This window comes from Paucibacter sp. B2R-40 (assembly GCF_025717555.1).
Lineage (GTDB): Bacteria > Pseudomonadota > Gammaproteobacteria > Burkholderiales > Burkholderiaceae_C > Paucibacter_A.
In genome coordinates, this window is the sequence record NZ_JAJIRP010000009.1 from 171,782 (window position 1) to 224,960 (window position 53,179).

The window sequence follows — 53,179 nt, forward strand, 5'->3', positions numbered from 1 at the left end:
GCAGCACATGGCCCAGCAAGATCTGGCGCAAGCGCGGCAGGTCCGCGCAGAGCTCGGGCCAGCTCAACTTCAGTTCATGCAGCAAGTCCATGAAGGCGCGGTCGCTGGGCACCAGCAGTGCAAGCGTGCCCGTGCTGTTCAGCAGGCTGCTGAGCCCGGCGGCTTGGAGGGCTTCGCGCCAGCAGCCATCGCCCAAGTCCAGCGCAGCCGGATGGCGCAGTGCGCGTGCGGGCATTTCCAGCAGATTTGCCGGCATGGGCCGCTGCAAGCGCTGTGCCGGCAAGGCTGAGTCTGTGGGTTTGAGCCAGTTCATCATGGTGTGGGCGTGATGTTGGGATTTGAAGTAGGGCGAATTCGGTGGCGAAGCAGCTTGAATGAAGCGCTGGTCAAGAATGTGAACTAATCAGTTCAAATTGTCAACTAAATGGTTCACTTGTGAATCAATTGGTGTCATTGGTAACTGGCTTGTCTTTTTTTGGCCGACCGGCGGCATAGAATCGCCGCATGGCCAAACTCTCATTCCGTGAACAGCAGTTGCAGGTGCGTGAAGACGCGATCGTGGCGTCGGTGAACCGATTGCTGGCCGAAAAGGGCTTCGATTTGATGACGGTGGACGAGGTGGTGGCCGATGTCGGCATTGCCAAAGCCAGCCTGTACAAGCATTTCACTTCCAAGGAAGAGCTGGCCGCTGCGGCCATGGTGCGGGTGTTGGAGCGGGCGCTGGCCGAGATGGCGCGCCTGCGTGAGCAGGCCCCTGATGCGAGCCCCTTGGTCCAGCTGCAGGCGGTGGCACGTTGGACCATGCGGGTGCAACTGGCGGGCGAGATGCCCTCGCTGCCGGCCCAGAATTCCAGCTTGCGCGCCGCCTTGCTGGCGCACAAGGTCTATCTGGACTTGTTGATGCGTCTGTCCGACGAGTTGGGCGAGTGGATCACAGCGGCGCAAACAGCCGGCGACTTGCGGCCCGATTTGCCGCCCGAGGTGGTGCTCTACACCTTGTTTGCGCGCGCCTGCGACCCGGTACTGGGTTTGCTCAAGGCCGGCGGCCAATACAGCGACGAGCAGATCATCGAGATCTTGCTGCTCAGCTGCTTTGGCGGCTTGGCGGCCCCGCAATCGGCACTCAAGCGCAAGCCCAGCAAGGGAGTGGTGCCGGCCCAAAAACAGACCCCGGCGAAGCGAAGTCGCGTCAGTCCTTAAAATCCGCCATCGCCCAAATCAAAGCGCAGGCCCGTCAGGCCTGCCATACCGCCATGAGCAAGAGCAATTTCTGCATCGCCCCCAGCCTTCTTTCCGCCGACTTTGCCCGTTTGGGCGAGGAGGTGCGCGACGTGCTGGCGGCCGGCGCCGACTGGATTCACTTCGACGTGATGGACAACCATTACGTGCCGAATCTGACCTTCGGGCCTATGGTCTGCGAGGCCTTGCGCAAGCATGCGGTCAAGCCGGACGGCACGCCCGCGCTGATCGACGTGCACCTGATGGTGGAGCCGGTCGACGCCCTGGCCGTCGCTTTTGCCAAGGCCGGCGCCGACATGATCACCTTTCACCCCGATGCGTCCAAGCATGTGGACCGTACGCTGCAGCTGATCAAGGCCGAGGGCAAGCAAGCCGGTCTGGTGTTCAACCCGGCCGAACCGCTGGACGTGTTGGAGTGGGTGATTGACAAGGTCGACATGATCCTGATCATGAGCGTCAACCCGGGCTTTGGCGGCCAGAGTTTCTTGCCGAGCGCGTTGAAGAAGCTCGAACAGGCGCGCCGCATCATCGAGCAAAGCGGCCGCCCCATTCGCCTGGAAATCGACGGCGGCGTCAAGATCGACAACATCCGCCAGATCGCCGACGCCGGCGCCGACGCCTTTGTGGCCGGCTCGGCCATCTTCGGCAAGCCCGATTACAAGGCCGTGATCGACGCCATGCGGGCCGAGTTGGCGCGCTGAATAGCGCCATGCCCTCGGTCCTGTTTGTCTGCACCGCCAATATCTGCCGCTCACCGATGGCCGAGGTGCTGCTGAAGGCGCGCCGCGCCGGCTTTGGCGCAGGGGCTGCCGATGCCTTCAAGCAAGTGGCCTCGGCCGGCGCGCGCGCCGCACCCAGGGGCGAGCCCATCGATGCGCGCGCTGCGGCGGCTTTGCAGCGAGCCAATTTGCAGCTCGAGAAGAAGTGGCGCTCGCAGCGGGTTGAGGATGATCATTTTGATCGTTATGATTTGATCCTGGCGATGGAGGCCGACAACCTGAAACACTTGCGCCAGCAATGCCCACCGGCGCAGCAGTCTCGGCTGCACTTGCTGCTGGACTTTGTGCCGGGCATGGCCGGTCAGGATGTACCCGACCCCTACTTTGGCCCGGCGGCGGGCTTCGATCATGTGCTCGCCTTGCTGGAGCGCGGCGTGGCGGGCTTGGCGCTGGCTTGGCGCGAAGGGCGATTGCTGCCGTCTTGAACGGGGGTCGGCAGACGATGATGACGCATGCGCAGTGATGGCGCAGGCTGCTGCGGCGGGCCGAAAGCGCCCAAGCGGTAGTTGCCCGGCGCTCGCAGCAGCGCCTGCGCGCCGGGCTGCAAGATGGTGTCCTCGAGGTGCCCATCTCGCGTCAACCACAGGCTGCCCTGGATCACATGCACCAGCAAGGTTTGGCCAGCGTGCAGTTTCAGTTGCTGACGGGTGGCGTCAGCCGGCAAGTCGAGTTGGGTGCGCCGCGAACCCGGCAGCGCGGTGATGTTGGTTCGGGTGATTGGGCTGTCCATGACCCACACTTTGCGGCCTTTGTGGTGCACAGCCAGCCAAGGCCACCTCTCTCAGTGACCCAGGCGGTGGCCTTGTACGAGGCTTGCACGGCAGAAAAGATCCGAATGGCACCGGGTTCAATGGTCAGCGCCAGCGCGCGTTTTCGGCATGGCCTCAGGCTCAGTGTGGGTGGGCGCTGGAGCAGCGAGCGCCCGCAAGCCATGTGCCGAATCGGCGTCTTGGCCACACAGATGTTGGACGTGGCCTTGGGCAGCCGCGCAGCCCAAGGCCGGCTCAGGCTTGCAGCCCGCGCTCGGCCGCAGGCCTCACCCCTTCGCAGGCAAAGTCAGGCCTCAGGCCTGACTATGTCCGGCTCAGGCTTTCTTCAGAAACTCCGACTTCAGCATCAGGCTGACACCGTCGATCTTGCAATCGACGTCGTGATCACCGTCCACCAAGCGGATGCCCTTGGCCTTGGCGCCCTTCTTGAGTGTGATGGATGAGCCCTTGACCTTCAGGTCCTTGACCAAGATGACCGAGTCGCCGTCGACCAGGATTTGGCCATTGGCGTCGCGCACGACCTTGGCGGTCTCATCAGCCGGGGCGGCCTCGGCCGCATCGTTCCACTCATGGCCGCAGTCGGGGCAGATATTCATCTCGCCATCGCGGTAGGTGTTCTCAAGTGTGCAGACAGGGCAGGCGGATGGCGTGGACATGGTCAAGGTTCGGAACAAGATGCGGGGCATCTAATGTACGCGAGGCCGGGTCTGGCGCACGGGTGGAGATGCCGTTAGGCACAAGTTAGGCACAAGTCACCGACAAGCGTCATACTGCGGCTGGCAAAAATTCTGCAAATAAACAGTCGGAGCATCACCATGACCTTCTTGATGAAAACGAGCCGCAACAGGACTTCGGGCCTGGCTGTCGCTTGCTGGGCCCTTGCGGCTTTGAGCTTGACCGCGCCAGCGCAGGCTGCAGCGGCAGAGCCGGTGGACCAAGCGCTGAAGGCGGCGATCGCAGCCTCGCACCGTACGCCCGCCAATGTGGCCCGTGACCCCGCCCGCCACCCCTACGAGACATTGACCTTCTTTGGCATCAAGCCAAGCTACACGGTGGTCGAGTTGTCTCCCGGCGGCGGCTGGTACACCGAGATCTTGGCTCCCTATTTGCGCGACAAGGGGCAGCTGATTCTGGCCGGTGACGACCCCAACTCTGAGACGGCCTACTTCCAGCGCAGTGCCGCCCGCATGAAAGAAAAGTTGGCGGCCCTGCCGGCCGTCTATGACAAGGCGCAGGTGACGGTGTTCGCGGCCGGCACGGGCAAGCTGGATTACGCCAAGCCGGGCTCGGCCGACCTGGTGCTGACCTTCCGCAATGTGCACAACTGGATTGGCACAGGCGAGGAGAAGGCGCAGGCCGTGTTCAAAAGTGCCTACACGGCGCTCAAGCCCGGCGGCACTTTTGGCGTGGTCGAGCATCGCCGCCCTGCCTCGGTCAAGCAGGACGAAAAGGCCGAGAGCGGCTATGTGCACCAGGCCTACGTGATCCGCATGGCTGAAAGTGCCGGCTTCAAGCTGGTGGCCAGCTCCGAGGTCAATGCCAACCCCAAGGACACGGCCGACCATGAAGGTGGTGTTTGGTCCCTGCCTCCGACCTACGGGCTGAAGGACAAGGACCGCGCGAAGTTCGAGGCGATCGGCGAAAGCGACCGCATGACACTGAAGTTCGTCAAACCCTGAGTTCACGCGGATGAGCCGGCCCTTGTCGACCCGCCGCATCGCCTTCATCGGCGCTGGTCGCCTGGGCCAGACTTTGGCTCGTGCCTTCAGCACTGAGGGTTTGAGCGTGGTCGCCGTTGCCAGCCGCAGCGCCGGTTCGGCCAAAGCCCTGGCCGCCCAACTGCCCGACTGCCGGGCAATGACGGCGGCCGAGGCGGTGGCGGCAGCGGATCTGATTTTCCTCACGGTGCCCGATGATGGGATCGCTTCGTTGGCTGCCGCGCTGCCTTGGGTGCCCGGTCAATGCGCGGTGCATTGCAGCGGTGCGACCGAGTTGACGGCGCTGGCCGCAGCCGCTGCGGCGGGTGCGCAAATCGGCGGCTTTCATCCGTTGCAGATATTTTCAGACCCGGCGCGGGCGATCGGCTTACTGGCCGGCAGTGCGGTGGCGATCGAGGTTAGCGCCGCCTCTCAAGCCTTGTTGACCGACTTGCAGGAGGTGGCCAGTCTGTTGCAGATGAGGCCGCTGCACTTGCAGCCCGGCACGCGCGCGGCCTATCACGGCGCGGCCAGTTTTGCGGCCAGCTTTTTATTGTCAATGCTGGATGAGGCGACGCAGGTCTGGGGGCAGATCGGCTTGCCACCCGAGGCCGCGCTACAAGCGCTGCTGCCTTTGGCGCGCGGCACCTTGGATGCGGCCGCTGCGCGTGGACTTGCCGGCGCCTTGTCCGGCCCGATTTCGCGCGGCGATCATGGTGTGGTGGCTGCGCATTTGCAGGCCTTCGACCGGCTTGGCGGCCGACATGGCGATTTTTACCGCGACTTGGCCCGACGCCAACTCGGCTTGGCGCGCGCGAGCGGACGTCTGGACGAAGCCGCTTTGCAGCGCTTGGCCGCGCTTCTAGAATCCAGGCCATGAATCTGGATCCCGCGACGCTCTACCTGGTGCTGACCGTGGTCGGCCTCTTGATGGCGTTCTGGGTTTGTTTCATGGCCTGGGGACAGCCTCTGGGGCACGCACTTTGGGCCTGGGCGCTGGCGCTGCTGGCTTATACGGCCAGCCACGTGGTTTTCGGCTTGCAAGCGGTGTTGCCGGAAATGGTTTTTCTGCTGGGCGGCAGCACGGCCTACGCCGTCGCCTTGGTCTTGATGTTGCAGGCGGTGCGGCGCTTCCAAGGCATTGAACATGCCGGGCGTTGGTACCTGGCGCCCTTGCTGCTGATTCCGCTGTTGTATGTCTCGCTGGCCGAGTACAGCACGATACGCGTGGTCAGCTCCTCCTTGGTCTATGTCTGGCAGATCGGGTTGATCATGGCTGCCTTGCTGGACCCCAGCCAGCCCCAGCATGGTCGCGGGCGCTACATCTTGGTCGGCGCATTTGGCGCCATGCTGCTGATGCTGTTGGCGCGCGCCGTGTCGGCGGCTTTTGGTTTGATAGACACCCATAACCTGAGTGCCAGCAGCCGCAACCTCGGGCCGGTGTTCCTGGTCTCACTGTGCGCGGTCTTGAGCATCACGCTGGGTTTTGTCTATATGACCATGGAGCGGGCCGAGCGGCGCAATTTTGAGCTGGCGATGAAGGATATGTTGACCGGGCTGGCCAACCGGCGCGCGATCAACGACCAGTTGGCAGTGACAGTGGCGCGGGCGCAGCGCCAGGGGCAGTACCTGAGTGTGCTGATGCTGGATATTGACCACTTCAAACGGGTCAATGACAACTACGGCCATCAAGCCGGCGATGTAGTTTTGCGCAGTGTGGCGCAGGCTTTGCAGAGTCGCTTGCGAGCTCAGGATCAGATCGGACGCTTCGGCGGCGAGGAGTTCTTGGCTATCTTGCCCGACACCAGTTTGGATGGTGCGCTGGTGCTGGCCGAAGCCTTGCGCGCGGCCGTCGAGGCGAGCCCAACGCAATGGGGTGCGCACCGCATCGCCACCACCATCAGCATCGGCGTGCGCGGCGGCGCGATCACCGGCGGCGACACGGCAGACAGCTTGGTGGCGGCCGCCGATGCCGCGCTCTACCGGGCCAAGCAAGGCGGGCGTAACCGGGTCGAGGTCGGCCTGGCGACGACGCCTGTGTCTGCCCTTGGGTCAGCATCACCAAGCGTCGTAGCCGGCGCGATCTGAGCACTATGTTTACCGTCTACGGCCTCAATGGGCGCATCTTCAGCGGCAGGATGGAAGGGCTGCGCGAACTCAGTGCGGTGCAGTCGGTCGCGCGCGTCAGGGCAGTCGAGGCCGCCACGCGCCGCGGCGATGATGGTTTGGCCGGCGTGATCTTGGCCGGGCCGGCACCCGACACGACCTTGGCTGCATTGGGGGGAGCCGAGCCGCCGCCGCGTGCCGCCGTCGCCGCCTATGCACAGGCGCAGGCACTCGGCACACATGCAGGGTCCGAGCGGCATGTGTTGAGTTTGGTCGAGCAGTTGATGAGTCTGGACCTGCACACCGTGCCGCTGGCCTCGACCGTGGCGCAGGGCTTGGCCATACTCAGCCAAGCGCGCGTGGGTCAGGCGCCGGTGGTGAATGAGCAGGGCCGCTTGGTTGGCTTGCTGCTCCGGGCCGATTTGCTGCCCGGGCCCGCTAACTTTCAAGATGCGCAGGCCTGGAGCGAATGGTTGGCCGCGCCGGTGGCTGCCGTGATGTGGAGCCCGGTGCCGGCGGCTCGGCCCGACACGCCGATTCGAGAAGTCGCGCAAGCCTTGCTTGAGCTGCGCTTGCCGGGCTTGCCGGTGGTGGACGATCGCGGCGATATGTTGGGCTTTTTATCCCGCACCGACATCTTGCGGGCACTCACGCGTGAGGCGCCCTTGAATCTCTGGAGTTGAGGCGCCTCGTCTATTGCCAGTTCAGCGGATTGACGCGGTAGTAGTCGCAAAGCAAGCCATACAGTGCTGGATGCTGCTGGGCCAGCGCCAGCGGCCGCTCATAAAACAACTCGCTGCTGACGGCAAAAAACTCCGCCGGGTCGGTTGCGCCGTAAGGGTCAATCAGGCCTGTTTCGCCCATCGACAGCCGAGCGCGCAAGGCGTCGTATTCGTTTTGCATCACCGTTGACCAAACCCGGTAGGCTTGGCGGCTGGCCAGTTCGGGCGCGCCATTGGCATGCCCTTTGGCCTGGTCGAGTTGATGCGCGAATTCATGGATGACGACATTGTGACCATCATCCGGGTCGGCGGCCCCCGCTTGCACATCGGTCCAGGACAGCAAGACCTGACCCTGTGCCCAGCTCTCGCCGGCCAACGCGCGGCGCTGCTCCATCTGCACACCGCCCGCTTGATTGACCGGGCGGTCCACCACAAAGGCGCCGGGGTAGAGCAGGATCTGCTTGAGCTGCGGGTAGTAGCCGCGGCGCGCACCCAAGAGCGGCAAACAGGCTTGCGCGGCAATGCTGACGCGCATCTCATCCGTCACCGTCAGGCCGCCGCAGCCGAGGATAGGTTTCTCGGCCAAAAACACCTGAATGTCCTGCTTCAGCCGCATTTGCAGATCGGCGGGCAGGCGCTGCACCAGGGGCACGCGGCGTCGCAGGATGCGCCGCCAAGCCTGCGGGAAGGGCTGCTCGCGCAGCTTTTGCCGGCGCCTGCGCTGCAGCAGCGGGCCACCGGCCAGCCAGGCAATCAGGCCCAGGCCAAAGGCGATGGTAAGCAGCAGAGGCAGGGCGTTGATGTCCATAGCGCACCACATGGGCGCGTTTGTGTTGATTGCAAGGGCGGCCGAATGACTTAGGCTTGTGGGCATGCAAAGCTTCAGTTCACCCCGCACCGCGCCCCCGCTGCAAGCCTGGCAAGTGATCGTCGGCGGCATCTGCGGCCTGATTCTGACCATAGGCTTGGCGCGCTTTGCCTACACGCCGCTATTGCCCCTGATGCAGGCGCAGGCGGGCTTGTCCGATGTGGCCGGCGGCTGGCTGGCCTCAATCAACTACCTCGGCTATATGAGCGGCGCTCTGCTGGCCGCCTGGATTGACGACGCCCGGCTGCGCCAGCGCCTCTATAGCGCCGGCCTGGTGTTGAGCCTGTTGATCACCGCGCTGATGGGTCTCAGCGACAACTTCTGGGTCTGGGCCCTCTCGCGTTACCTGGGCGGCCTGTGCGGCGCGGCCGGTATGTTGCTCGGTTCCGGCCTGGTGCTGAATTGGCTGATGCGCCATGGCCGGCGGCCCGAGCTGGGCCTGCATTTTACCGGCCTGGGCCTGGGCATTGTGGTGTCGGCGCTGGGTGCGTTTGTGATGAGCGGCTGGTTGATGACTTGGTCGCAGCAATGGCTGGGCTTTGCGGTCCTGGGATTGCTGTTCTTGCTGCCCGCTTGGGGCTGGCGGCCGCCGGTGCCGCCCACCTTGAGCGGTTCACATGCAGCCCCCAGCAGCCCATCAAGGCGTTGGATGGGTTTGATGACCTTGATGTACTTTTGTGCCGGCTGGGGCTTTGTGATCAGCGCCACCTTCACCGTCGCCATCGTAGAGCGCCAACCCTTGCTGGCAGGCCAAGGCCCCTGGGCCTGGGCGCTGGTCGGCCTGGCCGCGACGCCGGCTGTGTTTCTGTGGGACAAACTCGCGCGCCGCTGGAGCGAGCTGGGGGCTTTGCTGCTGGCTTTTGCCTTGCAGACGGTGTCGGTGCTGCTGCCGGCTTGGTCCGCCAGCTTGGGCGCTGCGCTGGCGGGCGCTTTTTTGTACGGCGCCACCTTCATCGGCATCGTCAGTCTGACCCTGGCCTTGGTCGGCCGCCGCGCGCCCAGCAATCCCGGCAAAGCAATGGCCCGCCTGACGCTCAGCTACGGTTTGGCGCAAGTCTGCGCGCCGGCCTTGACCGGCGCCCTGGTGCAGGCCAGCGGCAGCTACCGTAGCGCGCTGTGGATCACGGCAGCGGTGCTTGCACTGGGCATGGGTTTGTTGCTGACCTTGCTGCGCACCCGTGCTGAGGCCGATCAGACGGCCTAGGGCTTCAAGAGCGGCAAGTTTCCTCGGTTCGGAGCTATTTCTGCTCGGTACTGTGGTTTTCCCTATGAAACCATGAAATCTGTCAGGCGGATCTGGGTCGAACTGGCTAAGGTGAGCTGACTGTCTGGCAAACATCGCTTGCCAGGCGCCGTCCCTTCCCAGACTGGAGTTCGCCATGTCCTATGCCCTAGCTTGCTTGGTCGATGTTGCACATTCGGGGGGTGGCAAGTGTTGCCGCTTCGAGGCGGGGCCTACTCGCCTGCGCCGGCGCGCTTGGCGGGCGGCGGCGCTGACGCTGTGCTTGCCCTTGGCCGCCCAGGCGCAGGAGTTCAGTGGCTCTGGTTTTGCTTCCCTGGTGTTGGGTCGAAGCTTTGGCGACTGCGTTGCCGGCAATCTGTCGCCCAAATTCAACAGCGGCTGCACCCGCTACATCGCCGATTGGGGCCACGCCGGTGTTTACGACGACGACATCTCGGCCAGCCCGGAGTCGCGCCTGGGTCTGCAGGGCACGGTCAAGTTCAATCCGCAATGGAGTGCCACCGCGCAAGTGACCGCGCGCACCCTGACGAATCAGCATCTGAACCTGGAATGGCTCTACCTGAGCTACCAGATCGCGCCGGAATGGACGCTGCAGGTCGGCCGCAAACGCCTGCCGCTGTATTACTACTCTGACTTCCAGGATGTGGGCTATGCCTACAACACGATACGCCCCAGCCCCGATGTTTACGGCTGGGACGTCGTCAACTACAACGGCGCCAGCCTCAGTTACGCCACCGAAGTGGGGGCCTGGACGCTGCGCACCGAGGTCTTGGCGGGCAGCGAGAAGAGCAAAAAGAACCCCTACTCAAGCCTCTATAACGAGGCCGACAAGACCGTGGAATGGGGTGGCGTGGGCGGTGCGACCTTCGAGTTTTCGCGTGACTGGTTTACCGGCAGGCTCAGCTATGTGCGCAGCAAGTTCAAGCAAACCGACCGCGACAGCGGCGTCGTCGAGGTGGACTCGAACGGCCCCAAGCAGAGCTTTCTAGGCCTGGCCCTGAACGCCGATTGGGGCGATTGGATTGTGCGCAGCGAGCTCGGCCGCGCCGATCGCGAGTCTTTGAATTACAAGGCCAACTACTTTCTCGCAACGTTGGGCTACCGGATGGGCAAGTTCACCCTTACCGGTGGGGCCAGTGCCTACCGGGAGTCTTCCTATGACGAGCAGGTCTACAAGCCGGTCAAGCTGAGCAGCGGCCTTGTGGCCTTGCGCTACGAGGTGCACAAAGACGCGGCGCTGAAGCTGCAGTTCGATCATGTGCGCGATAGCTCCAGCGTGCCCGGCGCTGGCAGCGCGCGGGTCTTGAGCGCGTCCTATGACTTGGTCTTCTAAGCACTCATCCAATTCGCACTTTTTCAAACAGGAGATAGACATGAGCAAGAAACTATTTGGGAGCCCGCGTGCAATGCTGGCGGCGCTCTTGATGATGATGCTGAGCACGCTGGCGCAAGCGCAGCTGGCCGTGATCGTCAACCCCAAGAGCTCGCTCAGTACTCTGACGCCCGAGCAAGCGGCCGGATTGTTCCTGGGCAAGTCCAGCACGGTGCCGGGCGGCGGCCCGGCTTCCTTGGCAGACTTGCCCGATTCGAGCGCCGTGCGCGAGCAGTTCTACAGCAAGGCCGCAGGCAAGACTTCGGCGCAAGTCAAGGCCGCATGGTCGCGCCTGACCTTCTCCGGCAAGGCCACCCCGCCCAAGGAGTTGGCGACCGCCGCCGATGTCAAGAAATACGTCGCCGCCAATGTGGATGCGATCGGCTATATCGAAAAATCAGCGGTCGACGCGACGGTCAAGGTGGTGCTGGTGGTGGAGTAAATCAGGCCTCGGGCTCGCTTTGAGCGGAGTCCCGGGCTGGCGCGCGCTCCTCAGCAGCTTTCTTCCTACGCTTGCTGGTCTTATCTTTACGGGTTTCTTCGGCCGCGTCGGCGGCCGCCGCCCATTGCTTGAACTCATCGGGTGTTTCCAGCGTGATGCGTCCCAGAATGCACTGGCGGAACTCGTAGATCAGCACCTCGGCGGCTTTTTGCAAATTGACCCGGCCGCCGCTGAGCATGGCGCCGCGCTTGCGGCCGATGGCGGTCAACAGTTCTTCGTCGCTCAGGCCCGCCACATCCTGCAGCTTGTAGCGCTCTTCGACTTGGCCGGCGTAATGCTGGCGTAGCCGCGCCAGCAGTTCCAGCGCGACCTCTTCTTCCTCAAACGCGTTGCGGCCAATCGCGCCACTGGCGGCCAAGTTGTAGCCGCTTTCTTCGATCGTGATGCGCGGCCACAGCATGCCCGGCGTGTCGAACAGATAGAAGTCGTTCTCCAGCACGATCTTCTGTTCGATCTTGGTGATGCCGGGCTCGTCGCCGGTCTTGGCGATGCGCTTGGTCGTGATGGTGTTGATCAGCGTGGACTTGCCCACATTGGGGATGCCGCAGATCAACACCCGCACCGGCTTGACCATGCCGCCGCGCAGCGGCGCCAGTTCACGGCAGGCCTTGATCAAGGCTTGGGCGGGAGCTTTGACGCTGGCATCCAGGCCGATCGCCCGCGTGTCGGGCAGCGCGTTGTAATGCGCCAGCCAGAGTGCGGTGCGCTCGGGGTCGGCCAGGTCTTGCTTGTTCAGCAGCTTGAGCGTGGGCTTGCCTTCGGTCAGCTTGGCCAGCAGCGGGTTGGCGCTGGAGCCGGGCAGGCGCGCGTCCAGCAGCTCGATCACGACGTCGAGACCGGCCTTCATGCGATCGTTGATCGCATTGCGGGTCGAGTTCATATGCCCGGGGAACCAGTGGATGGCCATTGTTCTTGTTTCTTTCTAAAGCGCTAGATCGCTGTCGCAGGCTGCCGCAGCCATTTGGCTTGGCGCATTCAAGGCTTGATTGTCGCGGGTCCGCGCCTGAAACATTGCTTACCTGTTGTTGCAGCGTTGCGGCGGCGTTGTTGCATGCTCGAAGCAGAGGTAATAACAGAGGTGGGCCGCGATGCCCTGGCCTCGCTCCCAAGGCCCAAAGAGGCCAAGGAGTCTTTCACTGAGTGAGGTCCATCATGCGTTTCGAAGGCAGTTTGGCGGTCTGGCATATCGATCGAGGCTATGGCTCGGTCGTGCCCGATCAAGGCGGCCAGGCGCTATTTATTCATGTCTCGGCCTTCCCGCCCGAAGGGCCGCAACCGGTCGTCGGCGAGCGGCTCAGCTTCGAAATTGTGACCGGACGAAACAATCAGAAACAGGCCACCCGCGTGCAACGATTGAAATCCAGCCCGGTCGTTTCTGCGGCGATGGCACCCTCGCGCAGCCATGGCCGGCGTCCGCCGCTCAAATCAGAGCGCCCTGGCTTGGTCTTTGTGTTGCTGGGCTTGGCGGTGGCGGCTGCGGTGCTGAGCTGGTGGGAGTTCAGTCATGGGGACGGGCAACACTTCGCTCGTTTGGTGTCCAGTGCCCACACGCTGCGTTGAGCCTGGCCGGTCCCGTTCACTCGTTGTGCTTGCCCCAGGGCAATGAGGCCGCCTTGCGTTCGGCGCCTTTGCGGGTGCGCAGCACAGCATCAAAGGCTTGATGGGCGCCGTTGACGACGCTGGTGAGCAGGCCCACGACGTCTTCTTGGCTGAGCGAGTCGGCATCGCGCCGAAACTGCTTGATGGCCATGGCCAGCATCTCGCGAGAGACCCCAGGGTGCGTGACGGCCACGGCCTGCATGGCATTGAAGAGATCGGGAAAGTGCCCGCACAAGGCCTTGATGCGGCGCAATGACTGGGCCGGTGTGCTGCGCCCGCTCGGGCTGATCCAGCTCAGCTGTTCGTCGGCCGCCTTGAGGCTGAGCTCCAGGCAACGGATGCGGGTCAGCAAATATTCGGTGTCACGCGCCACCACCGCCTGGTTTTCAGCCTCTTCATCACTCTCGGCCTCGAAATAGCGCTGATGCACCATGGTGGCCAGGGCGGCCTCCAGTTCGGGCAGGGTGAGACGGCGAGCTTGGTCCATGTCGAGCTTGGTCTGGCAGCGTGATCGTTGTATTTCGGTTCGCTGTGGCAATACTTGAGAGCCAAAAAATTAGGCCACAGGCCAGAAGCCTGTGGCCTTCGTCAGTCAAAAACAGGCCGCAGGGTCTGTTTCAGTCCTGACTCAGTCTTCGTTATTGAACACCAGCTTGACTTCGTGCGACTGCTTTTCGCCGCTGGCTTCAAAGCGCCAGTCCATCAGCGCGCGCGTGACGGCCTTGTCGAAGACCTTGCGTGGCTGCGCTTCCAGGATGTCAACGCCGGTGACGGCACCATCCGGGTCGATCGACATCTTGGCCTTGACCACGCCGCTGGAAACCGAGGCCTTCGCGGCTTCGGCTGGAAACTCCGGCGGCACCTTCTTCATGATTTTTGGGGCGGCGGCTTGGGCGCTGAAGGCCAGCGCGAGGCCGGTGCAGAAAAGAGCAGCGGCGCGTGTCAGAGTGGAGTTCGAGGTCGTGATCATGGTGGTTTTCTTGGACAAGAGAAGGAGGGGGAAAGAAAAAGAGAATGCCTATGCCTCAGGCCAGCGCGTCGGCCGCGCGGAAGAAGCCGACGGCGTCCAGCAGGCGTGAGGAACTGTTCTTCAAGGCGTCGGTGGAGCGACCCAGGTCGTCCACCAGCGTGGTGTTTTGTTGGGTGGCACGGTCCAGCTCGTTCATCGCGTTATTGACCACGCCAACCCCGGCCGCTTGTTCATGGGCCGAGTGCGAGATTTCCTCGATCAGCTGGCCCATATTGTTGACTTCATCAACAACGCTGCGGATGGTGATGCCGGCGTTATTGACCAGTTCGGTGCCGTTCTCGACTTTGACCGAGGACTCCTGGATCAAGACCTTGATTTCTTTGGCCGCCGCCGCCGAGCGCGAAGCCAGGGCGCGCACTTCGGATGCCACCACCGCAAAGCCGCGGCCATGTTCGCCGGCGCGTGCCGCTTCCACCGCGGCATTCAGCGCCAGGATATTGGTCTGGAAGGCGATGCCGTCGATGACGCCGATGATGTCGCCGATCTTCTTCGAGCTGGCGCTGATGTCTTCCATCGTCGCTACCACCTTGGAGACCACGGCGCCACCGGCCGTGGCCGATTGGCGCGCCTTGGTGGCGATGCCGGCGGCACGGCGGGTCAGGTCGCTGGCACCGTTCAAGTTGGCGGCAATTTGTTCCACCGATGCGGCGGTGTTTTGCAGATTGGCCGCCGAGCGGGCAGTGCGGTCGGACAGGTTGACATTGCTGTCGGCGATGTCGGAGCTGTTCTGCACCACTTCACCGGCGGCCTCGCTGACGCTGCTGACCACGCCCGACAAGGCGCGCTGCATTTCTTGCATCGCTCTGAGCATCTGCGAGAGTTCGTCCTGGCCATGCGCCTCAATCACTTGGGTCAGGTCGCCGCCAGCAATGGCCTCGGCCGCAGCTTGAGCTTGTTGCGCCGGCAGCACGATGGAGCGGGCAATCACCAAGCCGCCGCCAATGCCGATCACCGCTGCGACCGCCACAAGCACGGCGGTCAACAGCACCGAAGAGCGCGCCAGTTCGCCGCCGTTAACGGCCAGGTCACGCGCGGTGTCGAACTGCAGATCGACCAGGCCTTTGAGGCCGTCTTGATAGCCTTGCTGCGCCGGGCGCACATCGGTGATCAGGCTCTCGCGCGCCTCGTCCGGGCTGCCGTCTTTCTGGATTTTCTGGAACTTGGCCACGGCGTTGAAGAATTTCGCCTGATCGGCCCGCACCTGGGCAATCAGCTCTTTTTCTTTGCCGCCGTCGAGCGTGGATTCCAGCGCGCTGAGCTGCTTTTCACTTTCCTGCAGTGCGCCTTCAATGGCGGCCTTTTGTTTCTTGATCTGGCGTGCTTCATCTAGCAGCAGCAAGTCGCGGGATGCGCGTGCGATCACATTGACCTGACTCTCCAGCCCGTTGGCGGAAGCGATCTTGACCAAGCTGGTGTTGGCTGTGTGATCCAAGTCCTTGGCCAAGCGGCTGGCCGTGCTGGCGCCATAGCTGCCGATCGCCACCAGCAGCAAAATCAGCAAGCCATAGCTGACCGCCAGGCGTTGGCTGATGCGTAGTTTTGTCAGTAGATTCATTTATCGGGACCCTCGTCAACGATTGTTTCTTTTTGGTGCTTGTCGGTCTGAGCAAGCGCTTGATGGGATAGACGCCATCAAACAGCTATTCGGCGCCTGTTGCGGTTTCGGACGGGCCGGATCAAGACTTAAGGACATCTTGAGCGCCACTTGCACCGTCCGTGATATTTGCCGCATCTCAGGCCGATCAGCTCAAGTCTGGCTTGAAGCTGTCGGCGCCAAAAATCGCGGCAAAGCTAGTGTCGGCGGCTTTGACAGTTATGTGTCAAAACCTGCCGACCCAGAGCGTGACAAAGTACCCGCTTGGAAAGGGGAAAACCCCCGAATGGGGGCTTGCGGTGGGCGCGGATGGTGGGTCGGGATTGGCCGCGCGCAGCTCGGCTTCAGTCGACGCGTTGGGTCTTCAACTGCAAGACGTCGAGCGGGCGCACATCGGCGGCCTGGTTGCCCCAGGCATTGCGCACAAAGCTGGCCAAGGCCGCTTGATCGTTGTCGCTCAGGATGCCGGCAAAGGGCGGCATGCCGTAAGGGCGTGGATTGCCGGCGGTAGCGGGGGAAAAACCGCCGCGTTGAATGATGCGCAAGAGGTTGGCCGGGTTTTGCATTTGTACCGTGCGGTTGCCGGCCAGGGCGGGGTAGGCCTCTTTGATGCCTTCGCCCTGCTCGCCATGGCAGCGGGCGCAATGGTCGGCGTACAAGCTTTGCCCGAGTTCACGCAGCGCCATCTCGGGCCGTTTGGGGGCGGCAGTTGGCACGGCCTGCTGAGGCAGGCTTTGCAGATAGACCGCCATCGCTGATAAATCCGCGTCACTCAGGTGCTGCGTGCTGCCGAGTATCACTTCGCTCATTGGCCCCAGTGCGCTGCCCTTGGCGTTGCTGCCTGTCTTCAGCCATTGGCGCAAGGCTTGGACCGACCAGTCGGCCACGCCGGCCTCGGCCGGGTCGTGCAGCGAGGGCGCGTACCAAGCCAGCGCGGCCAGCATGCCGCCGGAGAAATCTGCCGCGCCCTGCGTGGCGCCCAGGCTGTTGCGCGCGCCGTGGCAGGCGTTGCAGTGTCCCAGGCCTTGGCTCAGGTAGGCGCCCCGATTCCACTCGGCGCTGCGGCTGGCGTCTGCTTGAAAGACGGCCGGGCGGAAATAGAGCGCGCGCCATACCGCCAAGGCGGGCTGGGTGTTGTAGGGGAAGCGCAGCTCATGAGCGCGATTCGCCTGAACAACGGCGGGCAGGCTTTGCAAATAAGCGAACAGGGCGTCGGCATCGTCGCGCGTGATCAAGGCGTAGTTGGTATAGGGGAAGGCCGGCGTCAGCAGGCGGCCGTCCTTGCTGCGGCCGTTGTGCAAGGCAGTCCAAAAGTCGGCGCTTGACCATAGACCCAGGCCGGTCGCCGGGTCGGGCGTCAAGTTGGGCGCGAAGACATCGCCAAACGGCGTCGGCAGCGCGCGCCCGCCGGCATAGGGCGTGCCGCCGCGCTGGGTGTGACAGCCCATGCAGTTGCCGGCGCGGGCGAGATAGGCGCCGCGCTCAATCAGGGCCGGCGTGCTGGCAACTTGGGCTTGATTCGGCGGCGCCTCGTCCAGATGATTGAGCCTGTATACCGTCGCTGCCGAGAGTGCCAGCGCAGCGAGCAGGGCCGCGGCAATCAGGCGGGCCTTCATTGCAGACCACCGCATTCGAGCGGCAAGGAGGCGGGCAGGCTGCTCGCCGGCTTGGCCAGCGGGGGCAGGTCTTGCCCCGCCAACCAATGCGAGATCGCATTGATTTCTTCGGGTCGCAGCTGCTTGGCGATATCAGCCATGCAGTCGGGCGCCACCGCGTGGCGCTGGCCGCTGCGCCAAGCCCCTAACTGACCATTCAGATAGTCGCGCGGCAGGCCCAGCAAGCCGGGGATGAAGGGCTGCACGCCCGTGAGCGCCTGGCCATGGCATTGCACGCAGGCCGGCAACTTGCGGGCCGGGTCGCCAGAGAAGATCAGCTGCTTGCCCCGGGCCAAGGCTGCGGCCTCAAGCGCAGGCTTTTGCGCCGGCGGGTAGGGCAGGCTCAAACTAGCAAAGTAGCCGGCCAACTCGAACAGATAGGCGTCACTCAAGGGGTCGATCAAGTCGCTCATCAAGCCATAGTGGCGCCGGCCGTCACGAAAATTCAGCAATTGCTTGTACAAATAGCCTTGTGGCTTGCCGGCCAGACGCGGGTAATAGCCGTCGGCGGCGGCGCGACCTTCGCGGCCATGGCACTGCGTGCAGGCCTGCGCGCGCTGGGCGATCGAGTCCTCGAACTTGGCCGGCTCGGCCTGGACCAGCGGCGCCAGCAACAAGGCCGCCAAAGTCACAATAAATTTAGCTGTCATGCGCAATTAAGTGGTGGATTGGCGTGCACCAAAGATGGCCGAGCCGACCCGCACCAGCGTGGCGCCTTCGGCTATCGCCGCTTCCAGGTCGGCGCTCATGCCTATCGACAAGGTGTCCATGGCCAGCCCCAAGTCTCGATTCAACGCGGCCAGCAGGGCGGCCAAAGCGCGGTGCGGCTGCCGCTGAGTTTCGAAGTCAGCGGCAGGCTCAGGGATGGCCATCAGGCCGCGCAGACGCAAACGCGGCAGGGCCTGAACTGCCTGCGCCAGCGACGCGACTTCGCCCGGCAGCAGGCCGCTCTTGCTGGCCTCAGCGCTGATATTGACCTGCAGGCAGATATCCAGCGGCGGTAAATGGCTGGGGCGTTGCTCGGCCAGGCGTTCGGCGGTCTTGAGCCGGTCGACGCTGTGCACCCAGTCGAAGTTCTCGGCCACCGGGCGGGTCTTGTTGCTCTGCAGCGGGCCGATCAAGTGCCATTCCAGCTGAGGGCGCAGCGCGCTCAGCTCTGCGATCTTGTCCAGTCCCTCTTGCACATAGTTCTCGCCAAAGCGCCGCTCGCCGGCTTCAAATGCCGCTTGCACGGCGCTGGCCGGAAAAGTCTTGCTGACCACCAGCAGCGTGACGCTTTGCACGCTGCGCCCGGCCTGGGCGCAGGCCTTGGCGATGCGTTCGTGCTGTTCTTGTATGTTCTCTGCGATCGTCGCCATAATGGCCCTCAGCTCATCTGCCCACATCTATGGACATCACTCAACTATTGGCATTCTCGGTCAAGAACAAGGCCTCCGACCTGCATCTCTCGGCCGGCCTGCCGCCAATGATCCGGGTCAACGGTGATGTGCGGCGTATCAATGTCGAGGCGCTCGAGCACAAAGATGTGCACGATATGGTCTACGACATCATGAATGACTCGCAGCGCAAGATCTACGAAGAGTCGCTTGAGGTTGACTTCTCCTTCGAGATTCAGGGCCTGGCGCGCTTTCGCGTCAATGCCTTTAACCACAACCGGGGTGCCGGTGCGGTGTTCCGAACCATTCCAAGCAAGATCTTGTCGCTTGAGCAGCTCAATGCGCCGAAGATTTTTGCCGAGCTGGCACTGCGCCCACGCGGCCTGGTGCTGGTGACCGGGCCAACCGGCTCGGGTAAATCGACCACCTTGGCCGGCATGGTCAACCACCTGAACGAAAACGAATACGGCCACATCCTCACCATCGAGGACCCGATCGAATTCGTGCATGAATCAAAAAAGAGCCTGATCAACCAGCGCGAGGTCGGGCCACACACGATGAGCTTTGCCAACGCGCTGAAGTCGGCGCTGCGGGAAGACCCGGACGCGGTGCTGGTCGGTGAAATGCGTGATTTGGAAACCATCCGCCTGGCGCTGACCGCGGCTGAGACTGGCCATTTGGTCTTCGGCACCCTGCACACCAGCTCCGCCGCTAAGACGGTGGACCGTATCGTTGACGTCTTCCCGGCGGCCGAAAAAGAAATGGTGCGGGCGATGGTGTCGGAGTCGCTGGTCGGCGTGATCTCGCAAAGCCTGTGCAAGTTGAAAGACGGATCGGGTCGGGTGGCCGCGCACGAGATCATGCTGGGCACCTCGGCGATCCGCAATCTGATCCGCGAGAACAAAGTAGCGCAGATGTATTCGTCCATCCAGACCGGCAACAGCCAGGGCATGCAGACCTTGGATCAGAACTTGACCGATCTGGTGCGGCGCAACATCATTGCGCCGTCCGAAGCCCGCGCGAAAGCCAAGTTCCCAGAGAACTTTCCGGGCTAATCATTCGATCTCTTTTTGGTGGCCCCGCTATATTGCTGCGGGTCAGTTGACGCTCAGGGAACCGCAAAAATCATGGAACGCGATCAAGCCACCAAATTCATCAATGATCTCCTGCGCCTGATGATTTCGCGCAAGGGCTCGGATCTGTTCCTGACGGCCGAATTTCCGCCCGCCATCAAGGTCGACGGCAAGGTCACCAAGGTCTCGCCCCAGCCGCTGACCGGCCAGCACACGCTGCAGCTGGCGCGCGCCATCATGAACGACAAGCAGGCGGCCGATTTCGAGCGCAGCAAGGAATGCAATTTCGCCATTTCGCCACAAGGCGTGGGGCGCTTCCGGGCTAACGCTTTTCTTCAGCAGGGCTCAGTCGGCCTGGTGTTGCGCACGATTCCGGCCGATGTGCCGACCATCACTTCGCTTGACCTGCCCCCCATATTGCGCAAAGTTGTGCAGGAAAAGCGTGGTCTGGTGATCGTGGTCGGGGCCACTGGTTCGGGCAAGAGCACTTCGCTGGCGGCCATGGTCGATGAGCGCAATCAGACGACCTTCGGCCACATCATCACGATCGAAGACCCGATCGAGTTCGTTCACCCGCACAAGAACTGCATCATCACCCAGCGCGAGGTTGGCATCGATACCGACAGCTGGGAGCAGGCGCTGAAAAACACGCTGCGGCAAGCGCCCGATGTGATCCTGATGGGCGAGGTGCGCGACCGCGAGACCATGGAGCACGCGGTCGCCTTCGCCGAGACTGGTCATCTCTGCATGGCCACGCTGCATGCCAACAGCGCCAACCAGGCGCTTGACCGCATCATCAACTTCTTCCCCGAGGAGCGCCGCGCGCAACTGCTGATGGATTTGTCGCTGAACTTGCGCGCCTTGGTCTCGCAGCGCCTGCTGCCGCGCCGCGAAGGCAAGGGCCGAGTCGCGGCGGTCGAGATCATGCTCAATTCGCCGCTGATCTCGGACTTGATCTTCAAGGGTGAGATCGGCGAGATCAAGGAGATCATGAAGCGCTCACGCGAGCAAGGCATGCAGACTTTTGATCAGGCCCTGTTTGATCTCTATGAGACCGGCAAGGTCACCTATGAAGACGCGCTGCGCAATGCCGACTCGGTCAATGACTTGCGCCTGCAGATCAAGCTCAATAGCGAGCGCGCGCGCGCCGAGGATATGTCCGCAGGGACCGAGCATTTCACGATTGTTTAGCGGGCTAATTGTTTATTTATGAGCACAAGAACTTACGACAACGTTGCGCCAAAGAAGTTGGCATTTCTAGGCCTGGGCGTCATGGGCTACCCGATGGCCGGCCATTTGCAGCGCGCCGGCCATGCAGTGACGGTCTACAACCGCACGGCGGCCAAGGCGCAGGCCTGGGTGGCTGAATATGGCGGCAGCTTGGCCGCCACGCCGGCCGAGGCCGCGGCGGACGCGGACATCGTGTTCGCCTGTGTCGGCAATGATGATGATCTGCGCTGGGTGGTGCTGAGCAGCAAGGGCGCTTTTGCCGGCATGAACAAGCCCGGCGCAATTCTTGTCGATCACACCACCGCCTCGGCGGAAGTGGCGCGCGAGTTGCACGGTGAAGCCTCGAAGCGTGGCCTGCATTTTGTCGACGCGCCGGTGTCGGGCGGCCAGGCGGGTGCCGTCAACGGCGCGCTGACGGTGATGTGCGGCGGCGACTTAGGCCCATTCGAGGCCATGCAGCCGGTCACGATGGCCTATTCCAAAGCGGTCACGCGGGTCGGCGAATCGGGCGCCGGGCAGTTGGCCAAGATGGTCAATCAGATCTGTATCGCCGGACTCGTGCAAGGCTTGGCCGAGGCCATTGCCTTTGGCGGCAAGGCGGGCCTGGACATGAAGCAGGTGCTGGACGTGATCGGCAAGGGCGCGGCGCAAAGCTGGCAGATGGATAACCGCGGCAAGACCATGGTGGACGGCAAGTTCGACTTCGGCTTTGCCGTCGACTGGATGCGCAAAGACCTGGGCCTGGTGCTGGATGAGGCGCGCCGCAACGGCGCAAGGCTGCCGGCGACCGCCCTGGTTGATCAGTTCTATGCCGATGTGCAAGCGGCGGGTGGCGGCAGGCTGGATACCTCCAGCCTGATCAAACGTTTGACTTGAGCTTGACTTGAGTTTTACTTTGCTGCCTCGGCCTTAGCAGGCTTGGGCAGCATCCGCGCCAACTCTTCTTCGCTGATGATCTCGACGGCGCGCACCACTTTTGTCACGCCGCTGACGCCGCGCGCAATACTGACCGCACGAGCAGCCTCGCGCTCGGTGACCCGGCCCATGATGAAGACCTCACCGCGTTCGACCACGACGTAGAAGGCGTTTGAGATCAAGTCGGGCGCATCGACCAGGCTGGCCTTGACCTTGGTGGCAATCAGCACATCGTTGGAGCGGCTGGTGTAGGAGCTCAGGAAGGTCACGGCGGTCTCGTTCAGCACTTGGCTTACGTTTTCAACGCCGGCGACGATTTGCTCCAGCTTGGCGCGGTCGGCTTCGGTTTTCGTCTCACCGGTAATCAAGACCATGCGGTTATAGCTGTTGACGTTGACATGCACTCGGTCGCCAAGTTGTTCGCGGATGCGAGCGCCGGCCTTGTATTCGATGCCCTCGTCTTCCACTTGGGCGCCCGAGGTCCGCCGGTCGGTCGCCATCAAGCTGCCGCCGACCATGGCGCCGCCCACGGCCAGCGGCACGCAGGCGCTGCTGACGACGGCGCCTGCCAAGGCGAGCAAGAGCACCGGGAGGCGCGAAAGCTTGTGGAGTGATGAAACAGCTCGAATAGTCATGGTTTTCCTGGAAAAAGGGCCGGCTTATACGCCGTCACCCAGCAATTGAACATCGACCGCATCGCACAAGCAGTGGGCGAGCAAGCGCTGCGCCTCGGCGACGCGGGCGCTGCGGGAGTGATGGACGCGAATTTGGACATCGGTGTCGCGCAGCAAGCCTTGCAGCTCATCGACGGCGCTGCCGGTGATGGCGATCACGCTCATGTCTTGCTCATGCGCGGCCCCAAGAACCTCGGCCCATTGGCTCAAGCCCGTTTGGCGCGAGTCGAAGATCAGCAGAAGATCGCCCGGGTGCCCGTGGGCCTGGATCTGACGCGTCAGGGCTGCCAGCTCCGAGCTGCTGCCATGGGCTTGGGTGTCCAGGCTCCAGGCGGCTAGGCCCGGCCTGTCCTGCTCGAAGCGGCCGACCAGCAGAGCGGCCATATAGCTGGCGTCAAGTGCCGAAAGCCCCAGGCCGCAACACAGCACGCGGCCGCCGCCGGTGATGCCGTCGAGCAGCATTTGCGCGGCGCTGGCCAGCGGGCGTGACAAGGTCTCAGCAGCCTGATAAAGCAGGTCGGCGCTCTCGAAGAATTGTTGTTGGATGCGTTGCTCTAGCATGGGGCCGGATCATAAGCGACAGGGGTCGCGGTCAGCCAAGCTCAGTCTACGAGGTCAAACGCAGCCTGAATCCACTCGATGGCTTCACCGTCGATCGCCAACACATCAAAGCGGCAGGGCGGCGGGCTGGCGATGTTCAAGAGGTAATGTTGGGCGGCGTAGATCAGCCTGCGCTGCTTGGCGGGCGTGACGCTGGCTGCCGCGCCGCCATGCGACAGGCCGGCGCGGGCGCGCACTTCGACGAACACCAGCGTGCTATCGCGTTCACGCAGAATCAGGTCGACTTCGCCGCCCCGCGCGCCCGGGCCGGCGGCGACCCGATAATTGCGCTCCACCAGGCGCAGACCGCGCTGCTGCAAATAGCGCAGTGCCAGGTCTTCCGCCGCCGATCCGAGAATCTTGGGAGAGCCCCTTTTGAACATAGTTGCCGATGCCTCCCTGCTGATGATGCAGGCCGCCGCCGCCGCGGCGGGGAGTCAGCAGTATCCCGCGTCCACGCTGTATGTGGTGGCCACGCCGATCGGCAATCTGGCCGACATCACCTTCCGCGCCGCCCATGTGCTGGGGTTGGTTGACGCGGTGGCTTGCGAGGACACCCGGGTCAGCGCCGGCTTGCTGCGCCATCTCGGCCTGCACAAGCCGCTCTTGAAACTTCACCAGCACAACGAGCATGAGGCCAGCGCGAGCCTGGTGGAACGGCTCAAACAAGGCGAGCGCATCGCCTACATCAGCGACGCGGGCACGCCCGCTATCTCCGACCCGGGTGCGGTGCTGGTGGCGGCGGTGGCCGCAGCGGGCTTGCGGGTCTTTCCGCTGCCGGGTGCCAGCAGCACGGTGACGGCGCTGAGCGTGGCCGGCGACACGGTGGCGCAGGGCTTCGAGTTCGCTGGCTTTTTACCGACCAAGGCGGCCGAGCGCCGCACGGTTTTGCTGACGCTGTGCGGTCGGCCGCGCAGCCAGGTTTTGTTTGAAGCGCCGCATCGCATCAAGGCGGTGATCGAGCTTTTGGCCGAAGTCTGTCCGACGCAGAAGGTGACTGTCAGCCGCGAGCTGACCAAGCAGTTTGAAACCGTCCATACGGCCTTGGCGGCCGAGTTGCCGGCCTGGATGGCGGCGGATGCGCAGCGCGAGCGCGGCGAGTTTGTTTTGGTGCTGCACGCGGTCAAGCCCGAGGCGGCGTCTGAAGGTGAGTTGCCGGCCGAGGCTTTGCGTGTGCTGGCGCTGCTGAGTGCTGAGCTGCCCTTGAAGCAGGCGGTGGCGCTGGCGGCCGAAATCAGCGGCAGCTCGCGCAACCGGCTTTACGACTTCGCTTTGGCGCAGAAAAGAGCACGCGAGCAATAAGCGAGCTCGGCGCGCCGCCAGGGTTACTGAGGGGCCGTTGCTTGGCTCTTGCGGGCCTGATCCAGACGCGCCGCTGCCGATTTCATATCCCCCGAAGCCGAGTGCAAGCTGCCGGCTTTGCCGAGGCCAAAGGCCGGCATATTGACGTAGATGTTCTCGTAGCTGCCTGGGCTGGCCGCATAGGTTTCATGCCAGATGCCGACCGAGCCGTCGTCGCCTATGGCCTTGTTGAAGGCCGTCCAGGCCGGCAAGTGCGCGGCTTCACGGTTCTTGGCGTAGGCCAGCAGATGCTCCATCGAGCGCCAATACTGCACCATGATCAGGGTGCGAGAAAACCAGCTTTCGCCATGCAAGAAGCCCAGCTCGGGGTTCTTTTCGAGCTCGCTCAACATGCGCGGCATGGCGGCCGCCACCGGCCACCATTTGTGCACCTTGAGTGGCTTGTTGATGCGCATGCCTATCATGAAGACGACGAAATCGCCGTCCAGTTTGGCTGTAAGGCGGGCGGCATTGATCATCATGCTGTTGCTCCTGCCGCTGCCCCTGCTGCCACCCATGCGGCAGGCATGCCGAGTGCGACCAGACTGTCTCGCAGCGCAGTGGCCAGCCGCGTTTGAGGCGGCTCACCGATCAGCAGGCGCAGCTCGGTGTCATCCAAACGGTGCGGACGTAGCCACAAGTAGCGCATCTCGGCGATCGCGCGCCAGCTGGCGACGAATGGAGATCCGAGGCGAATCGCCAGCCAAGGCAAACCGCCTGTTTTCAAAGGCTGGCCCCAGGCTTGCTCCAGGGTTTGCTGCATGACTCGACCCTCCACCGAATGGCCGGCGAAATGCAGGCGGTGATGGCCGCTCAAGGTGCTGCGCTTTTCAGCGACGCGCACAAAGCATTCGGCCAGATCGGGCAGATAGGCCCAGGCATGGGTCTGGTCCAGTGGGCCGGGATAGATGAAGCGGCCGCTCTTGAGTTTTGAGGCCAGGGCCAGATCGAACCAGCTGCCAGTCCCCGGGCCACCAAAGAAGTCACCGGCCCGCAGCACCACCGAGTCCAAGCCCGGCTCGGCAGCCATGCGCGCCTCCATCGCTATGCGCAGGCCTGCTTTGGGGGTGTTGGCTCGTTCGGGCGTGTGGGTCGTCAGCAGGCTGGGCAAATCGCTGCCGAAGTTATAGACATTGCCGGGCAACATCAGCAAAGCGCCGAGTGCCTTGGCCGTTGCCTGGGCGGCGTCGGCCAGCGGCAGCAGCAATTGATGCCATTCGGTATAGGGCGGGTTCAAGGCGTTGATGACGACGCTGGCACCTTGTGCGCCTTTGAGCAGGGCGGCCCGGTCAAGCGCGTCGCAGTTCAGCGTGCGTACATTGGCGAGTTGGCTCAATTCATCCGGCAGCGGCTTACGGGCCTGCGCGATCACCTGCCAGCCGGCTGCGGCGAAGGCGCGCGTCAAACAATGGCCCAGGCGGCCGGCCGCACCAAGAATCAAAACGGAGGTTTGCATAGCGAGTCCTGCTGTTGTTGTCACGATTGCTTGGGCTGAAGTTTGAGTCGCTTGAGGTCAATTCGGAAGTGGCTATCATGCAAGCCAGGTATTCAAAAATGAATGACGAGGCCGTGAGTGCTTGATTGGTCACAAGTGCAGATCTTTTTAGGGCTGGCTGAAGCGGGCTCTTTGAGTCGTGCCGTGGGCTTGCTGGGTCAGAGTCAGCCGACCTTGAGTCGGCAGTTGTCGGCCTTGGAGGCCGCACTTGGTCAAAGCTTGTTCGAGCGCCACCCGCGCGGCCTGAGCTTGACCGCAGCTGGCCAAGCGCTGCTGCCGGCCGCAAGGCGCATGCGCGAGGGGGCGCAAGAGCTGAGCATGGCGCTGGCGGCACGAGAAAAGAGCCTGGCCGGCACGGTGCGGATCACAGCCAGCGAGATCGTCTGCTGCTATTTTTTGCCTGAGTTCTTGGCGCAGATGCGGCTCGACCATCCGGAGATACAGCTTGAGTTGGTCGCCAGCGACGAGGTCGAAAATTTGCTGGAGCGCAGCGCCGACATTGCGCTGCGCATGGTGCGACCCGAGCAAGGCATGTTGGTGGCGCGCAAGCTGGCTGACTGGCCGCTAGGGCTCTATGCGCACCGGCGCTATTTGGCCCGCCACGGCGTGCCCACGGTGGCAACCATGGGCCAGCACCAATGGCTGGGCTATGACCGCTCCGACCAGTTGCTGCGCGGCTTTGCGGCGGCAGGGTTTCCGGTGACGCGCGAGTTTTTCGGTTTGCGCAGCGACAGCCACGTGGCGATCTGGGAGGCGATGCGAGCCGGCTGCGGTATCGCCGTGGGGCTGCAGCGCGGGGCCGCGCTCGATCCAGATCTTCAACAAGTGCTGCCCGAAATGCCGATACCGCCGCTGCCACTGTGGTTGACCGCTCACCGCGAACTGCGCGATACGCCGCGGCTGCGTTTGGTGTTCGAGGCCTTGGCGACTTGGGCCCTTGCGAGTCCGTGATTTGCCTTCGAGCGAACTGGACCCGTCCCTCCTACAATGAACCCATGATTTCGCGCGAACCCACCCTTGCCCGCCTGGTAGCAGCCCGTAGCCAATTGCTGGAGCCCTACGGCCTCAGCGAACCTTTGCTCGCCAAAGCGCTGCGGCTGATCACCGAACACCGGGTCGACGACGCCGACCTCTACTTTCAGCACACCCGCTCCGAGGGATGGAGCTTGGAAGAGGGCATCGTCAAGAGCGGCAGCTTCAGCATCGACCAGGGCGTTGGCGTGCGTGCCGTGGCCGGCGAAAAGACCGCGTTTGCCTATTCCGACGACATCTCCGAGGCCGCCATCATTGATGCGGCCTTGACGGTGCGCTCGATTGCCGCCGCGGGCCAGAGTCGGCGCGTCAAGGTGCCCGCCAATCCGACCGTGTCAAAGAGCCGCTCGCTGTACGGCCCGGCCGACCCGATTGCCAGCCTCGACAGCACCGAAAAAGTTGCGCTGCTGGAGCGCACCGAGCGCATGGCGCGCGGCAAAGACCCGCGTGTGGCGCAGGTGATGGCCGGCCTGGCCGCCGAGCATGAGGTGATCCTGGTGGCACGCGCCGACGGCACCTTGGCGGCCGATGTGCGGCCGCTGGTGCGCCTGAGCGTGACGGTGATTGCCGAAAGCAATGGCCGGCGCGAGGTCGGCTCGGGCGGGGGAGGTGGGCGTTTTGGCCTGGCCTATTTCACCGACGAGATGATCGCCAGCTATGTCGATCAAGCCGTCAACGCAGCGCTGACGAATCTCGAGTCACGCCCGGCCCCGGCCGGCGAGATGACCGTGGTGCTTGGCCCCGGCTGGCCCGGTGTGCTCTTGCACGAAGCGATCGGGCACGGCTTGGAGGGCGACTTCAACCGCAAGGGTTCGAGCGCGTTTGCCGGCCGCATCGGCCAGCGCGTGGCGGCCAAGGGTGTGACGGTCTTGGATGACGGCACGCTGGCGGATCGCCGCGGCTCACTGAATGTCGACGATGAAGGTTGCGCTTCGCAGCGCAATGTCTTGATCGAAGACGGCATCCTGAAGGGTTATATCCAGGACGCGATGAATGCGCGCCTGATGAAGGTGGCGCCGACCGGCAACGGCCGACGTGAGAGTTATGCCCATGTGCCGATGCCGCGCATGACCAACACCTATATGCTCGGCGGCGACAAAGACCCCAAGGAAATCATTGCCAGCATCAAGAAGGGCATCTACGCGACCAATTTCGGCGGTGGTCAGGTCGACATTACCTCGGGCAAATTCGTGTTCTCGGCCAGTGAAGCCTTCTGGGTCGAAAACGGCCAGATTCAGTACCCGGTCAAGGGTGCCACCATCATCGGCAGCGGCCCCGAAGCTTTGACGCGGGTCACGATGATTGGCAATGATATGCAACTCGACACCGGCGTCGGCGTCTGCGGCAAAGAGGGGCAGAGCGTGCCGGTCGGCGTCGGCCAGCCAACGCTGCGTATTGACGGCCTGACGGTCGGCGGCACGGCCTGATTGTTGTTCGGCCGCCGCAATGCGGCGGTTCCGCAATATTCGCGTGCTACATTCAAGCCATGCCTTTCCAGAAGTTTTACTCTTTCTTTTGGTTCTCAAACCGCACCGGCGGCAGAGAGGCGAACGCGTAAACCAAAAACGCAAATCAAATTTCTGAAAACCGCCGGGTTCACCCCCGGCGGTTTTTTTTTGCTCATCGAATCAGAATCAGAAAGACCGCCCACGATATGAACGCCAAGAATGTGAAAGCTGAGGCCGCCGCCGAACGTTGGTACTCGCCGCAGGACAAAACCAGCGAGACCGATGACCAGCGCATCGTCGACGTCACGCCGCTGCCGCCGCCGGAACACCTGATCCGCTTCTTCCCGATTCGCGGCACGCCGATGGAACCGCTGATTGCCGGCACCCGCGCCAAGATTCGCAAGATCATGCAGCGCAAGGATGACCGCTTGCTGGTCATCATCGGCCCCTGCTCCATTCACGACCCGGCCGCTGCGATCGAGTACGCCCGCAAGCTGCAGGTGCAGCGCGAGAAATATGCCGACACTTTGGAAATCGTCATGCGCGTCTACTTCGAGAAGCCGCGCACGACGGTGGGCTGGAAGGGCCTGATCAATGACCCCTATCTGGACGAGAGCTACCGCATCGACGAGGGTCTGCGCATCGCTCGCCAGTTGTTGCTGGAGATCAACCGACTGGGCATGCCGGCCGGCTCCGAGTTCCTCGATGTGATTTCGCCGCAATACATTGGCGACCTGATTTCCTGGGGCGCGATCGGCGCGCGCACGACCGAAAGCCAGGTGCACCGCGAATTGGCCTCGGGCCTGTCCGCACCGATCGGCTTCAAGAACGGCACCGACGGCAATATCAAGATCGCAACCGATGCGATCCAGGCAGCTGCGCGCCCGCACCACTTTTTGTCGGTGCACAAGAACGGTCAGGTTGCGATCGTCGAGACCAAGGGCAATAAGGACTGCCATGTGATTCTGCGCGGTGGACGGGCGCCCAATTACGACGCCGAGAACGTGGCTGCAGCCTGCAAGGATCTGGCCGCTTCCAAGCTCGACACCACGTTGATGGTCGACTGCTCGCATGCCAATAGCTCCAAGCAGCATCTGCGACAGGTGGATGTGGCGGCCGATGTGGCGGCGCAGATCAAGGCGGGCGGTAAGAGCATCTTCGGCGTGATGGTGGAAAGCCATTTGATCGACGGCGCGCAGAAGTTCACCCCCGGCAAGGATGACGCGAAGACGTTGGAGTACGGCAAGAGCATCACCGATGCCTGCTTGGGCTGGGATGATTCGCTCAAGGTCCTGGAATTGCTCAGCGATGCGGTAAAAGCGGCGCGCGGCTGATTTTTGGGCCAGAATCGGCGCGTCACAAGCCCACCAAAGGCCAGCGATGCGCAGTCTAGTGAAGGTCGTGTTCAGCCCGATTCAGCAGTTTGATCTGACTGTTGACGCGGAGGAGGTCTTGAGTTTCGAGGCTGCGCGCCAATGGCTGGATGAGCAGTTCGTTCAGCATGAATGCGTGCCGATGCGCGGCACCGGCAAGGTCTTGCTGGCCGACAAGATCCTCGGCATTGCCTCTGTCGCTGGCCCGGCAGCATTTGGGGACCCCGCTTGGGCCCTGGACTATGCGCGGGCCACCAGCGGTGCCTTGAGCAAGGCGCTGCTGCGGGTCGATGTGGCGAAGCGCACGTTGTCCTATTGAGTATTTAGGCGCTCAGTTGCGGCGCCGGCAACTGCCAGCCATAGTGCAGCGCCGCCAGTCGCAGCGCCACCACCATCAACATGCCGGTGAAAAAAGCCAGTTGACGCGGCACACCCAAAGCGCGCAGCAAGAGATAGGCGCTGATGCCCCCGATGGCCGCACTTGCATAGATGTCGCGGCGCAGCAGCAGTGGCACTTGGCCCGTCATCAGGTCGCGCAGCACGCCGCCGCCGCTGGCGGTGATGGTGCCCAGCAATACGACCACCAAGCGCGGCTTGCCGGCCTCCTCGGCAATTTCGGCGCCGCACAGGGCGAACAAGGCCAGGCCGAGGGTGTCAGCGATCAAGAGTGCGCCATTGCCGGTCTGCAAGACTTGACCCCAGCCGCTGGCCAGCTGGGTGGCCAGCGTGGTCAGCAGGGCCGTCAGGGCGATGACCTTGATATAGCGGGTGTCACGCATCCAGAAAATCGGATGACGGCCCAAGAGCATGTCACGCAGCGTGCCGCCGCCGATCGCGGTGATCGCGGCCAGCACCAAGACGCCGAATAGATCGAGCCTGGCCTGCATCGCGGCCAAGGCCCCGCTGATGGCAAACACGGCAACGCCGGCCAAGTCCATCCAGTACAGGACGATGCGCGCCTTGGGGGTCAGGGACTCATTGGAATAGGAATTCATGGCCGGCATTTTGGCAGCGCTGCCGTCGACGCACCAAAAAGGGCTTGAAGCCGGCCGAGACGACCCCACATCGGGTGCACGGGCGCAAGCTCAGTTGGGCGGCGGCGGCGCAAGCCGGCCCCTCATCACCTGTTTCAGCCATTTGAAAGAAGCGCAAATCATGACAAAGCAAACCCATGCCTTCCAGGCCGAGGTCAAGCAGATCCTGCACCTGGTCACCCATTCGCTCTACTCCAACAAGGAGATTTTCCTGCGCGAGCTGGTCTCCAACGCGTCGGACGCCTGCGACAAGCTGCGCTTCGAAGCGCTCGACAACGCCGCCTTGTTCGAAGACACGCCGAATCTGGAAGTGCGTGTCAGCTTTGACGAAGCCGCCCGCACCGTCACGATCAGTGACAACGGCATTGGCATGAGCGAGGAAGAGGCGATCTCGCATCTGGGCACCATCGCCAAGAGCGGCACGCGCGAATTCATGGCCAAGCTCGAAGGCGACCAGAAGAAGGACGCCAACCTGATTGGCCAGTTCGGCGTCGGTTTCTACTCGGGCTTTATCGTTGCCGACCGTATCACCGTCGAAACCCGCCGTGCCGGCGTGGCCGCCGATGCAGCGGTGCGCTGGACGTCTGAAGGCACCGGCGACTACGAAGTCGAGACCATCACCAAGGCCGGCCGCGGCACCGACGTGGTCTTGCATCTGCGCGAAGGCGAGGAAGAATTCCTCAAGACCTGGCGCCTCAAGTCCGTCATCAGCAAGTACTCCGATCACATCTCCCTGCCCATCTTGATGCGCAAGGAAGAGTGGGATCCGGAGAAGTCCACCCAAGTCCTGAAGGACGAGTGGGAGCCGGTCAACAAAGCCTCGGCGCTATGGTCGCGCTCGAAGAGCGAAGTCACGCAAGAGCAGTACGACGAGTTCTACAAGCAAATCAGCTACGACACCGAAGCGCCGCTGGCCCACACGCACAACCGCGTTGAAGGCCGCAGCGAGTACACGCAGCTGCTCTACATCCCTAAGAAGGCGCCGTTTGACCTGTGGAACCGCGACAAGCGCGGTGGCGTCAAGCTGTATGTGAAGCGCGTCTTCATCATGGACGATGCCGAGGCGCTGATGCCGGTCTATCTGCGCTTTGTGAAGGGCGTGATCGACTCGGCCGACCTGCCGCTGAACGTCTCGCGTGAGTTGCTGCAAGAAAGCCGCGACGTGAAGGCGATCCGCGAAGGCTCGACCAAGCGCGTCTTGTCGATGCTGGAAACGCTGGCCGACAGCGAGGACGCGGCCGAGCGCGCCAAGTATGCCGACTTCTGGAAGGACTTCGGCTCGGTCTTGAAGGAAGGCATTGGCGAGGATCACGCCAACCAGGAACGCCTGGCCAAGCTACTGCGCTTTGCGTCCACCCATGCCGACGAAGGCGTGTCGCTGGTCGATTATCTGAAGCGTGCCAAGGACGATCAGGAAGCGATTTACTACATCACGGCCGACTCTCTAAGTGCCGCCAAGAACAGCCCGCAGCTGGAGATCTTCCGCAAAAAGGGCATCGAAGTGCTGCTGCTGGTGGACCGAGTCGACGAGTGGATGCTCTCGCATCTGTATGAGTTTGAAGGCAAGGCTTTGCAGTCGGTTGCCAAGGGCTCGATCGATCTGGGCAAGCTGCAGGACGAGGACGAAAAGAAGAAGGCTGAGGCCGATGCCGAGACCTTCAAGCCGCTGCTGGACCGTCTGAAGGAGACGCTCAAGGCCCGCGCCAAGGATGTGCGCGTGTCGACTCGCTTGGTCGACTCTCCCGCCTGTATCGTCGTCGAAGAGGGCGATATGAGTGGCCACTTGGCGCGCCTGCTCAAGCAAGCCGGCCAGGCCGCTCCGAGCAGCCTGCCGACGCTGGAAATCAACGCGGAGCATGCGCTGGTGAAGAAGCTGAGCAGCAGTGAGGCCCATTTCGACGACCTCGCTAATGTGATCTTCGATCAGGCCGTGCTCGCCGAAGGCGGCCATCTGGAAGACCCGGCCGCTTATGTGCGCCGAGTCAACGCGATGCTGCTGGGCTGATGTTTTTTGACGGGGGCTACTTGAAGCCCTCGTCAAAGGCGATGTCGTCGTCTCTGAAGTTGTCCAGCACGACTTCATCCGCCGGCCGCATCGCCTCCAGTTGTTCATTCAACTTGGCAACTTGGTCATGCCAATAGTTGGGCGTGCCGAACCAGGGGAAGGCCAGCGGAAACGCTGGATCGCCCCAGCGCTTGGCCAGCCAGGCGCTGTGATGAATCATGCGCAGTGTGCGCAGCGGCTCAATGAGCTTGAGCTCACGGCGGTCAAACTTGGCGACCGCTTCATAGCCCTCCAGCACGCAGGCCAGTTGCTGTCGCGTGGCCAGCGCGTCGCCCGACAAGAGCATCCATAAGTCTTGTACGGCCGGGCCGGTGACGGCGTCGTCCAAGTCGACAAAATGTGGGCCGTGGTCGGGCGTCCAGAGGATGTTGCCGGGATGGCAGTCACCATGCAGGCGCAGCAGTTGCAAATCCGGAATTGCATCAAACGCGGTTTGAATGCGGGCCAAGCAAGCATTGACGACCGATTCCCAGACACTTGCGACTTCAACCGGCAGCGTTTGGTTGGCGAGTAGCCAATCTCGGGCGATTTGACCCGGTTCAGCCCCAACCCAGCTCAAGCGATGTTCAAACGGCCGCTGCCGGCCCACCAGATGCAGGCGCGCGAGCAGGCGGCCTATCCAAGTCAACACTTCGGGGTCGTCTAGTTCTGGCGCACGGCCACCCTGGCGCGGCGTGACGGCGAAGCGCTGATCGCCAAAGTGGGCCAGCGTCGCCGGGCTACCGCTCAGTTTCAACTGACCCTTAATATCGGCAAGTGTCCATGGCGCGGCAACCGGCACTTCCGCCGCCGCCAAGGCCAAGGCGAATTGGTGTTCTTCGAGAATCTGCGCGTCGGTCCAGCGGCCGGGCCGGTAGAACTTCGCCACTGCAATCCGCCCATCTTCCAGATGCAGCTGCAGCACGCGGTTCTCGTAGGAGTTCAGCTGCAGCATGCGGCCGTCGCCGTAAAGGCCGGCGGCGTCGAGGGCGTCCAGCATGAATTCGGGCGTCAGGTTGCCGAAGCTGCGATCTAAGTCTGGGTTCATTGAGGGGAAAAAGAAAACGGCGCCAGACCGGTTGGCCTGACGCCGTAGTATCAGTGCAAATTTTCAGTGCGACGCTCAGCGTGGCAAGCGGCCACCATAGCGGGGTGAATCTACCACCAGTCCGACGATGTCATTTGGCGCCTCATCGGGATAACGCGACTCGCCGGCCAAGGCTTCGCCAAACGGCGTCACGCTGTGTGCGCCTGCGCTGCTATTGCGCGCCATGCGGGGCAAGTCAGGCCCTGCGGCGGTGTCGAAGCGGCTGTCTGGCGCGAAGAAAGAGTCATGAAAGACGGCAGAGTCTTGCCAAAGACTGTTGCGACCTTTGGCGCCAGCTGCATTGACGCCGCCAATCGATTGAGTACTCGCGCCGCTGCGGCGTGGTGTCGAACCATTGATGGCGCTGCGCGCATTGACCGTGCTGTGGGGTGCGGGGGCAGGTTGGGGGCCGCGTGAATTGCTGTTGCTGAAGGGTACCAAGAGCTGCAGTTCGGCGGCGCTGGGTAAATTGTCGATAGCGCAGCGCAGATAACGTACCCGGCAGGCGCCCAGCACCGATTGCTTGATCTGCAAGCCTCGGCCGGAAATGCCGCGCTCGCTGTCCAGATCAACGGCCGCCAGAACGCGGCCGTTCGGGCTGCAAATTGCAAAAGTAACGTGGATGGCGCCCAGTAACTCGAACCAATAGCGTACTTCGCTCGCTTCGGTGGGCTGGCAAAACCGGACCATCGGCAGCTTGGCCAGAATCACATGGTGGGGCAGCGCTTCTTTGAGCAGGCGGTAGACGCGGCGTTCGTCGGCGCTGAAGACCGGCCTGGCCGTCAAGGCCCATTCAGTGGGCAAGGGCTTGTTGCCGGCGTTCTTTGGGCGACGCAAGACCCAGGCCGCAAGAAAGGCAAGCAGGCTGCTGCCCACGACCGAAGCGACTATCCACGGAATGGTGATTTGCATTGCCCTCGTCCGCCATTTATTGAGTTTGCACTGTTTGTCCAGCGCTTATTCGGGCAATGTAGCGCATTGGTATGACAAATAGGCTTGGTAGCTACCCCCGGTTTGAGTGGGGGTCCAACTGAAACTCTCTACAGCTTTGCGGCCTTGCCGGCCTCGTTGAATTTGGACTTCACTTCGGCCACACCGTCGATGATGTGACCGATGACGCGCACATGGCGCTTGAATTGGAAGTCCAATTCGGCCATATGACGCTCAATCGCTTCGCCAACATGGGACGAAACGGTATCGGGCGGGAGGCGCAGCCAAGCTTCTGACTCGGAGCCGTCACGCTCCACCGTAGCGCCGGCATTGCGGGCAATCTTCAACATAGCGCCGTTTTCACTCAGTGCGTGGATGAAGAGCGTGTCGATGCCGCGATTGCGGGCGTGCAGGGCGGCGCGCTCAAACAGCCTGGCGCCCAGGCCGCGGCCGCGTGCCTGACTCAACACCGATACGCCAAACTCGGCCATGGCAGGCAAGCCGGCGCGCTGCGGTTGCGGAGAGTAGGCCAGATGGGCCATCGCAATCAGGTCGAGTTTGCGGTTGAAGATGCCGAACACTTCATCTCGATCAAAGTCCATCGCCATCGCATAGCGGCTGATTTGCTCGTCCGCTGCCGCATAGCCAAAGCGCAGATAGCGGTCGCGTTCGGTTAGGGCCAAAAGGTGCAAGGCGATCCGCTTGCGATGGCGACGGGCCAGCGAGCGAATAGGAATCCAGTTGGCCATACGCTTCAATGCTGCTGTTGGCCCCCAAGCTGCGAGCACACCGGTGCTTGAACTGAGTAGTCCGGGCGACGTTGTGTTCCTTGGGTCGGCGGTGGGCTTCATGTGAGGCGAAGGAAGAGAGGCAGGCGAGGCTGTAAGTAATAACCCTGATTTTAACGTAGAGCAGACCAAATGTAGGCCAGATGCGGGTTTGTGTCGCTAGGCAGTAAAGATTAGCTATTTCTTTGGACTTCCTGCTAGAATGATCGGCTTTTCCGTATTTGGCTGCGGGGAAGAAGTTTTTGCGCGCTACGTGAGAGGTTGCGAGAGCAGGATTTTTGGGGTGGCTTTGTGCCGCTGCAAAGCGTACTGCTTCCAATAAGCAACACCGAGCGAAATCAATGCGTCTGCCGGCTTTCGGTCGTTGGATGAGGGTAAGTGAGCGCAAAGATCTAAATCAGCCATCCGACCGCTGGATCCTATTGTGGGATCTAAGCATTCGAAAGTAACTCATGAAGACCTTCAGCGCCAAACCGGCAGAAGTGACGCACGAGTGGTTTGTGATTGACGCCACCGATAAGGTGCTCGGACGTGTTGCCAGCGAAGTGGCACTCCGTTTGCGCGGCAAGCATAAAGCCATTTATACGCCTCACGTAGATACCGGCGATTTCATCGTCATCATCAACGCAGAAAAACTGCGTGTCACGGGCAACAAGGCCAATGACAAGGTGTACTACCGCCACTCGGGTTTCCCCGGCGGCATTCACGCCACGAAGTTCAAGGACATGCAAGCCAAGCATCCAGGCCGCGCGCTGGAGAAGGCTGTCAAGGGCATGCTGCCCAAGGGTCCTTTGGGCTACGCCATGGTGAAGAAGCTGAAGGTCTATGCCGGTGACACGCATCCGCATGCCGCTCAGCAGCCCAAGGCTCTGGAAATCTAAGGAACGATGATGATCGGAAACTGGAACTACGGTACAGGCCGCCGCAAGTCGTCGGTCGCTCGCGTCTTCATCAAGAAGGGCACTGGCCAAATCGTCGTCAATGGCAAAGCCATCGGTGACTATTTTGGTCGTCAAACTTCCATCATGATCGCCAAGCAGCCTCTGCTGCTGACGAACCATGGTGAGACCTTTGACATCAAGGTGAACGTTCATGGTGGTGGTGAGTCGGGTCAAGCCGGTGCATTGCGCCACGGCATCACTCGCGCTCTGATCGACTATGACGCAACCCTGAAGCCCGAACTGAGCCGCGCTGGCTTCGTTACGCGTGATGCGCGTGAAGTTGAGCGTAAGAAGGTCGGTCTGCACGGTGCTCGTCGCAGGAAGCAGTTCAGCAAGCGCTGATCCTGCTGGTTTGCCGGCGCGGACCTCGTCTGTCGCTGGCATGCACGCTACAAAGCCGCTCTTCGAGCGGCTTTGTTCATTTGAGAAGAGCATATCGGCCTGCATACGAATAACCCTGCGCCAATATGGTCTCGCCATGCGTGAGAACATCAGGTTAGTGGTGCTATAAAGGTCCGTGATTCCGTGGACAATAGCGGCCGAAGTGCAATTACATCAGGATTCCATATGAGCGCAGTTCTTGAATCACCCGCGGCCGATGCCGATGCAATGCCCGTTCCCTTGATCTTCACCGACAGCGCCGCCGAGAAGGTGGCTGACTTGGTGGCCGAGGAAGGCAATCCCGAGCTGAAGTTGCGCGTCTTTGTGCAAGGCGGCGGCTGCTCCGGCTTCCAGTACGGTTTCACCTTTGATGAAGCGGTCAATGAAGATGACACGCAGATGCACAAGAACGGTGTGACCTTGCTGATCGATGCGATGAGCTTGCAGTACTTGGCCGGTGCAGAAATCGACTACAAAGAAGACCTGCAAGGTGCGCAGTTCGTGATCAAGAATCCGAACGCCACTACCACTTGCGGTTGCGGATCAAGCTTCTCGGCCTGATCACCCGTTGTTAAGCAAAAAGCCGCCAAATTCTGGCGGCTTTTTTGTATTCAAGCCGGGTAGAGCGCGCCCAATAGGCGAGGGCCCAGCGCGCCGGTGGCGGCGGGCAGATTGCCCGGCAATTGGCGCAGATGGCGCATGGCCAACCAGGCAAATGCTGCGGCCTCCACCTGCATCACCGGCAGCCCTCTTGCGTCGCTGGCCATCACCTGTGTGCTGGGCAGCAATGCCTGCAAGCGGGCCATCAGATGCTTGTTCAAGGCCCCGCCGCCGCAGACCAGCAACTCTTGCGTGTTCGGGCCATGCCGTAGCAGACTTTGGGCAATTGTCTGTGCACTCAATTCAAGCAGGCTGGCCTGCACGTCTGCCGGCAGCATTTCGCTTTGCAGTCTGCGGTTCAGCCAAACGCGGTTGAACAGGTCGCGCCCGGTGCTGCGCGGTGGCGCTAGGGCAAAAAAAGGCTCGTCGAGCAGTCTGGCCAGCAAACCTGGCAAGACTTGCCCCTTGGCCGCCCAGGCGCCGCCCGCGTCAAATTCGCAGCCCAGATGTTGTTTGACCCAGGCATCCATCAGGCAGTTGCCTGGCCCGCAGTCAAAGCCTAGGGTACTGTCGTCGCTGCCGTCGCTGCCGTCGCTGCCGTCGCTGCCCAATAGGCTGATATTGCTGATGCCGCCGATATTGACAACGGCGATGTTGCGACCAGGTTGTGCAAATTGCGCGCGATGGAATGCCGGCACCAGGGGCGCACCTTGGCCGCCGGCCGCTACGTCGCGACTGCGCAGATCGCAAACCACCGCCACACCGCTTTGTTCCGCGAGCAGGGCGCCGTTCAAGAGTTGGGTGGTGTAGCCGTAGCCATCGAACTCGCCGGGTCTATGCCTGACCGTCTGTCCATGGGCGCCGAGTGCCGCGATGGCACTGGCTTTGAGGCCGCAAGCTTCAAGCAGCTGCGCAACCAGATCTGCGTAGCTACGCGCCAAGGCATTGGCGGCCAAGGCGGCTCGGTGCAATTCGTTGTCGCCCGGGCAGTTGAGTGCGAGTAGCTCATCGCGCAAAGCCGGGCTGAAGGGTTGGTGCAGGTGGCCCAGCACCTGCATGGCTGCACCATCTGCGGGGAAGCGCGCCAATAGTGCGTCCACCCCGTCCAGCGAGGTGCCGGACATCAAGCCAATGAAGAGCTCGCTACTCATTTGCGGCGAGCCGCTTTTGGGTTTCAGTCGGCGCCGCTGACGCCGCCGTCCATGCTTTGCGCGACATTCAGCTGCGTCTTCACGCTGGCGACGGTCTGCTTGAACTGGTTGCGGGCGTAATTGGGCAAAGTGACGGCCTCAGACGCACGGGCAATCGCGCGCGGGTCTTGGTGGCTGCCCTTGACGCGGAACTCGAAATGAAGGTGCGGGCCGGTCGCCCAGCCGGTCGCGCCGACGGCGCCAATCTTTTGGCCCTGCTCAATGCGCTGGCCCTTCTTGACGTCAATGCGGCTCAAGTGTGCGTACACGGTTGTGCGATCACCGTTGTGGCGCACATGGACAACATTGCCGAAGCCGTTTTGCCAGCCGGCGAACTCAATCACGCCGTCGCCGACTGTGCGTACCGCCGTGCCTGCAGGGGCACCGTAATCAACACCGAGGTGCTGACGCCAAGTTTGCAGAATCGGATGAAAGCGCATCGAAAAACCGGAGGTCACGCGCGAGAACTCCATCGGGCTGGCCAGGAAGGAGCGGCGCTTGCTTTGGCCATCAAAGCCGTAGAAATTGCCCTTGCCGGTGGCGTTGTCCTTGAACCAGACGGCCGAATGGGTGCGGCCATTGTTCACAAATTCGCCGGCAATCAGGCGCCCGGCGGAATTATCCCAACTGACGCTTTCGCCGTCGGCGGTCATGCTTTCATAGACGACGGAAAAGCGGTCGCCCTTGCGCAGTTCGCGGTGAAAGTCGATGTCGCCCGCGAACATATCGGCCATCTGTGAGGCGATCGCGTCCGGGATGCGCGCTTCGTCGGTGGCAGCGAACAAAGAGCTTTGGATGCTGCCGCTGCCCAAGCGAATTTGCGCCTGCAGCGGCGCGGTTTCCAACTTGGAAACAAAGGCCTTGCCTTCGCGCGTGATGCTCAGGCGACTGAAGTGCGTGCCTTGCTGTTCGGCCTTTTCGGCCGGGAAGCGCACCACCATGGCTTGCACCACGCCTGCGGCGTCTGCGGTCAACTGCACCGACTTGCCCGCGCGGCCCTGCAGCGTGCGCCTGGCCAAGGGATCATTGCGCAGGAACTGGGCAGCGACCGGGTCGAAGGCACCCAAGCGTTTGAAGAGACTTTCGACCGTATCGCTGCTGCGGGTCAACTCGCTGCGGCTGAGGCCAATTTGGTGCTCTGCCAAGGCCGAAAGTTGCGCCTCAAGATCATTCGTTTGTACCAACTCGGCCAGCGTGCGCTGGGGCAGGTCGCGTGCATCGGGAGCGAGGGGCGCAATACCAAAGGCGGTGACGGCAAAGCCGGTCAGTAAACCCACCACGGTGCCGGTCAATGCACGTGGATGCTTGGCGGCAAAGGCTTCGGCTCGCGCAAAAGCCTGAGCCGCGGCCACTTTCACTTCAATCATCCGGTCGGTCACGTTCTCGAATCCCTCGTTGCTCAAGCAGGCGCCGATTCAGCGTCTGCTTGACAAAAGTGGCGCGTCTTTGCTTGAGGCGCGTCCACTAGAATTGGCATCTTTGTTGCTGCACCCCCCTACTTTTGGGGGTGGCGGCGTCAAACTAGGCGCGAGTATACCGAGTTGATCGGCGCGTCAAACTCTAGAAAACCCCATATATCAAGGCTTTAGCCGAGGCTCGACAGCTGCCATGTCCGAAATTCGAACTCCCGTGCCCGCATTTCCCGTCACCGATCGCGTGCGCGAGGCTTTTGCTGTCAGCAAGCGCGCCTGTGATGAACTCCTGCCGGAGGCTGATTGGTTGCAAAAACTGGCCAAGTCAGAGGCCACCGGCGTGCCGCTGCGCATCAAGCTGGGTCTGGACCCGACCGCGCCTGATATCCACCTTGGCCATACCGTGGTGCTCAACAAGCTGCGCCAGTTGCAGGACCTGGGCCATCAGGTGATTTTTCTGATCGGGGACTTCACCTCGATGATTGGCGATCCGTCCGGCCGCAACGCGACGCGCCCGCCGCTGACGCAGGAGCAGATCAAGGCCAATGCCGAGACCTACTACGCCCAGGCCAGCCTGGTGCTGGACCCGGCCAAGACCGAAATCCGTTACAACTCCGAGTGGAGCGATCCTCTGGGTGCGCGCGGCATGATTCAGTTGGCGGCGAAATACACGGTGGCGCGCATGATGGAGCGCGACGACTTCACCAAGCGTTTCGCCGCGCAGACACCGATTTCGGTGCATGAGTTCCTCTACCCGCTGATGCAGGGCTATGACTCGGTCGCCTTGAAGAGCGATATCGAGTTGGGCGGCACCGACCAGAAGTTCAATTTGCTGATGGGCCGGCATTTGCAGCAGGAATATGGCCAGGAGCCGCAGTGCATCCTGACCATGCCGCTGCTGGAGGGTCTGGACGGCATCGAGAAGATGTCCAAGTCCAAGAACAACTACATCGGCATCAGCGAGCCGGCCAACAGCATGTTCGCCAAGGTCTTGTCGATCAGCGATGTGTTGATGTGGAAATGGTTTGCGTTGCTGAGTTTCAAGAGCGAGGCCGAGATCGCGGCGCTCAAAGCTGAGGTTGAGGCTGGGCGCAACCCCAAGGAAGCCAAAGTCTTGCTGGCCAAGGAAATCACCGCCCGCTTCCACAGCGCCGACGCGGCCATTGCTGCCGAGGCGGACTTCAACAACCGCGCTCGTGGCGGTATTCCGGACGATATTCCTGAAGTCACGCTGAGCGGCGCGCCTATGGGCGTCGGCGCGATGCTCAAAGCGGCCGGTTTGGTCGCTTCAGGCGGCGAGGCCACCCGTATGATCGAACAGGGTGGCGTCAAGATAGATGGCGTGACCATCAGCGACAAGGCCTTGAAGCTGGAAGCCGGCAGCTTTGTCGCTCAGGTAGGTAAACGCAAGTTCTCTCGCGTCACCCTGAGCTGAGCTGGGCTCAGCGATTCGAGATACCGGCCGCCACATGGCCGGCCGGCACATGCGGGGCCGCATTGGCGACATGGCCGGCCTGATCGTCAAAGAAGAAGTCGGGCTCGAACTCGCGCAGGAATTCGCCCTTGGCCAAGCCGCCCAGAAACATCGCCTCGTCCACTTCGATCTGCCAGTTCATCAAGGTGCGGATGGCGCGCTCATGCGCCGGTGCGCTACGAGCCGTCACCAACGCGGTGCGCACCCGCATCGTGTCATTGGGCCTGTGTTGCAAGCGCTGCAAGGCTTCGAGCACCGGCTTGAAGGGCCCGGCCGCCAGTGGCGTATTGGCGTGCGTGGACTCGTGGCTTTGAAACGCGCTCAGGCCGTCGCGCTGAAAGACCTGCTCGGCCTCGTCGGAGAACAGCACCGCATCGCCGTCAAAAGCGATGCGCAGCTCATGCGGATGTTCGGCCGAGGCGCGCGCCGACAGCGGCAGCACGCGCGCTGCCGCGACGCCGGCCGCCAGCGCCGAGCGCACATCGGCCTCGTTGGTGGACAAGAACAGCTGCGCCTTCAAGGGCCGTAAATAGCGCCAGGGGGACTCTCCGCGCGTGAAGACGCCGCGCTGAATGCCCAGTCCGTAATGCGCTGCCGAGCGGAATACCCGCATGCCCGAGACCGGGTCATTGCGCGACAGCACAACGATTTCGACCCGGGGATGCTCCGGCTGGTTGAAGGCCAGCAACTTGTTGACGAGTGAGAAAGCGACGCCGGGTTTGGCTGGTAAATCGAGGCGGCTTTCTTGCAAGGCCATGTAGGCGCGGTCATCGCCGGCCTCGAACAGCTCGTTTTCTTCTTCGAAATCGAACAGGGCACGGGACGAAATAGCGACGACCAGTTGTCCGTCCAGATTCGCCGCCATGTTTTACTTGACCCAGGTGTTGAGTTGAATGATAGGCATCAGCACGGCCAAGACAATCATCAAGACGATGGCGCCCATCACCACGATCAAAATCGGTTCCAGCAAGGTGGCGGCGGCCATCGAACGGCGCTGCACCTCGACGCTGAGCTGCTTGGCGGCGCGCTCCAGCATCTGCGGCAGTTGGCCGGTTTGTTCGCCCAGGCGCGCGAACATCGCCAGGATGCCGGGGAAGCGCTTCTTGCCCGCCAGCGCCGAGCCCAGGGGTGCACCTTCGCGCACCTGCACCAAGGCATCCAGCGCATCGGCCCGCATCGCGCGGTTCGACAGCGTCTCGGCGGCCGCCTGCAAGGCCTTCAGAATCGGCACGCCGGCGCCTGCCAGCATCGCCAAGGTGCTGGCGAAGCGCGCCGCGTTATAGCCGCGCGCCAGCCTCCCGAGCAGCGGTACTTGCAAAACGCCGGCATCAAAGCGTTTGCGAAAGGCCTCGCCGCGCAGCGCCGCCGACAAGGCCATGCCGCCGGCAACCAGGGTCAAGATCATCAACCAGCCCCATTCCCGCACAAAGGCGCTGATGGCCAACATCGCCACCGTCAAAAACGGCAGCGCGCGCTTGGAATTCGTGAATACGGTGGCGATCTGTGGCACCACATAGGTCACCAAGAAGATCACGATCATCACCGAGATCAGCGACACGATGGCCGGGTAGGCCATCGCACCGACCAGCTTGCCGGACAGGTCTTGGCGCTCTTCCAGATCGTCTGCGAGCTTTTCCAAGACATGGCCGAGCGCGCCGCTCTGCTCGCCTGCCGCCACCACGCCGCAAAAGACCTCGTCGAACTCGCGCGGCGCGGTGGACAAGGCATGCGCGAAGGACGCGCCGGCGTTGACCTCGGCCTTCAGCTGCGACAGCAACTCGCGTTGGCGGGCATCCTCACATTCATCGGTCAAGGCGGTCAATGCGCGTTCGACCGGCAGGCCAGAGCCGACCAGACCGGCCAACTGCCGAGTCCAAACGGCCAAGGCCGTCGCATTGAAGACTCGCCGGGTGAAGCGACTGGCGCTGGCCTGGCCATGCTGCTGCACGGTCTGCAAGCTCAGTGGCACTTGGCCTTGCGCGCGCAGAAGAGCCCGCGCGGCGCGCGGTGTGTCTGCTTCGATCAGTCCGCTGACGCTGCGCCCGGAGGCGTTGAGGGCTTCGTATTTATAGGCCGGCATGCTTATTCGCGGGTGACCCGCAAAACTTCCTCGGCTGAGGTGATGCCGGCGGCCACCAACCTGGCCCCATCGTCGCGCATCGAGCGCAATCCGCCCGCTTGCGCCGCCGCCAGCAATTCGCTCTCGGCCGCTTGCTGGTGTATCAGTCCACGCACCTTGTCGTTAGCGATCATCAGCTCATAGACGCCGGTGCGGCCTTTGTAGCCGGTCTGGCTGCAGGCGTCGCAACCAACTGGGTGATATTTTCCTTCTTCATCGACGCGCTTGCATACCGGGCACAACTTGCGAACCAGACGCTGCGCGAGCACACCCAGCAGACTGGAACTAAGCAGAAACGGCTCGATGCCCATATCGGTCAAGCGCGTCACCGCACTGACCGAATCATTGGTATGCAAGGTGGCCAGCACCAAGTGGCCGGTCAGCGAGGCCTGGATGGCGATCTGTGCGGTCTCATGGTCGCGGATTTCGCCGATCATGATGACGTCCGGGTCCTGCCGCAGAATCGCGCGCAGCGCCTTGGCGAAGGTCAGGTCGATCTTGGCATTGACCTGTGTCTGGCCGATGCCGCCCAGCTCGTATTCGATCGGGTCTTCCACCGTCAACACATTGGTCGTGCCGGTGTCCACCGTTTGCAGCGAGGCATACAAACTGGTGGTCTTGCCGCTGCCGGTCGGGCCGGTCACCAGCACAATGCCATGTGGCTGCTGCACCAGGCGCTTGAAGCTGCTGAGCACGTCGCCGCTCATGCCTAAGCCTTCGAGCGTGAATTTCGATTCGCTCTTGTCCAGCAGCCGCAGCACGGCGCGCTCGCCATGGGCCGAGGGCAGCGTCGAGACCCGCACATCGATGGCGCGGCCGCCGATGCGCAGCGAGATGCGGCCGTCTTGCGGCAAGCGCTTCTCGGCGATGTCCAGCTCGGCCATGATCTTCAGGCGCGAGATCAGCGCGGCATGCAGGCCGCGGTTGGGTTGCACGACCTCACGCAGCGTGCCGTCGACGCGAAAGCGTACCGAGCTGGCGCGCTCATAGGGTTCGATGTGGATATCGCTGGCGCCGTCCTTGGCGGCCTGCGTCAGTAATGCGTTAAGCATGCGGATGATGGGGGCGTCGTTGGCCGCCTCCAGCAAGTCCTCAACGGCCGGTAAGTCCTGCATCATGCGCGACAGATCGACCGCGCTCTCGACCTCGCCGATCACCACCGCCGCACTCGATTCGCTGCCTGCATAGGCCGCGTTGATGCGCTCACTCAAGGTGCTGCGTGGCTCTTGCTCGAAACGGTCGACGATGTAAAGCCGCTGCACCTCGGACAAGGTCGCCAGGCTGACCTCGGGCGGCGCCCACAGCACAAGCGTGCTGCCGTCGTCCTCCATCAGCACAGAATTGGCCTTGGCAAAGGCGTAGGGCAGGGGGTGGCGGATGGCCATTGGGTGTCAATCTACAAGGATGCGTTCAGGGTTGCTGTTGAGGCTGGGCCTCGGGGGCGACAACAGCCTTGGGCGGCTTTGAGGCCTCAAGCGCCGCGGCCGAGCCCGGCAAGCTTGGCAAGACTGGTACGCCGGTATCGGGCAGCACAAAGCTCGGCGCTGGTTGGGATTTTTGCTGCACAGCTCGAATCGACTCATAGCGGTCCAGCGTCATCTGGTCGGCCGACTGCTGGTCGCGCATCACGACCGGACGCAGGAAGACCATCAGATTGGTTTTCACCCGCTTGCGGTTCTCGCTCTTGAACAGTGCACCGACCAGCGGCAGATTGCCCAGGCCAGGGACCTTGTCGTCGCCGTCGCTGTATTCATCTTTGAGCAGGCCGCCCAGCACAATGGTCTGCCCATCGTCGACCACCACGGTGGTTTCGATCGAGGCCTTGTCGGTGGTGGGGCCCAAGCTGGAGGTGCCCGGCACAACGGCAGAGTTTTCCTGGAATACCGTCATCCGAACCGTGCCGTTTTCGCCGATCTGACTGCGAATGCGCAGGGTCAGGCCGACGTCCTTGCGGTCCACGGTTTGAAACGGATTGACGGCGCCCCCTGCGCTGCCAGTATTGGAGAAGGAGCCGGACAGGAATGGCACGTTCTGGCCGATCACGATCTTGGCTTCTTCATTGTCCAGCGAGACCAGATTTGGCGTTGACAGCACATTGGCGCCGGCCTGCGACTCCAGGAAGTTGGCGATCGCGCCAAGCGTGTAGAAGCTGCCCAGCTTCTTCAGAAAGCCCAGGTTGAAACCCATCGGTGCGGGGTTTGCTGCCAGCGCCGTCGCGACGCCGGTGCGCCCTTGGGCGACCGCCAGGGAGCCATTGATGATATTGCTTGAACCGGTGCCGAAGTTGGTGCCAGCGCCGGTGATGATGCTGTCACCCTTTTCACCAAACAGGTTCTGCCACTGCACGCCGAATTGCGCCGCCTTGCTGGCATCAACCTTGACGATCATGGTTTCGACATAGACTTGCGCGCGGCGCGAATCCAGTTGGTCGATGACACCACGGATCTGGCGATAAAAAGGACCGCTGGCGGTGATGATCAAGGAGTTGGTCGAGGGGTCAGCCTGCACAAAGCCGCCGGTTGAGGGCCCTTGGCTCTGCGCCACCGGGGTGGTGGCGGCCGTGGAGGGGCCGCTGCTGCTATTGCCCTGGCCGGCGCCGGTCAGCGGTGATCCGCCTAAATTGCTGCTGCTGCTGGTGCTGCCGCTGCTTTGCGAATTGCCAGAGGTGCCGCTCGCACCACCTGCCCCGCCGGCAAAAGCGGCCCGCAGCACCGTCGCCAGCTTGGTCGCGTCGGCGTTCTTCAGATAAACCACATGGATATTGCTGCCGGTGCCGCCGTCACTGGGTGGCTGATCGAGCTTGTCTATCATGGCCCGCGCCATTGCCATCCGGGCCGGGTTGGAGGCACGCAGAATCAAGGCATTGCTGCGCGGATCAACCAGCACGCTCAAGCTGCCGCCGGCTTGGCCCGGCACTGCTGCAACGCCGCCATCGGCAAGCTTTTGCACCAAGGCGGCCAGGTCGGACGCGACCGCATGCTTGAGCGGGACCACCTCCAGGTCGGTGCTGCCCGGGGTGTCCATGGTCGCGATGATGCGGCCCAGGCGCTGCAGGTTCTCGGCGTAATCGGTGATTACCAGGCTGTTATTGCCCGGATTGGCATTGATGGTGTTGTTGGGGCTGATCAAGGGGCGCAGCACCGCCACCAGATTGTTGGCATTCTCGTGATTGAGGCGGAAGATCTGCGTGATGATCTGGTCACCGCGCACGGTGCTGCTGCCCACTGCAACCGAGCCCGCCTGCAGCTTGGCGTCGGCCTCGGGTACGACCTTGTACATGCCGGTGTTCTCAACCACCGTGAAACCCAGGCCACGCAGCGCAGCCAGGTAATTCAGGTAGGCCTCGCGCACGGTCAGGGGTTGTTCGCTATAGAGGGTGATTTGGCCCTTGACGCGGGGGTCGATGATGAACTGTCTGTCCATCATCACGCCGATGGCGCGCGTGACGGCCTCGATATCGGCATTGACGAAGTTCAGCGTCACCGGTGTTTGGGCCTTCAAGGCCGGGCCGCGTGTGCGGCTGCTGGCGGTGGCCTGGGCGGTGGAGGGCTGGGCCCAGGCGGGGTTCAAAAGTGCCAAGGCCAGGACGGAGAGGCCAAGCTGCCGACCTCGAAGCGCGGTTTGGGAGCGCATTTTCATTGTCATCCGATCGAAATGACGGAGCGCGCGCCTTGGCGGCGTCCGATGATATTCAGTAAATTATTCAGAGCCGCTTCGCGCCCCGGCGCGGCCGAGGCCTCGCCCAGAAAGCGTGCTTTGCCGGCACCCATGGTGCCTTCGCCCGACAGCAGCAGCGCGCCGTCCAGCGTGATCAATTTGAGCGTGCTGATGCCGGCCTTGGATTCGTCGCTGCTTTGTGCGGCCAGCGTGAAGCGGTAGCTGCCCAAGGGTGCCAGCGTGGAGATGCGCGAGGATAAATTGATCAGATCCAGATCCAGCTGACCAAACTGGCGCCAGCGCCCCTGCACCCATTCCAGCTTGAAGTCCCGCGCCGTCAAGCGGATCGAGCCGCCCAGTTGCAAGGTGTTCCAAGGCGTGCCCAGGCCCGCCAGCATGCCCGCCGGCCAGCGTGCCAGCCAATCCGCATGGCTGATCAGTGCGACCTCGAAACGGCCCCAGCCGGGCCGAATCTGCAATTGCAGCTCCCCATTGATGCAGCAGTCTTGGCTGGCCTTCAAGGCCAGCGCCATGCCTTGCACATGCATGGACCAGCGCAGCCGGCCCGGCAAGAGGCTGGCGTCGCGGCTGTCGGCGCCGCCGGTCAAGACCAGCACGCCGCTGCCATTCCAGATGCTGCCGCGCGTGTCGGTGATCAAGACATGCCCATTGCTGGCCGAAGCCAAACCGTGCGCCAGCCAACTGGCGGGCGCAAACATGATCAATGACAGCAGGCCGCCGAGCACGGCGCCGGTAACGCTCCAGCGCAAAGCGCTCTGGTTGCGGCCGCGCCAGCTCGGCTCAATCTGGCGTGAGTCTTGCCACTGAGTCGGGCTCAGCTCGGTCAGCGGTGCCTCATTGCGGGGGCGCCGGCTGAACCATGATTTGATCGACAGGCTGCTCATGGGGCGGCTCCGCTGAGCATCAGCACGATGGTGCCGGAGTAGCCATTCGGGCTGCGTTGCAATTTGGCTTCCAGCGGCCGGGCGCGGGCGGCGCTGCGCACCTCACCCAGCCATGACTGCAAAGGTTCGGCGCCGACGCCATTGATGCTCAACACCGCCCGGTCACCGTTGACACTGAGTTTGGCGGTGGGCCCGAGATGCTCGCTGGCTGCTTGCAAGGCTTGGGCGGCGAGCGCGATGGGCACCGCTGGCGTGGCGCGCAATTCGCGTGTCTCTGCGGCCAACGCCTGCATTTCTTGCAACTGCAGCTCCAAGGCTTCCAACTGCGCCGGGGCTTGGCGCAAGGTGCGCAAGCCGGGCTGAATGGCGATCAGCCAAAGCAGCAGCAGAGCCAAGATCCAGGCGACGAATTGCAGTGCGAGTTGATCGCGGTCGGCCAGCGCCTGCCAGCGGGTTTGCGCCTGCGCTTTCAGCGTCTGCCATTTGAGGAATTTGGGCTGATTCATGTTTTGTTGGCGTTTGAAGAAGCCGGGCCTTGGGCCCGGCTGAGCGTCAAGCGTCCCTCGACGGCGTCGAGCTGCCAGCCCTCACTGCTCAATTGGCTGCGGAACTGTTGAACTTGCGCGTCGCTCCAACCATTGGCAGAGAGCGAGAGTCGGCCGGATTCGAACGACAGCGTCTCGACCGGGCCGCGTTCGGCCGGCCAAGCGGTGGCTGCCGCAGCCAGCAGAGTTTCGAGGTCTTGATCGCTGCTGCGACCGGCCGATGCGCGCAGCTGATCGGTTTCGCGCTGCATCTGCACCGGCGCATCGCGGATCGCGCGCACCTGTGGAAAGCTGGCAGTCAGGGTGCTGTCCATCGCGGCGCGCCTGGCTTTGAGTTGGTGGTTATGCTGCCAGGCCAACAGGTTCAAACCCAACACTTGCACGGCCACCAAGCCGGCCAAGCCCCAGCGCACCGGCTTCCAATTGCGACGCATCAAGCCGCGCAGCAGATGGCGCAAGGCGCGGATGCCGCGTGTTCGCGGTGCCAACTCGAATTGGCGCAAATTCCAAGGGCTGTCGATGGCGGCCAGGGCGCGCTCGGCCGGTGTGATGACATTGACGGCGGTGCCCAGCCAGCGTTCGGACTGCGCGGCCACCTCGGGCGCTGCCGTCCATTGCGATATTTGCACCAGCGAGGCCGGGAACAGTTGGCGCGGCAGGCTACCGTCCAGCGGGAAATTGGTCACCCCCTCAGGGTGGCTCCAACGCAGTGCGATCGGGCTTAGTTCATTGCCGGTTTCGTAAAAATGCCCGCGCGGCGGTGCATCGGGCCAGGCCAGCGGCGTGACGCGGTCGACAAAGACCTGTGCGGCCTCTAAGGTAGTCAAATGTTGTTGCAGCCAGGCCCGCGAGGTGATCGCGACCCAGGCAATATCGCCGCCAGAGGCTTCGGCCTCGATGGCGAAATGCAGGCCTTCTGCATCATCGAGCAGCGACTCTTCCAACATGCCGGCCAGTGCAGAGCGCATTTGCCGACCGGCGCGTGGCAAGCTTACTCGCTGCCAGGACAGATCGGATTCGGCCGGAATGGCGATCACCACATCGGCATGCGGCAACTGTGCCGCAGCGCGGTTGCCCTGGGCCGAGATGCTGCTCCCGTCATTGGTCAACACATAGTCATAGTCGCGCCCAGGCACGGCGCGACCCAGGCCTTCAAGGGTCTGGGTGCTGCGGCCTTGTGCATGCAGGCGACTGCGGGCGGGCAAGAAGAGGAGTAGCGTACTCATGGAAGCGGTGGAGCCTATCTCATTCTAGAAGTCTGAAAATGTCAAATGCTCTGAAATCAAAGACTTAGATCGGCTATTTGTAGCGCGGCCGCAGCAATTCTGAGGCATCAAGGTTTCGTTTCAATACGGGGCACGACACGTTGGCGATCCAGGACAAGGATTTCCAAATCGCGCCTTTGTACCAAAGATTTTTCTTCCAGCACTCGCTCCTCCAGGCGCAGCCGCCCATTGACGATGAAAAAGGCGGAGTTGACCGAGGCTCGTTCGGCGGTGACTTGCACGCCCTTGGGGAAAAAATCGGCAGTTTCCTCCAGCTTACTCAAGGGCTTGGCCTGCCGGACTTGCACCAAGCGTTCTGCGGACGCCAGATCCATGCCGTCGAACAAGGCCGCAATGACCTCGCGCGGCGCGGTGTTCAGATTGACGGGCGTGGCAACCGGCAAGAAGGTGATCAGCGGGCTCAGTCGCTCGATGGTGTCGGCACTCAGACCGAACCAGGCGAGTTGGGCTATGTTCTTGGGTTGCAAGGGTATTTCGGATTTTTCCCCGCTAGATGTCTGCGTATCCGATTCGCTCTTGGCCGCATAGGCACTGCGCAGCTTGCCAATGATCAGCGCAGCCGTGCCGGGCGCTGCACCGGCACTGACGACCAAGCGTTCCAACACCCGTTGCTCCAAAGGCGGCACAAGCTTGCCGCCCAGCAGATGCCGCAGGTTGTAGCGCGATTGAGCATCTTGCAGACTGCCGGACAAAAAGGCTTCCGGGCCGTCGTCGGCATTGCTTTTGTCGGCAGCCAAGAAGGTTGACAAGCGCGCTTCGGCCAGCGGCACCGCCCAGACTTCGCCCAAATGGTCGACGGCTTGCTCGCCACGGCGCTGCGCATCGCGGTCGGCCCGGGCGTCTTCGCGCAGTATCAATCTGGCCCAGTCGAGTGAGCCCTGCAAAATCCAGCTGGCCTGAGCGCGGGCGCGCTCGGCCGCCTCAATTTGCACCGCGCGATACTGGCGCCATACCATCGCCGAGGCCAGCGTCGCCACCAAGGTGACGATGATCATCGCGGTCAGCAAGGCAGCCCCTTGCTGTTGGGCTCGCAGAGGCTGAGTCGTGCGGATCATGCTTGCGGCCTCAACTCAACCTGGCGCGTCAACGGCCCACCAAAGCCGCTACCCGGGCCGAACTGAAGCAGCATGCGGATACCGCTGGGCAGCGATTGGCGGGGCTTTTCCGGCGCAGCCGCACCCGATGCACCGGACGCAGGAGGCGGCGGCGGGACGGTGTCGTCGCTGCCGCTGGACAAGCAATTGCTCCAGCTATTGCCTCGGTAGCAATAGAGCTGCCAACCGGTGACGCCCTCCAGTGCGCGCACCTGACCCGCGTCTTGAGCCAGCAACTGCGCACCATGTTTGAAATTCTCTTCCAGCGCGCCAACCGTCTGCACGGGCTTGCTTTCCCAACGGTTGAGTGCGCCGCCACGCACCACCCAGGCAACCACCTGGATGCCTTGCGGGTGTTGGCGGGTCAGGCGCAGGCTGGCACCATCGAAATTCAAGGCTTCAACGCTGCCGCTGTCTTGAATGGAGCGTAGGTCTTGCTCCCACTGCGCCAGCACGGTTTGCAGGCGCGCACTTTGGTCCAGGTTGGTCTGCGCGATCTCGCGGCTCTTGATCAGGGCATCGAGCCCGCGCCAAGCCATCATGGCCATGGTGGACATCACGACCAAGGCAACCAGCACCTCGATCAAGGTAAAACCACGGGGGCGCTGCATGTCAGTAACGGCCCATGATGGTCGAGAGCGAGAGCAGCTGATTGCCGGCTTCGTCGCGAATAGCGGCGTCGACGCGACGAAAACTCGGGTTTGGCGTCGGGCGCACGGTGATCTGGCCCTTATAAGTTTCCCCAAACTGCTCGCAAGTGAAGTCGCTATCGCCGACGCTGGGGAATTGTTTGGACAGCCGCAACTCGGTCAGCTGGTTTTCGGCGCACCACTGCGCGGCACTGATGGTGCGCAAACGCCCCGCGTTCAAGGTGAGTGCACCGGCGGCCTTGACGCCGGCGGTCAGGGCAATCGCCACAATGACCAAGGCGACCAAGACTTCGATCAGGGTGAAACCGCGCTGTTGATTCATGGTGCCGGCGCAGCGGTCACTTCAAAAGCCGACATGCCGTCAGTCGTCAAGACGATTTGCTGAGAGCCCAGGCTGAGTTGCAGGCGCTGCGCACCAATCATCGGCTCAGGCCCCAAGCTGATGAAATTTGCCCCGGCAATCTGTACGGCGATCGGCTCACCGAGCCAGCGCTGCGGCAATTTGACCCGCTTGGGCAAGCCGACGAATTGGAAGTGGTCGGCACTGTCCTTTTTGGTCGGTGCCCATTGCACCGGCAGCCCAGCGGCGCGGCTTTCTGCCCGAGCAGTTTCGAACAGCGCGGTCAGGCGCTCTGCCTCGCGCTCCAACTGAGCGGCGGCCGGGTCGCGCAGCGACAGGCTGACGGTGGCCGTTGCGATGGCAATCAAGGCCACGACTACCAAAAGCTCGATCAGGGTGAAACCGTACGCCTCGCGGCGACGGCCGCGTGCATTCACCCAATCACGACCCAGAGCTCGCAACACTTACTGCCAAGAGCCAATATCAGCGTCATTGCCTTCGCCGCCTGCGCGGCCGTCGGCGCCGAAGCTGTAGACGTCGATCTCGCCCTTGATGCCGGGGTTGGCATATTGATAGGGCTGCTTCCAGGGATCCATCGGCAGCTTCTCGACATAAGGCTTCCAGTTTGGTGGCGGCGTGCCGGCAGTGGGCTTGCGCACCAAGGCTTCGAGGCCTTGTTCTGCACTGGGATAGCGCTGGTTGTCGAGCTTGTACAGCTTCAAGGCCTGCATCAAATTATTGACGTCGGTGCGCGCGGCGGTGACGCGGGCCTCGTCGGCGCGGTCCAGCACATTGGGCACGACCAGCGCGGCCAATACGCCGATGATGACCAAGACGACCAGCAATTCGATCAAGGTGAAGCCGGCGCTGCGGCGAGTGTCGCGGCTGCGGGGAGTAGATGGCGGCGAGGCTTGGATATGCATTTGGGCGTGAGCTTGGAGGGGTGAAGTTGAAGCTACTAACTGCCTA

At 62.6% G+C, this 53,179-nt stretch carries 58 protein-coding genes (1 of these 58 only partly in view); 24 read left to right on the top strand and 34 right to left on the bottom strand.

What is annotated here, in order from left to right:
- Positions 1-316 carry the beginning of a fasciclin domain-containing protein gene (locus LNV09_RS18360; protein WP_263558521.1) on the bottom strand. Its footprint begins 608 nt before the window's first position, so the window shows 316 of its 924 coding nt (coding positions 1-316); the start codon lies at positions 314-316; its stop codon lies beyond the left edge, outside the window.
- Positions 317-504: 188 nt separating this feature from the next.
- On the opposite strand from LNV09_RS18360, the gene LNV09_RS18365 reads away from it, so the two are divergent.
- The 3 genes from LNV09_RS18365 to LNV09_RS18375 are packed head-to-tail and all read left to right on the top strand — an operon-like array spanning position 505 to position 2,443.
- The gene (locus tag LNV09_RS18365; RefSeq protein ID WP_263558522.1) at positions 505-1,200 is read left to right on the top strand and encodes a TetR/AcrR family transcriptional regulator; all 696 of its coding nucleotides are present in this window, start codon (positions 505-507) and stop codon (positions 1,198-1,200) included.
- Between the two features lie 53 nt (positions 1,201-1,253).
- Entirely contained in the window at positions 1,254-1,940 is a 687-nt protein-coding gene (gene rpe / locus LNV09_RS18370; protein WP_263558523.1) for a ribulose-phosphate 3-epimerase, read from the top strand.
- Positions 1,941-1,948: 8 nt separating this feature from the next.
- Entirely contained in the window at positions 1,949-2,443 is a 495-nt protein-coding gene (locus tag LNV09_RS18375) for a low molecular weight protein-tyrosine-phosphatase (RefSeq protein WP_263558524.1), read from the top strand.
- Here the strand turns inward: LNV09_RS18375 and LNV09_RS18380 are convergent.
- Positions 2,365-2,748 carry a DUF2917 domain-containing protein gene (locus tag LNV09_RS18380; RefSeq protein ID WP_263558525.1) on the bottom strand — a complete coding sequence of 128 codons (384 nt, stop codon included), beginning with the start codon at positions 2,746-2,748 and terminating at the stop codon, positions 2,365-2,367. The two genes, LNV09_RS18375 and LNV09_RS18380, sit on opposite strands and share 79 nt — an antisense overlap.
- A gap of 354 nt (positions 2,749-3,102) precedes the next feature.
- The gene (locus tag LNV09_RS18385) at positions 3,103-3,444 is read right to left on the bottom strand and encodes a zinc ribbon domain-containing protein YjdM (protein ID WP_263558526.1); all 342 of its coding nucleotides are present in this window, start codon (positions 3,442-3,444) and stop codon (positions 3,103-3,105) included.
- 159 nt (positions 3,445-3,603) lie between these two features.
- Here LNV09_RS18385 and LNV09_RS18390 point away from each other — a divergent pair, with 159 nt between their 5' ends.
- From LNV09_RS18390 to LNV09_RS18405, 4 genes are read left to right on the top strand one after another with little or no spacing between them, the layout of a single operon-like run.
- The gene (locus tag LNV09_RS18390) at positions 3,604-4,467 is read left to right on the top strand and encodes a class I SAM-dependent methyltransferase (protein ID WP_263558527.1); all 864 of its coding nucleotides are present in this window, start codon (positions 3,604-3,606) and stop codon (positions 4,465-4,467) included.
- Between the two features lie 10 nt (positions 4,468-4,477).
- Positions 4,478-5,365, top strand: a complete 888-nt coding sequence (locus LNV09_RS18395) for a Rossmann-like and DUF2520 domain-containing protein (RefSeq protein WP_263558528.1) — start codon at positions 4,478-4,480, stop codon at positions 5,363-5,365.
- Positions 5,362-6,573, top strand: a complete 1,212-nt coding sequence (locus LNV09_RS18400; protein ID WP_263558529.1) for a GGDEF domain-containing protein — start codon at positions 5,362-5,364, stop codon at positions 6,571-6,573. The genes LNV09_RS18395 and LNV09_RS18400 overlap by 4 nt, the downstream gene beginning before the upstream one ends.
- Positions 6,574-6,578: 5 nt before the next feature.
- Positions 6,579-7,274: a CBS domain-containing protein gene (locus LNV09_RS18405; RefSeq protein ID WP_263558530.1), complete on the top strand. Its 696-nt coding sequence runs from the start codon at positions 6,579-6,581 to the stop codon at positions 7,272-7,274.
- Between the two features lie 10 nt (positions 7,275-7,284).
- Here the strand turns inward: LNV09_RS18405 and LNV09_RS18410 are convergent, their stop codons facing one another.
- Positions 7,285-8,121, bottom strand: a complete 837-nt coding sequence (locus LNV09_RS18410) for a M90 family metallopeptidase (protein WP_263558531.1) — start codon at positions 8,119-8,121, stop codon at positions 7,285-7,287.
- Positions 8,122-8,185: 64 nt separating this feature from the next.
- On the opposite strand from LNV09_RS18410, the gene LNV09_RS18415 reads away from it, so the two are divergent.
- From LNV09_RS18415 to LNV09_RS18425, 3 genes are all read left to right on the top strand, one after another.
- On the top strand, positions 8,186-9,385 hold the full coding sequence (locus LNV09_RS18415) for a YbfB/YjiJ family MFS transporter (protein ID WP_263558532.1): 1,200 nt from the start codon (positions 8,186-8,188) through the stop codon (positions 9,383-9,385).
- 175 nt (positions 9,386-9,560) lie between these two features.
- Entirely contained in the window at positions 9,561-10,757 is a 1,197-nt protein-coding gene (locus LNV09_RS18420; RefSeq protein ID WP_263558533.1) for a hypothetical protein, read from the top strand.
- Positions 10,758-10,797: 40 nt separating this feature from the next.
- Positions 10,798-11,238: a type 2 periplasmic-binding domain-containing protein gene (locus tag LNV09_RS18425; RefSeq protein WP_263558534.1), complete on the top strand. Its 441-nt coding sequence runs from the start codon at positions 10,798-10,800 to the stop codon at positions 11,236-11,238.
- Between the two features lies 1 nt (position 11,239).
- Here LNV09_RS18425 and ylqF read toward each other — a convergent pair whose 3' ends face one another.
- Entirely contained in the window at positions 11,240-12,205 is a 966-nt protein-coding gene (gene ylqF / locus LNV09_RS18430; RefSeq protein ID WP_263558535.1) for a ribosome biogenesis GTPase YlqF, read from the bottom strand.
- 245 nt (positions 12,206-12,450) lie between these two features.
- On the opposite strand from ylqF, the gene LNV09_RS18435 reads away from it, so the two are divergent.
- Positions 12,451-12,858, top strand: a complete 408-nt coding sequence (locus LNV09_RS18435) for a cold-shock protein (RefSeq protein WP_263558536.1) — start codon at positions 12,451-12,453, stop codon at positions 12,856-12,858.
- Between the two features lie 16 nt (positions 12,859-12,874).
- On the opposite strand, the gene LNV09_RS18440 is transcribed toward LNV09_RS18435, so the two are convergent.
- The 6 genes from LNV09_RS18440 to LNV09_RS18465 form a co-directional block, all read right to left on the bottom strand.
- Positions 12,875-13,384: a ubiquitin carboxyl-terminal hydrolase gene (locus LNV09_RS18440; RefSeq protein WP_263558537.1), complete on the bottom strand. Its 510-nt coding sequence runs from the start codon at positions 13,382-13,384 to the stop codon at positions 12,875-12,877.
- Between the two features lie 141 nt (positions 13,385-13,525).
- On the bottom strand, positions 13,526-13,867 hold the full coding sequence (locus LNV09_RS18445) for an energy transducer TonB (RefSeq protein ID WP_263558538.1): 342 nt from the start codon (positions 13,865-13,867) through the stop codon (positions 13,526-13,528).
- A 55-nt stretch (positions 13,868-13,922) separates the two neighbouring features.
- The gene (locus LNV09_RS18450) at positions 13,923-15,482 is read right to left on the bottom strand and encodes a methyl-accepting chemotaxis protein (protein WP_263558539.1); all 1,560 of its coding nucleotides are present in this window, start codon (positions 15,480-15,482) and stop codon (positions 13,923-13,925) included.
- 383 nt (positions 15,483-15,865) lie between these two features.
- Positions 15,866-17,137: a c-type cytochrome gene (locus LNV09_RS18455; protein WP_263558540.1), complete on the bottom strand. Its 1,272-nt coding sequence runs from the start codon at positions 17,135-17,137 to the stop codon at positions 15,866-15,868.
- Complete coding sequence (locus tag LNV09_RS18460) at positions 17,134-17,826, bottom strand: c-type cytochrome (protein WP_263558541.1); 693 nt, start codon at positions 17,824-17,826, stop codon at positions 17,134-17,136. The genes LNV09_RS18455 and LNV09_RS18460 overlap by 4 nt, the downstream gene beginning before the upstream one ends.
- Positions 17,827-17,832: 6 nt before the next feature.
- Positions 17,833-18,534, bottom strand: a complete 702-nt coding sequence (locus LNV09_RS18465) for a YggS family pyridoxal phosphate-dependent enzyme (RefSeq protein ID WP_263558542.1) — start codon at positions 18,532-18,534, stop codon at positions 17,833-17,835.
- Positions 18,535-18,563: 29 nt separating this feature from the next.
- Here LNV09_RS18465 and LNV09_RS18470 point away from each other — a divergent pair, with 29 nt between their 5' ends.
- The 3 genes from LNV09_RS18470 (at position 18,564) to LNV09_RS18480 (ending at position 21,731) form a co-directional block, all read left to right on the top strand.
- On the top strand, positions 18,564-19,607 hold the full coding sequence (locus LNV09_RS18470; RefSeq protein ID WP_263558543.1) for a type IV pilus twitching motility protein PilT: 1,044 nt from the start codon (positions 18,564-18,566) through the stop codon (positions 19,605-19,607).
- A gap of 72 nt (positions 19,608-19,679) precedes the next feature.
- Complete coding sequence (locus LNV09_RS18475) at positions 19,680-20,816, top strand: PilT/PilU family type 4a pilus ATPase (protein WP_263558544.1); 1,137 nt, start codon at positions 19,680-19,682, stop codon at positions 20,814-20,816.
- Between the two features lie 18 nt (positions 20,817-20,834).
- A complete protein-coding gene (locus tag LNV09_RS18480) occupies positions 20,835-21,731 on the top strand; it encodes an NAD(P)-dependent oxidoreductase (protein ID WP_263558545.1) in 897 nt (298 codons plus the stop codon).
- A gap of 14 nt (positions 21,732-21,745) precedes the next feature.
- Here the strand turns inward: LNV09_RS18480 and LNV09_RS18485 are convergent, their stop codons facing one another.
- From LNV09_RS18485 to LNV09_RS18495, 3 genes are read right to left on the bottom strand one after another with little or no spacing between them, the layout of a single operon-like run.
- A complete protein-coding gene (locus LNV09_RS18485) occupies positions 21,746-22,405 on the bottom strand; it encodes a BON domain-containing protein (protein WP_263558546.1) in 660 nt (219 codons plus the stop codon).
- A 24-nt stretch (positions 22,406-22,429) separates the two neighbouring features.
- Positions 22,430-23,005, bottom strand: a complete 576-nt coding sequence (locus tag LNV09_RS18490; protein ID WP_263558547.1) for an SIS domain-containing protein — start codon at positions 23,003-23,005, stop codon at positions 22,430-22,432.
- A 41-nt stretch (positions 23,006-23,046) separates the two neighbouring features.
- Positions 23,047-23,427: a YraN family protein gene (locus LNV09_RS18495; protein WP_263558548.1), complete on the bottom strand. Its 381-nt coding sequence runs from the start codon at positions 23,425-23,427 to the stop codon at positions 23,047-23,049.
- A 22-nt stretch (positions 23,428-23,449) separates the two neighbouring features.
- On the opposite strand from LNV09_RS18495, the gene rsmI reads away from it, so the two are divergent.
- Positions 23,450-24,346, top strand: coding sequence for a 16S rRNA (cytidine(1402)-2'-O)-methyltransferase (rsmI, locus tag LNV09_RS18500; RefSeq protein ID WP_263558633.1), 897 nt, complete (start codon positions 23,450-23,452; stop codon positions 24,344-24,346).
- A gap of 23 nt (positions 24,347-24,369) precedes the next feature.
- On the opposite strand, the gene LNV09_RS18505 is transcribed toward rsmI, so the two are convergent.
- Positions 24,370-24,867 carry a DUF4188 domain-containing protein gene (locus LNV09_RS18505; RefSeq protein WP_318023306.1) on the bottom strand — a complete coding sequence of 166 codons (498 nt, stop codon included), beginning with the start codon at positions 24,865-24,867 and terminating at the stop codon, positions 24,370-24,372.
- Positions 24,864-25,841: an NAD-dependent epimerase/dehydratase family protein gene (locus tag LNV09_RS18510; protein ID WP_263558549.1), complete on the bottom strand. Its 978-nt coding sequence runs from the start codon at positions 25,839-25,841 to the stop codon at positions 24,864-24,866. The genes LNV09_RS18505 and LNV09_RS18510 overlap by 4 nt, the downstream gene beginning before the upstream one ends.
- A 117-nt stretch (positions 25,842-25,958) precedes the next feature.
- Here LNV09_RS18510 and LNV09_RS18515 point away from each other — a divergent pair, with 117 nt between their 5' ends.
- From LNV09_RS18515 to LNV09_RS18530, 4 genes are all read left to right on the top strand, one after another.
- Positions 25,959-26,831 (top strand): LysR family transcriptional regulator, encoded by an 873-nt coding sequence (locus LNV09_RS18515; RefSeq protein WP_263558550.1) that lies wholly within the window; start codon positions 25,959-25,961, stop codon positions 26,829-26,831.
- A 44-nt stretch (positions 26,832-26,875) separates the two neighbouring features.
- Complete coding sequence (gene tldD / locus LNV09_RS18520; RefSeq protein ID WP_263558551.1) at positions 26,876-28,339, top strand: metalloprotease TldD; 1,464 nt, start codon at positions 26,876-26,878, stop codon at positions 28,337-28,339.
- 227 nt (positions 28,340-28,566) lie between these two features.
- Positions 28,567-29,694: a 3-deoxy-7-phosphoheptulonate synthase gene (locus LNV09_RS18525; RefSeq protein ID WP_263558552.1), complete on the top strand. Its 1,128-nt coding sequence runs from the start codon at positions 28,567-28,569 to the stop codon at positions 29,692-29,694.
- Between the two features lie 46 nt (positions 29,695-29,740).
- Positions 29,741-30,052 carry a hypothetical protein gene (locus LNV09_RS18530; RefSeq protein ID WP_263558553.1) on the top strand — a complete coding sequence of 104 codons (312 nt, stop codon included), beginning with the start codon at positions 29,741-29,743 and terminating at the stop codon, positions 30,050-30,052.
- 4 nt (positions 30,053-30,056) lie between these two features.
- Here LNV09_RS18530 and LNV09_RS18535 read toward each other — a convergent pair whose 3' ends face one another.
- Complete coding sequence (locus LNV09_RS18535; protein ID WP_263558554.1) at positions 30,057-30,728, bottom strand: trimeric intracellular cation channel family protein; 672 nt, start codon at positions 30,726-30,728, stop codon at positions 30,057-30,059.
- A gap of 160 nt (positions 30,729-30,888) precedes the next feature.
- Here LNV09_RS18535 and htpG point away from each other — a divergent pair, with 160 nt between their 5' ends.
- The gene (htpG, locus tag LNV09_RS18540; RefSeq protein ID WP_263558555.1) at positions 30,889-32,772 is read left to right on the top strand and encodes a molecular chaperone HtpG; all 1,884 of its coding nucleotides are present in this window, start codon (positions 30,889-30,891) and stop codon (positions 32,770-32,772) included.
- 16 nt (positions 32,773-32,788) lie between these two features.
- On the opposite strand, the gene LNV09_RS18545 is transcribed toward htpG, so the two are convergent.
- From LNV09_RS18545 to LNV09_RS18555, 3 genes are all read right to left on the bottom strand, one after another.
- Positions 32,789-33,859, bottom strand: coding sequence for a serine/threonine protein kinase (locus tag LNV09_RS18545; protein WP_263558556.1), 1,071 nt, complete (start codon positions 33,857-33,859; stop codon positions 32,789-32,791).
- Positions 33,860-33,934: 75 nt separating this feature from the next.
- Positions 33,935-34,810 carry a DUF2726 domain-containing protein gene (locus LNV09_RS18550; protein WP_263558557.1) on the bottom strand — a complete coding sequence of 292 codons (876 nt, stop codon included), beginning with the start codon at positions 34,808-34,810 and terminating at the stop codon, positions 33,935-33,937.
- Between the two features lie 128 nt (positions 34,811-34,938).
- Entirely contained in the window at positions 34,939-35,577 is a 639-nt protein-coding gene (locus LNV09_RS18555) for a GNAT family N-acetyltransferase (protein ID WP_263558558.1), read from the bottom strand.
- A gap of 491 nt (positions 35,578-36,068) precedes the next feature.
- Between LNV09_RS18555 and rplM the strand changes: the two genes are divergently transcribed.
- The 3 genes from rplM to erpA all read left to right on the top strand — a co-directional run bounded on the left by rplM (position 36,069) and on the right by erpA (position 37,499).
- Positions 36,069-36,497, top strand: a complete 429-nt coding sequence (gene rplM, locus LNV09_RS18560; RefSeq protein WP_263533701.1) for a 50S ribosomal protein L13 — start codon at positions 36,069-36,071, stop codon at positions 36,495-36,497.
- 9 nt (positions 36,498-36,506) lie between these two features.
- A complete protein-coding gene (gene rpsI / locus LNV09_RS18565; protein ID WP_058722358.1) occupies positions 36,507-36,899 on the top strand; it encodes a 30S ribosomal protein S9 in 393 nt (130 codons plus the stop codon).
- A 225-nt stretch (positions 36,900-37,124) separates the two neighbouring features.
- Entirely contained in the window at positions 37,125-37,499 is a 375-nt protein-coding gene (gene erpA / locus LNV09_RS18570) for an iron-sulfur cluster insertion protein ErpA (RefSeq protein WP_263558559.1), read from the top strand.
- 50 nt (positions 37,500-37,549) lie between these two features.
- Here erpA and LNV09_RS18575 read toward each other — a convergent pair whose 3' ends face one another.
- Complete coding sequence (locus tag LNV09_RS18575; protein ID WP_263558560.1) at positions 37,550-38,689, bottom strand: anhydro-N-acetylmuramic acid kinase; 1,140 nt, start codon at positions 38,687-38,689, stop codon at positions 37,550-37,552.
- A gap of 23 nt (positions 38,690-38,712) precedes the next feature.
- A complete protein-coding gene (locus tag LNV09_RS18580; RefSeq protein ID WP_411969323.1) occupies positions 38,713-40,095 on the bottom strand; it encodes a M23 family metallopeptidase in 1,383 nt (460 codons plus the stop codon).
- Positions 40,096-40,336: 241 nt separating this feature from the next.
- Here LNV09_RS18580 and tyrS point away from each other — a divergent pair, with 241 nt between their 5' ends.
- Positions 40,337-41,575, top strand: a complete 1,239-nt coding sequence (gene tyrS, locus LNV09_RS18585; protein WP_263558562.1) for a tyrosine--tRNA ligase — start codon at positions 40,337-40,339, stop codon at positions 41,573-41,575.
- A 7-nt stretch (positions 41,576-41,582) separates the two neighbouring features.
- On the opposite strand, the gene LNV09_RS18590 is transcribed toward tyrS, so the two are convergent.
- The 12 genes from LNV09_RS18590 to gspG form a co-directional block, all read right to left on the bottom strand.
- Positions 41,583-42,479, bottom strand: coding sequence for a 5'-nucleotidase (locus LNV09_RS18590; RefSeq protein ID WP_263558563.1), 897 nt, complete (start codon positions 42,477-42,479; stop codon positions 41,583-41,585).
- Between the two features lie 3 nt (positions 42,480-42,482).
- A complete protein-coding gene (gene gspF, locus LNV09_RS18595) occupies positions 42,483-43,694 on the bottom strand; it encodes a type II secretion system inner membrane protein GspF (RefSeq protein ID WP_263558564.1) in 1,212 nt (403 codons plus the stop codon).
- Between the two features lie 2 nt (positions 43,695-43,696).
- On the bottom strand, positions 43,697-45,118 hold the full coding sequence (gene gspE, locus LNV09_RS18600; RefSeq protein WP_263558565.1) for a type II secretion system ATPase GspE: 1,422 nt from the start codon (positions 45,116-45,118) through the stop codon (positions 43,697-43,699).
- 25 nt (positions 45,119-45,143) lie between these two features.
- Positions 45,144-47,372: a type II secretion system secretin GspD gene (gene gspD / locus LNV09_RS18605; RefSeq protein ID WP_263558566.1), complete on the bottom strand. Its 2,229-nt coding sequence runs from the start codon at positions 47,370-47,372 to the stop codon at positions 45,144-45,146.
- Positions 47,373-47,374: 2 nt separating this feature from the next.
- On the bottom strand, positions 47,375-48,295 hold the full coding sequence (gspN, locus tag LNV09_RS18610) for a type II secretion system protein N (RefSeq protein WP_263558567.1): 921 nt from the start codon (positions 48,293-48,295) through the stop codon (positions 47,375-47,377).
- Positions 48,292-48,801, bottom strand: coding sequence for a type II secretion system protein M (locus tag LNV09_RS18615; protein ID WP_263558568.1), 510 nt, complete (start codon positions 48,799-48,801; stop codon positions 48,292-48,294). Before LNV09_RS18615 ends, gspN begins: the two co-directional genes overlap by 4 nt.
- Complete coding sequence (gspL, locus tag LNV09_RS18620; protein ID WP_263558569.1) at positions 48,798-50,066, bottom strand: type II secretion system protein GspL; 1,269 nt, start codon at positions 50,064-50,066, stop codon at positions 48,798-48,800. The genes LNV09_RS18615 and gspL overlap by 4 nt, the downstream gene beginning before the upstream one ends.
- Positions 50,067-50,173: 107 nt before the next feature.
- Complete coding sequence (gene gspK, locus LNV09_RS18625; protein ID WP_263558570.1) at positions 50,174-51,181, bottom strand: type II secretion system minor pseudopilin GspK; 1,008 nt, start codon at positions 51,179-51,181, stop codon at positions 50,174-50,176.
- Positions 51,178-51,831, bottom strand: coding sequence for a PulJ/GspJ family protein (locus LNV09_RS18630; protein ID WP_263558571.1), 654 nt, complete (start codon positions 51,829-51,831; stop codon positions 51,178-51,180). Before LNV09_RS18630 ends, gspK begins: the two co-directional genes overlap by 4 nt.
- A 1-nt stretch (position 51,832) precedes the next feature.
- On the bottom strand, positions 51,833-52,192 hold the full coding sequence (gene gspI / locus LNV09_RS18635; protein ID WP_263558572.1) for a type II secretion system minor pseudopilin GspI: 360 nt from the start codon (positions 52,190-52,192) through the stop codon (positions 51,833-51,835).
- Positions 52,189-52,674, bottom strand: a complete 486-nt coding sequence (locus tag LNV09_RS18640; RefSeq protein ID WP_263558573.1) for a pilus assembly FimT family protein — start codon at positions 52,672-52,674, stop codon at positions 52,189-52,191. Before LNV09_RS18640 ends, gspI begins: the two co-directional genes overlap by 4 nt.
- A complete protein-coding gene (gspG, locus tag LNV09_RS18645; protein ID WP_263558574.1) occupies positions 52,675-53,133 on the bottom strand; it encodes a type II secretion system major pseudopilin GspG in 459 nt (152 codons plus the stop codon). It abuts the gene before it with no gap.
- Positions 53,134-53,179 lie beyond the last annotated feature (46 nt).

What these genes read in the sequence shown, in the direction of transcription:
- LNV09_RS18455 (WP_263558540.1), bottom strand. Translation starts at nt 17,137, where the DNA reads ATGAAGGCCCGCCTGATTGCCGCGGCCCTGCTCGCTGCGCTGGCACTC.
- LNV09_RS18395 (WP_263558528.1), top strand. Translation starts at nt 4,478, where the DNA reads ATGAGCCGGCCCTTGTCGACCCGCCGCATCGCCTTCATCGGCGCTGGT.
- LNV09_RS18630 (WP_263558571.1), bottom strand. Translation starts at nt 51,831, where the DNA reads ATGCAGCGCCCCCGTGGTTTTACCTTGATCGAGGTGCTGGTTGCCTTG.
- LNV09_RS18380 (WP_263558525.1), bottom strand. Translation starts at nt 2,748, where the DNA reads ATGGACAGCCCAATCACCCGAACCAACATCACCGCGCTGCCGGGTTCG.
- LNV09_RS18575 (WP_263558560.1), bottom strand. Translation starts at nt 38,689, where the DNA reads ATGAGTAGCGAGCTCTTCATTGGCTTGATGTCCGGCACCTCGCTGGAC.
- rplM (WP_263533701.1), top strand. Translation starts at nt 36,069, where the DNA reads ATGAAGACCTTCAGCGCCAAACCGGCAGAAGTGACGCACGAGTGGTTT.
- LNV09_RS18530 (WP_263558553.1), top strand. Translation starts at nt 29,741, where the DNA reads ATGCGCAGTCTAGTGAAGGTCGTGTTCAGCCCGATTCAGCAGTTTGAT.
- LNV09_RS18440 (WP_263558537.1), bottom strand. Translation starts at nt 13,384, where the DNA reads ATGGACCAAGCTCGCCGTCTCACCCTGCCCGAACTGGAGGCCGCCCTG.
- LNV09_RS18550 (WP_263558557.1), bottom strand. Translation starts at nt 34,810, where the DNA reads ATGCAAATCACCATTCCGTGGATAGTCGCTTCGGTCGTGGGCAGCAGC.
- LNV09_RS18475 (WP_263558544.1), top strand. Translation starts at nt 19,680, where the DNA reads ATGGAACGCGATCAAGCCACCAAATTCATCAATGATCTCCTGCGCCTG.
- rpe (WP_263558523.1), top strand. Translation starts at nt 1,254, where the DNA reads ATGAGCAAGAGCAATTTCTGCATCGCCCCCAGCCTTCTTTCCGCCGAC.
- rpsI (WP_058722358.1), top strand. Translation starts at nt 36,507, where the DNA reads ATGATCGGAAACTGGAACTACGGTACAGGCCGCCGCAAGTCGTCGGTC.
- LNV09_RS18450 (WP_263558539.1), bottom strand. Translation starts at nt 15,482, where the DNA reads ATGAATCTACTGACAAAACTACGCATCAGCCAACGCCTGGCGGTCAGC.
- LNV09_RS18525 (WP_263558552.1), top strand. Translation starts at nt 28,567, where the DNA reads ATGAACGCCAAGAATGTGAAAGCTGAGGCCGCCGCCGAACGTTGGTAC.
- LNV09_RS18415 (WP_263558532.1), top strand. Translation starts at nt 8,186, where the DNA reads ATGCAAAGCTTCAGTTCACCCCGCACCGCGCCCCCGCTGCAAGCCTGG.
- LNV09_RS18410 (WP_263558531.1), bottom strand. Translation starts at nt 8,121, where the DNA reads ATGGACATCAACGCCCTGCCTCTGCTGCTTACCATCGCCTTTGGCCTG.
- gspL (WP_263558569.1), bottom strand. Translation starts at nt 50,066, where the DNA reads ATGAGTACGCTACTCCTCTTCTTGCCCGCCCGCAGTCGCCTGCATGCA.
- LNV09_RS18435 (WP_263558536.1), top strand. Translation starts at nt 12,451, where the DNA reads ATGCGTTTCGAAGGCAGTTTGGCGGTCTGGCATATCGATCGAGGCTAT.
- LNV09_RS18535 (WP_263558554.1), bottom strand. Translation starts at nt 30,728, where the DNA reads ATGAATTCCTATTCCAATGAGTCCCTGACCCCCAAGGCGCGCATCGTC.
- LNV09_RS18480 (WP_263558545.1), top strand. Translation starts at nt 20,835, where the DNA reads ATGAGCACAAGAACTTACGACAACGTTGCGCCAAAGAAGTTGGCATTT.
- LNV09_RS18425 (WP_263558534.1), top strand. Translation starts at nt 10,798, where the DNA reads ATGAGCAAGAAACTATTTGGGAGCCCGCGTGCAATGCTGGCGGCGCTC.
- LNV09_RS18420 (WP_263558533.1), top strand. Translation starts at nt 9,561, where the DNA reads ATGTCCTATGCCCTAGCTTGCTTGGTCGATGTTGCACATTCGGGGGGT.
- LNV09_RS18555 (WP_263558558.1), bottom strand. Translation starts at nt 35,577, where the DNA reads ATGGCCAACTGGATTCCTATTCGCTCGCTGGCCCGTCGCCATCGCAAG.
- tldD (WP_263558551.1), top strand. Translation starts at nt 26,876, where the DNA reads ATGATTTCGCGCGAACCCACCCTTGCCCGCCTGGTAGCAGCCCGTAGC.
- LNV09_RS18615 (WP_263558568.1), bottom strand. Translation starts at nt 48,801, where the DNA reads ATGAATCAGCCCAAATTCCTCAAATGGCAGACGCTGAAAGCGCAGGCG.
- gspD (WP_263558566.1), bottom strand. Translation starts at nt 47,372, where the DNA reads ATGAAAATGCGCTCCCAAACCGCGCTTCGAGGTCGGCAGCTTGGCCTC.
- LNV09_RS18470 (WP_263558543.1), top strand. Translation starts at nt 18,564, where the DNA reads ATGGACATCACTCAACTATTGGCATTCTCGGTCAAGAACAAGGCCTCC.
- gspE (WP_263558565.1), bottom strand. Translation starts at nt 45,118, where the DNA reads ATGGCCATCCGCCACCCCCTGCCCTACGCCTTTGCCAAGGCCAATTCT.
- erpA (WP_263558559.1), top strand. Translation starts at nt 37,125, where the DNA reads ATGAGCGCAGTTCTTGAATCACCCGCGGCCGATGCCGATGCAATGCCC.
- gspF (WP_263558564.1), bottom strand. Translation starts at nt 43,694, where the DNA reads ATGCCGGCCTATAAATACGAAGCCCTCAACGCCTCCGGGCGCAGCGTC.
- gspN (WP_263558567.1), bottom strand. Translation starts at nt 48,295, where the DNA reads ATGAGCAGCCTGTCGATCAAATCATGGTTCAGCCGGCGCCCCCGCAAT.
- LNV09_RS18590 (WP_263558563.1), bottom strand. Translation starts at nt 42,479, where the DNA reads ATGGCGGCGAATCTGGACGGACAACTGGTCGTCGCTATTTCGTCCCGT.
- LNV09_RS18445 (WP_263558538.1), bottom strand. Translation starts at nt 13,867, where the DNA reads ATGATCACGACCTCGAACTCCACTCTGACACGCGCCGCTGCTCTTTTC.
- LNV09_RS18460 (WP_263558541.1), bottom strand. Translation starts at nt 17,826, where the DNA reads ATGACAGCTAAATTTATTGTGACTTTGGCGGCCTTGTTGCTGGCGCCG.
- LNV09_RS18580 (WP_411969323.1), bottom strand. Translation starts at nt 40,095, where the DNA reads ATGATTGAAGTGAAAGTGGCCGCGGCTCAGGCTTTTGCGCGAGCCGAA.
- gspG (WP_263558574.1), bottom strand. Translation starts at nt 53,133, where the DNA reads ATGCATATCCAAGCCTCGCCGCCATCTACTCCCCGCAGCCGCGACACT.
- LNV09_RS18505 (WP_318023306.1), bottom strand. Translation starts at nt 24,867, where the DNA reads ATGATGATCAATGCCGCCCGCCTTACAGCCAAACTGGACGGCGATTTC.
- LNV09_RS18365 (WP_263558522.1), top strand. Translation starts at nt 505, where the DNA reads ATGGCCAAACTCTCATTCCGTGAACAGCAGTTGCAGGTGCGTGAAGAC.
- gspK (WP_263558570.1), bottom strand. Translation starts at nt 51,181, where the DNA reads ATGATCCGCACGACTCAGCCTCTGCGAGCCCAACAGCAAGGGGCTGCC.
- LNV09_RS18510 (WP_263558549.1), bottom strand. Translation starts at nt 25,841, where the DNA reads ATGCAAACCTCCGTTTTGATTCTTGGTGCGGCCGGCCGCCTGGGCCAT.
- LNV09_RS18545 (WP_263558556.1), bottom strand. Translation starts at nt 33,859, where the DNA reads ATGAACCCAGACTTAGATCGCAGCTTCGGCAACCTGACGCCCGAATTC.
- gspI (WP_263558572.1), bottom strand. Translation starts at nt 52,192, where the DNA reads ATGAATCAACAGCGCGGTTTCACCCTGATCGAAGTCTTGGTCGCCTTG.
- LNV09_RS18400 (WP_263558529.1), top strand. Translation starts at nt 5,362, where the DNA reads ATGAATCTGGATCCCGCGACGCTCTACCTGGTGCTGACCGTGGTCGGC.
- LNV09_RS18495 (WP_263558548.1), bottom strand. Translation starts at nt 23,427, where the DNA reads ATGTTCAAAAGGGGCTCTCCCAAGATTCTCGGATCGGCGGCGGAAGAC.
- LNV09_RS18485 (WP_263558546.1), bottom strand. Translation starts at nt 22,405, where the DNA reads ATGACTATTCGAGCTGTTTCATCACTCCACAAGCTTTCGCGCCTCCCG.
- LNV09_RS18385 (WP_263558526.1), bottom strand. Translation starts at nt 3,444, where the DNA reads ATGTCCACGCCATCCGCCTGCCCTGTCTGCACACTTGAGAACACCTAC.
- tyrS (WP_263558562.1), top strand. Translation starts at nt 40,337, where the DNA reads ATGTCCGAAATTCGAACTCCCGTGCCCGCATTTCCCGTCACCGATCGC.
- htpG (WP_263558555.1), top strand. Translation starts at nt 30,889, where the DNA reads ATGACAAAGCAAACCCATGCCTTCCAGGCCGAGGTCAAGCAGATCCTG.
- ylqF (WP_263558535.1), bottom strand. Translation starts at nt 12,205, where the DNA reads ATGGCCATCCACTGGTTCCCCGGGCATATGAACTCGACCCGCAATGCG.
- rsmI (WP_263558633.1), top strand. Translation starts at nt 23,450, where the DNA reads ATGATGCAGGCCGCCGCCGCCGCGGCGGGGAGTCAGCAGTATCCCGCG.
- LNV09_RS18490 (WP_263558547.1), bottom strand. Translation starts at nt 23,005, where the DNA reads ATGCTAGAGCAACGCATCCAACAACAATTCTTCGAGAGCGCCGACCTG.
- LNV09_RS18465 (WP_263558542.1), bottom strand. Translation starts at nt 18,534, where the DNA reads ATGGCGACGATCGCAGAGAACATACAAGAACAGCACGAACGCATCGCC.
- LNV09_RS18405 (WP_263558530.1), top strand. Translation starts at nt 6,579, where the DNA reads ATGTTTACCGTCTACGGCCTCAATGGGCGCATCTTCAGCGGCAGGATG.
- LNV09_RS18375 (WP_263558524.1), top strand. Translation starts at nt 1,949, where the DNA reads ATGCCCTCGGTCCTGTTTGTCTGCACCGCCAATATCTGCCGCTCACCG.
- LNV09_RS18390 (WP_263558527.1), top strand. Translation starts at nt 3,604, where the DNA reads ATGACCTTCTTGATGAAAACGAGCCGCAACAGGACTTCGGGCCTGGCT.